Annotated in this window: 55 protein-coding genes (1 of these 55 running past the window's edge); 16 read left to right on the forward strand and 39 right to left on the reverse strand. The window is 32.7% G+C overall.

Features of this window, described 5'->3' with window-relative positions:
• The first annotated feature begins 215 nt into the window (after window positions 1-215).
• Together CLLI_RS09710 and CLLI_RS09715 are read left to right on the forward strand one after the other, a co-directional pair.
• On the forward strand, window positions 216-944 hold the full coding sequence (locus tag CLLI_RS09710) for a DUF2238 domain-containing protein (RefSeq protein ID WP_106064023.1): 729 nt from the start codon (window positions 216-218) through the stop codon (window positions 942-944).
• Between the two features lie 209 nt (window positions 945-1,153).
• Window positions 1,154-2,509 carry a B12-binding domain-containing radical SAM protein gene (locus CLLI_RS09715; RefSeq protein WP_146127088.1) on the forward strand — a complete coding sequence of 452 codons (1,356 nt, stop codon included), beginning with the start codon at window positions 1,154-1,156 and terminating at the stop codon, window positions 2,507-2,509.
• A 127-nt stretch (window positions 2,510-2,636) separates the two neighbouring features.
• Here CLLI_RS09715 and CLLI_RS09720 read toward each other — a convergent pair whose 3' ends face one another.
• From CLLI_RS09720 to CLLI_RS09730, 3 genes are read right to left on the reverse strand one after another with little or no spacing between them, the layout of a single operon-like run.
• The gene (locus tag CLLI_RS09720; RefSeq protein ID WP_146127089.1) at window positions 2,637-2,918 is read right to left on the reverse strand and encodes a hypothetical protein; all 282 of its coding nucleotides are present in this window, start codon (window positions 2,916-2,918) and stop codon (window positions 2,637-2,639) included.
• A 47-nt stretch (window positions 2,919-2,965) separates the two neighbouring features.
• A complete protein-coding gene (locus CLLI_RS09725; protein WP_106064025.1) occupies window positions 2,966-3,337 on the reverse strand; it encodes an SHOCT-like domain-containing protein in 372 nt (123 codons plus the stop codon).
• 21 nt (window positions 3,338-3,358) lie between these two features.
• Window positions 3,359-3,721, reverse strand: coding sequence for a DUF2089 domain-containing protein (locus tag CLLI_RS09730; RefSeq protein WP_106064026.1), 363 nt, complete (start codon window positions 3,719-3,721; stop codon window positions 3,359-3,361).
• 354 nt (window positions 3,722-4,075) lie between these two features.
• Here CLLI_RS09730 and CLLI_RS09735 point away from each other — a divergent pair, with 354 nt between their 5' ends.
• Both CLLI_RS09735 and CLLI_RS09740 read left to right on the forward strand, forming a co-directional pair.
• Window positions 4,076-5,425, forward strand: a complete 1,350-nt coding sequence (locus tag CLLI_RS09735; protein ID WP_106064027.1) for a glycosyltransferase family 2 protein — start codon at window positions 4,076-4,078, stop codon at window positions 5,423-5,425.
• A gap of 25 nt (window positions 5,426-5,450) precedes the next feature.
• Complete coding sequence (locus tag CLLI_RS09740; RefSeq protein WP_106064028.1) at window positions 5,451-7,970, forward strand: glycosyltransferase; 2,520 nt, start codon at window positions 5,451-5,453, stop codon at window positions 7,968-7,970.
• A gap of 113 nt (window positions 7,971-8,083) precedes the next feature.
• Here the strand turns inward: CLLI_RS09740 and CLLI_RS09745 are convergent, their stop codons facing one another.
• From CLLI_RS09745 to CLLI_RS09775, 7 genes are all read right to left on the reverse strand, one after another.
• Window positions 8,084-9,208, reverse strand: a complete 1,125-nt coding sequence (locus CLLI_RS09745) for a radical SAM protein (RefSeq protein WP_106064029.1) — start codon at window positions 9,206-9,208, stop codon at window positions 8,084-8,086.
• An 86-nt stretch (window positions 9,209-9,294) separates the two neighbouring features.
• Entirely contained in the window at window positions 9,295-10,371 is a 1,077-nt protein-coding gene (locus CLLI_RS09750) for a plasmid pRiA4b ORF-3 family protein (RefSeq protein WP_106064030.1), read from the reverse strand.
• Between the two features lie 207 nt (window positions 10,372-10,578).
• On the reverse strand, window positions 10,579-10,914 hold the full coding sequence (locus CLLI_RS09755; RefSeq protein WP_106064031.1) for a cupin domain-containing protein: 336 nt from the start codon (window positions 10,912-10,914) through the stop codon (window positions 10,579-10,581).
• A gap of 182 nt (window positions 10,915-11,096) precedes the next feature.
• Complete coding sequence (locus tag CLLI_RS09760) at window positions 11,097-11,594, reverse strand: methyltransferase family protein (protein WP_170063696.1); 498 nt, start codon at window positions 11,592-11,594, stop codon at window positions 11,097-11,099.
• 56 nt (window positions 11,595-11,650) lie between these two features.
• The gene (locus CLLI_RS09765; protein ID WP_106064033.1) at window positions 11,651-12,397 is read right to left on the reverse strand and encodes a Crp/Fnr family transcriptional regulator; all 747 of its coding nucleotides are present in this window, start codon (window positions 12,395-12,397) and stop codon (window positions 11,651-11,653) included.
• A 167-nt stretch (window positions 12,398-12,564) separates the two neighbouring features.
• Window positions 12,565-13,284 carry a permease gene (locus CLLI_RS09770; RefSeq protein ID WP_106064034.1) on the reverse strand — a complete coding sequence of 240 codons (720 nt, stop codon included), beginning with the start codon at window positions 13,282-13,284 and terminating at the stop codon, window positions 12,565-12,567.
• Entirely contained in the window at window positions 13,281-13,763 is a 483-nt protein-coding gene (locus CLLI_RS09775) for a permease (RefSeq protein ID WP_106064035.1), read from the reverse strand. The genes CLLI_RS09770 and CLLI_RS09775 overlap by 4 nt, the downstream gene beginning before the upstream one ends.
• 107 nt (window positions 13,764-13,870) lie before the next feature.
• On the opposite strand from CLLI_RS09775, the gene CLLI_RS09780 reads away from it, so the two are divergent.
• Window positions 13,871-14,515 carry a Crp/Fnr family transcriptional regulator gene (locus CLLI_RS09780; RefSeq protein ID WP_106064036.1) on the forward strand — a complete coding sequence of 215 codons (645 nt, stop codon included), beginning with the start codon at window positions 13,871-13,873 and terminating at the stop codon, window positions 14,513-14,515.
• 110 nt (window positions 14,516-14,625) lie between these two features.
• On the opposite strand, the gene CLLI_RS09785 is transcribed toward CLLI_RS09780, so the two are convergent.
• The 7 genes from CLLI_RS09785 to CLLI_RS14530 all read right to left on the reverse strand — a co-directional run bounded on the left by CLLI_RS09785 (window position 14,626) and on the right by CLLI_RS14530 (window position 19,812).
• Entirely contained in the window at window positions 14,626-14,976 is a 351-nt protein-coding gene (locus tag CLLI_RS09785; RefSeq protein WP_207655094.1) for a DsrE family protein, read from the reverse strand.
• Between the two features lie 195 nt (window positions 14,977-15,171).
• Window positions 15,172-16,554, reverse strand: coding sequence for a sensor histidine kinase (locus tag CLLI_RS09790; RefSeq protein WP_106064037.1), 1,383 nt, complete (start codon window positions 16,552-16,554; stop codon window positions 15,172-15,174).
• A complete protein-coding gene (locus CLLI_RS09795) occupies window positions 16,545-17,204 on the reverse strand; it encodes a response regulator transcription factor (protein ID WP_106064038.1) in 660 nt (219 codons plus the stop codon). The genes CLLI_RS09790 and CLLI_RS09795 overlap by 10 nt, the downstream gene beginning before the upstream one ends.
• 51 nt (window positions 17,205-17,255) lie before the next feature.
• Window positions 17,256-17,996 carry a lantibiotic immunity ABC transporter MutG family permease subunit gene (locus tag CLLI_RS09800; protein ID WP_106064039.1) on the reverse strand — a complete coding sequence of 247 codons (741 nt, stop codon included), beginning with the start codon at window positions 17,994-17,996 and terminating at the stop codon, window positions 17,256-17,258.
• 1 nt (window position 17,997) lies between these two features.
• Window positions 17,998-18,729, reverse strand: coding sequence for a lantibiotic immunity ABC transporter MutE/EpiE family permease subunit (locus CLLI_RS09805; RefSeq protein WP_106064040.1), 732 nt, complete (start codon window positions 18,727-18,729; stop codon window positions 17,998-18,000).
• A 1-nt stretch (window position 18,730) separates the two neighbouring features.
• Complete coding sequence (locus CLLI_RS09810; protein WP_106064041.1) at window positions 18,731-19,438, reverse strand: lantibiotic protection ABC transporter ATP-binding protein; 708 nt, start codon at window positions 19,436-19,438, stop codon at window positions 18,731-18,733.
• Between the two features lie 230 nt (window positions 19,439-19,668).
• Window positions 19,669-19,812 (reverse strand): hypothetical protein, encoded by a 144-nt coding sequence (locus tag CLLI_RS14530; RefSeq protein WP_170063697.1) that lies wholly within the window; start codon window positions 19,810-19,812, stop codon window positions 19,669-19,671.
• Window positions 19,813-20,379: 567 nt separating this feature from the next.
• Between CLLI_RS14530 and CLLI_RS09820 the strand changes: the two genes are divergently transcribed.
• Complete coding sequence (locus CLLI_RS09820) at window positions 20,380-24,615, forward strand: 2-hydroxyacyl-CoA dehydratase (RefSeq protein ID WP_106064042.1); 4,236 nt, start codon at window positions 20,380-20,382, stop codon at window positions 24,613-24,615.
• A gap of 148 nt (window positions 24,616-24,763) precedes the next feature.
• On the opposite strand, the gene CLLI_RS09825 is transcribed toward CLLI_RS09820, so the two are convergent.
• The 4 genes from CLLI_RS09825 to CLLI_RS09840 form a co-directional block, all read right to left on the reverse strand.
• Entirely contained in the window at window positions 24,764-25,132 is a 369-nt protein-coding gene (locus CLLI_RS09825; RefSeq protein WP_106064043.1) for a YkvA family protein, read from the reverse strand.
• 76 nt (window positions 25,133-25,208) lie between these two features.
• Window positions 25,209-26,426 carry a restriction endonuclease subunit S gene (locus CLLI_RS14715; RefSeq protein ID WP_207655095.1) on the reverse strand — a complete coding sequence of 406 codons (1,218 nt, stop codon included), beginning with the start codon at window positions 26,424-26,426 and terminating at the stop codon, window positions 25,209-25,211.
• Window positions 26,427-26,526: 100 nt separating this feature from the next.
• Window positions 26,527-27,555 carry a hypothetical protein gene (locus CLLI_RS14720; RefSeq protein ID WP_207655096.1) on the reverse strand — a complete coding sequence of 343 codons (1,029 nt, stop codon included), beginning with the start codon at window positions 27,553-27,555 and terminating at the stop codon, window positions 26,527-26,529.
• A 204-nt stretch (window positions 27,556-27,759) separates the two neighbouring features.
• The gene (locus tag CLLI_RS09840; protein ID WP_106064044.1) at window positions 27,760-28,470 is read right to left on the reverse strand and encodes a Crp/Fnr family transcriptional regulator; all 711 of its coding nucleotides are present in this window, start codon (window positions 28,468-28,470) and stop codon (window positions 27,760-27,762) included.
• A gap of 90 nt (window positions 28,471-28,560) precedes the next feature.
• On the opposite strand from CLLI_RS09840, the gene CLLI_RS09845 reads away from it, so the two are divergent.
• The 7 genes from CLLI_RS09845 (at window position 28,561) to CLLI_RS09875 (ending at window position 34,940) form a co-directional block, all read left to right on the forward strand.
• Window positions 28,561-29,718: a 2-hydroxyacyl-CoA dehydratase family protein gene (locus tag CLLI_RS09845; protein ID WP_106064045.1), complete on the forward strand. Its 1,158-nt coding sequence runs from the start codon at window positions 28,561-28,563 to the stop codon at window positions 29,716-29,718.
• A 24-nt stretch (window positions 29,719-29,742) separates the two neighbouring features.
• The gene (locus tag CLLI_RS09850) at window positions 29,743-30,066 is read left to right on the forward strand and encodes a hypothetical protein (RefSeq protein ID WP_106064046.1); all 324 of its coding nucleotides are present in this window, start codon (window positions 29,743-29,745) and stop codon (window positions 30,064-30,066) included.
• On the forward strand, window positions 30,056-30,760 hold the full coding sequence (locus CLLI_RS09855) for a 4Fe-4S binding protein (RefSeq protein WP_106064047.1): 705 nt from the start codon (window positions 30,056-30,058) through the stop codon (window positions 30,758-30,760). The genes CLLI_RS09850 and CLLI_RS09855 overlap by 11 nt, the downstream gene beginning before the upstream one ends.
• A gap of 12 nt (window positions 30,761-30,772) precedes the next feature.
• Window positions 30,773-32,002: a 2-hydroxyacyl-CoA dehydratase subunit D gene (locus CLLI_RS09860; RefSeq protein WP_106064048.1), complete on the forward strand. Its 1,230-nt coding sequence runs from the start codon at window positions 30,773-30,775 to the stop codon at window positions 32,000-32,002.
• A gap of 4 nt (window positions 32,003-32,006) precedes the next feature.
• Window positions 32,007-32,804 carry an acyl-CoA dehydratase activase gene (locus tag CLLI_RS09865; RefSeq protein WP_106064049.1) on the forward strand — a complete coding sequence of 266 codons (798 nt, stop codon included), beginning with the start codon at window positions 32,007-32,009 and terminating at the stop codon, window positions 32,802-32,804.
• Between the two features lie 136 nt (window positions 32,805-32,940).
• A complete protein-coding gene (locus tag CLLI_RS09870; protein WP_106064050.1) occupies window positions 32,941-33,708 on the forward strand; it encodes an SDR family NAD(P)-dependent oxidoreductase in 768 nt (255 codons plus the stop codon).
• Between the two features lie 800 nt (window positions 33,709-34,508).
• Window positions 34,509-34,940 (forward strand): helix-turn-helix domain-containing protein, encoded by a 432-nt coding sequence (locus CLLI_RS09875; RefSeq protein WP_106064051.1) that lies wholly within the window; start codon window positions 34,509-34,511, stop codon window positions 34,938-34,940.
• 28 nt (window positions 34,941-34,968) lie between these two features.
• Here the strand turns inward: CLLI_RS09875 and CLLI_RS09880 are convergent, their stop codons facing one another.
• From CLLI_RS09880 to CLLI_RS09905, 6 genes are all read right to left on the reverse strand, one after another.
• A complete protein-coding gene (locus tag CLLI_RS09880) occupies window positions 34,969-36,732 on the reverse strand; it encodes an ABC transporter ATP-binding protein (protein WP_106064052.1) in 1,764 nt (587 codons plus the stop codon).
• A gap of 2 nt (window positions 36,733-36,734) precedes the next feature.
• Window positions 36,735-38,468 (reverse strand): ABC transporter ATP-binding protein, encoded by a 1,734-nt coding sequence (locus CLLI_RS09885; protein WP_106064053.1) that lies wholly within the window; start codon window positions 38,466-38,468, stop codon window positions 36,735-36,737.
• 86 nt (window positions 38,469-38,554) lie between these two features.
• Window positions 38,555-38,722 (reverse strand): hypothetical protein, encoded by a 168-nt coding sequence (locus CLLI_RS14535; RefSeq protein WP_170063698.1) that lies wholly within the window; start codon window positions 38,720-38,722, stop codon window positions 38,555-38,557.
• A gap of 55 nt (window positions 38,723-38,777) precedes the next feature.
• A complete protein-coding gene (locus CLLI_RS09890) occupies window positions 38,778-40,022 on the reverse strand; it encodes a restriction endonuclease subunit S (RefSeq protein WP_106064054.1) in 1,245 nt (414 codons plus the stop codon).
• Window positions 40,023-40,074: 52 nt separating this feature from the next.
• Entirely contained in the window at window positions 40,075-40,233 is a 159-nt protein-coding gene (locus tag CLLI_RS09895) for a hypothetical protein (protein WP_341457007.1), read from the reverse strand.
• 308 nt (window positions 40,234-40,541) lie between these two features.
• Window positions 40,542-40,928 (reverse strand): RDD family protein, encoded by a 387-nt coding sequence (locus CLLI_RS09905; protein WP_170063699.1) that lies wholly within the window; start codon window positions 40,926-40,928, stop codon window positions 40,542-40,544.
• A 298-nt stretch (window positions 40,929-41,226) separates the two neighbouring features.
• Here CLLI_RS09905 and CLLI_RS09910 point away from each other — a divergent pair, with 298 nt between their 5' ends.
• The gene (locus tag CLLI_RS09910; RefSeq protein WP_106064056.1) at window positions 41,227-43,107 is read left to right on the forward strand and encodes an LTA synthase family protein; all 1,881 of its coding nucleotides are present in this window, start codon (window positions 41,227-41,229) and stop codon (window positions 43,105-43,107) included.
• A gap of 37 nt (window positions 43,108-43,144) precedes the next feature.
• On the opposite strand, the gene CLLI_RS09915 is transcribed toward CLLI_RS09910, so the two are convergent.
• From CLLI_RS09915 to pepV (CLLI_RS09940), 6 genes are all read right to left on the reverse strand, one after another.
• A complete protein-coding gene (locus tag CLLI_RS09915; protein WP_242975578.1) occupies window positions 43,145-43,921 on the reverse strand; it encodes a TSUP family transporter in 777 nt (258 codons plus the stop codon).
• A 177-nt stretch (window positions 43,922-44,098) separates the two neighbouring features.
• Window positions 44,099-45,490, reverse strand: coding sequence for a dipeptidase PepV (pepV, locus tag CLLI_RS09920; RefSeq protein WP_106064057.1), 1,392 nt, complete (start codon window positions 45,488-45,490; stop codon window positions 44,099-44,101).
• A 240-nt stretch (window positions 45,491-45,730) separates the two neighbouring features.
• Window positions 45,731-46,825, reverse strand: coding sequence for a dipeptide epimerase (locus tag CLLI_RS09925; protein ID WP_106064058.1), 1,095 nt, complete (start codon window positions 46,823-46,825; stop codon window positions 45,731-45,733).
• A gap of 139 nt (window positions 46,826-46,964) precedes the next feature.
• Complete coding sequence (locus CLLI_RS09930; RefSeq protein ID WP_106064059.1) at window positions 46,965-47,291, reverse strand: DUF3870 domain-containing protein; 327 nt, start codon at window positions 47,289-47,291, stop codon at window positions 46,965-46,967.
• 85 nt (window positions 47,292-47,376) lie between these two features.
• On the reverse strand, window positions 47,377-48,537 hold the full coding sequence (locus CLLI_RS09935; RefSeq protein WP_106064060.1) for a DUF819 family protein: 1,161 nt from the start codon (window positions 48,535-48,537) through the stop codon (window positions 47,377-47,379).
• Between the two features lie 82 nt (window positions 48,538-48,619).
• The gene (gene pepV / locus CLLI_RS09940; protein WP_106064061.1) at window positions 48,620-49,996 is read right to left on the reverse strand and encodes a dipeptidase PepV; all 1,377 of its coding nucleotides are present in this window, start codon (window positions 49,994-49,996) and stop codon (window positions 48,620-48,622) included.
• 343 nt (window positions 49,997-50,339) lie between these two features.
• Between pepV (CLLI_RS09940) and CLLI_RS09945 the strand changes: the two genes are divergently transcribed.
• Complete coding sequence (locus tag CLLI_RS09945) at window positions 50,340-51,233, forward strand: MBL fold metallo-hydrolase (RefSeq protein WP_106064062.1); 894 nt, start codon at window positions 50,340-50,342, stop codon at window positions 51,231-51,233.
• Window positions 51,234-51,331: 98 nt separating this feature from the next.
• Here the strand turns inward: CLLI_RS09945 and CLLI_RS09950 are convergent, their stop codons facing one another.
• The 6 genes from CLLI_RS09950 to CLLI_RS09975 all read right to left on the reverse strand — a co-directional run bounded on the left by CLLI_RS09950 (window position 51,332) and on the right by CLLI_RS09975 (window position 57,233).
• The gene (locus CLLI_RS09950) at window positions 51,332-52,378 is read right to left on the reverse strand and encodes a hypothetical protein (RefSeq protein WP_106064063.1); all 1,047 of its coding nucleotides are present in this window, start codon (window positions 52,376-52,378) and stop codon (window positions 51,332-51,334) included.
• A gap of 13 nt (window positions 52,379-52,391) precedes the next feature.
• Window positions 52,392-53,399, reverse strand: a complete 1,008-nt coding sequence (locus CLLI_RS09955; protein WP_170063701.1) for a phosphodiester glycosidase family protein — start codon at window positions 53,397-53,399, stop codon at window positions 52,392-52,394.
• A gap of 15 nt (window positions 53,400-53,414) precedes the next feature.
• Window positions 53,415-54,584 (reverse strand): hypothetical protein, encoded by a 1,170-nt coding sequence (locus tag CLLI_RS09960; RefSeq protein ID WP_106064065.1) that lies wholly within the window; start codon window positions 54,582-54,584, stop codon window positions 53,415-53,417.
• A gap of 83 nt (window positions 54,585-54,667) precedes the next feature.
• Entirely contained in the window at window positions 54,668-56,116 is a 1,449-nt protein-coding gene (locus CLLI_RS09965) for a HAMP domain-containing sensor histidine kinase (RefSeq protein WP_106064066.1), read from the reverse strand.
• A 43-nt stretch (window positions 56,117-56,159) separates the two neighbouring features.
• Window positions 56,160-56,858 (reverse strand): response regulator transcription factor, encoded by a 699-nt coding sequence (locus CLLI_RS09970; protein ID WP_106064067.1) that lies wholly within the window; start codon window positions 56,856-56,858, stop codon window positions 56,160-56,162.
• A gap of 132 nt (window positions 56,859-56,990) precedes the next feature.
• Window positions 56,991-57,233 carry a hypothetical protein gene (locus tag CLLI_RS09975; RefSeq protein WP_106064068.1) on the reverse strand — a complete coding sequence of 81 codons (243 nt, stop codon included), beginning with the start codon at window positions 57,231-57,233 and terminating at the stop codon, window positions 56,991-56,993.
• Window positions 57,234-57,398: 165 nt separating this feature from the next.
• On the opposite strand from CLLI_RS09975, the gene CLLI_RS09980 reads away from it, so the two are divergent.
• Window positions 57,399-57,671 carry the 5' end (the start) of a coenzyme F420-0:L-glutamate ligase gene (locus CLLI_RS09980; protein ID WP_106064069.1) on the forward strand. 915 nt of this gene lie beyond the right edge of the window, so the window shows 273 of its 1,188 coding nt (coding positions 1-273); the start codon lies at window positions 57,399-57,401; the stop codon falls past the right edge of the window.

Below are 57,671 nucleotides of genomic sequence, written 5' to 3' on the forward strand. Positions count from 1 at the left end.
AAAATTAAGGGGATAAGTACGCCCTTTCGGGCCGCGGGCGAAGCCCTATTGGATAAAATTTTCAACTGAATTTATAATGGGAAAAATTCAAAAAATAAATTGCCCACTTTAACTTGACACAAACAATGCCACAGTCTCATATGCATTGAATGTATAAAAGTGATATAATTTAAACTGTCGTGATACCGGCAGCGGTTAAAGAAGGAGGCTAAAGAATGAAAAAAATATTTAACAAACCAAATTTTATAAAATTTGTATTTATAACAATGATATTATCATCCGTTTTTGTAACAGTCAAAATGATTATGGCACCCACAGTTGCACCCCTTCATAATCCCGATATAAGGGTAAAGAGTGATTACTTTTTGATGCTTTTGCAGTGTATACTGGGCACATTTGCAATGCTGCTTCCGGGCTTTACAGAAAGACGTTTGAAAGTAAGCATACCAACAAATATGATATTTGTATATTCTGTATTTCTTTATTGCGCAATTTATTTGGGAGAAGTAAAGAACTTTTATTACAGAATTCCCAACTGGGATATGATTTTACACACCTTCAGTGGTGCTATGATGGGTGCATTAGGATTTACCGTAATAAGTTTCCTGAACAAAACAGAAAAAGTCCCGGTTTATCTTACACCTATATTTGTCGCATTTTTCTCCTTTTGCTTTGCTGTAACTGCTGGTGTCTTTTGGGAGTTTTATGAGTATGCCGCAGATGGAATATTAGGAACCAATATGCAAAAATTCGGAGCAGAGGACGGAACCTTGTTCGTAGGACACTATGCCCTAACAGATACAATGACCGATTTGTTGGTAGACTGTATTGGCGCCTTTGCCATGTCTGTAATAGGCTATATCTCTATTAAATACGGTAAAAACTGGCATGAAAGATTCATGTTCAAACGCAAGAATAATGAGAATAATAGGGACAGCCTATAGTTTGAGAATAATGTAACGAAAGGGATGCTCAATACAAGCTGAGCATCCTTTTCATTACGTGAATTTCCAGTTTTTGAAAGGGGTCAGGCACTTGGTATAAAGTTAATTAAAAGTTAACTGTTATGTCATACTATTGTATTTTAAAAGAATTATAATATACTAAATAGAATTTATTAATTTTTTACATAGCATAAGGTGGTGTTGTAACTATGAAAGTTATTTTTATAACTCCTGCGGCAGACATCAGGAGAAATTCATTTTATAGGTTTGGAGGAAACACTTACGGACACAAAAACAATATTACGGGTCCTTTAATACTAGGTCATATTTTGAAAAATTCAGGCTGTGATGTGGAATGTTATGAAGAATTATATACAGACCCTGATTACTCAAAAATGGACTATGCAGATGTTGTATGTATATATACCATGACTTGTAATTCAAAACGTGCTTATGATATAGGTGACTTTTTCAGGAATGAAATGAAAAAAAGAGTATTGATTGGCGGTATGCATGCATCTGCAATGCCAGAAGAGGCACTTCTTCATGCAGATCAGGTAATAGTTGGAGAAGGAGAAGGTGTAATTGAAGACGTTGTGTATGGCAAGATGAAAGATAAAATAGTCTATGGAACTCCCGTAGAAAATCTCGATGAAATACCTTTCCCTGATTATACACTATTAAAGACACCTGCAAAAGCAGCAAATGTTATGACTTCAAGAGGGTGTCCATTTTCATGTAATTTTTGTACAACTTCTAGAATGTTTTATCCATATAGAACCAGAACACCAGATAATGTAATTAAAGAATTGGAAATTTATAAAAAAGCAGGTTTTAAATATGTAAACTTTGAAGATGATAACTTCACTGCAGACAAAAAAAGAGCCAAAGAAATATTAAGAAAAATGATAGACAATGATCTTGTGTTCAAAGAAACTTTTTTCTTTGGAAGAACTGATATGGCAAATGATGAAGAACTCTTGGATCTTTTGAGCAGAGCTCATTTAAGAAGGACTCTTATAGGCATAGAATCCTTAAATCAAGAATCTTTGGATTATGTAAATAAAAGACAAAGTATTGAGGATATTAAAAGATGTGGTGAAAAATTGTCCAAGTATAAAATTAAGATTATAGCAAGCATAGTATTAGGTCTTGATTATGATAATATATCAGATATAGATAGATCTGTACAGTTTTGCAAAGACATAAATGCATATCAGCTTCAACCGGCTGTGCTTACACCATACCCTGGTACTCCTGTATTTGATCAGTTTGAAAAAGAAGGAAGAATTTTAACAAAAGAATGGGAATATTATGATATGACAAATGTTGTTTTTAAACCTTCAAAAATATCTCCTGCTGACTTACAAAGGGAATTTTTTAAAGCCGCTAAAAGTTTCTACTCCTTCAACGGTGCATTAAAAATACTTAAAACCTATGGATTTGATGCAGGGATACGAAGACTTGCATTTTGGTTTTTTACAAGGTTTGGAGTACCATATTTTAATCATTTATCGGAAAAAAGCAATGGAAATTTATTTTATAGATTGAACCATGGTTTTTAGTAATATCTGATATTCAACCTTTAATGATTTAGATACAGAAATTAAGGTAGGATCAGTTAATATATGTAGGTCAGGTGCCTGAACTTCCATTTTTTGAAAGGGGTCAGGCACCTGGTACTTGTTTCCATTACAGAATTATGGTTACTTCATCGCCTCCCTGTGATTTTACTTCCACCATTTTCAGCCCCTTGTAGTCTTTCAAATATTTCAAGCTCCTTGCAAGTTCGCGGAAATCTACACAATCCAATATTTCTTTTGTCTTAGCATCAAAATGCTTATCTACCCTCTTAAGTACAAAATCAGCTATTTTGCAAGCAACACCTGCAATACTTAAAGGTACAGGAATAAAAAAACTCTTACCATTTTTTTCTCTTATATAAATTCTCATTGCAACTATTCCCTTTCGCATCCCTTTTTCTGCACAGAAGAATTTTACTACCTGTGCATACAATGCTGTTATTCAACAACAATCTCAACGTTGTCACCCTTTTCACTTTTCACGTCTACTATCTTTCCATCTAATCCCTCGGCTACAGCTTGGAGAATAGCCTGAATGTCTATGTCCTCAATGCCTTCTACTCCTTCTACCTTAGGTATTCTCTTAATAGCACTCCCTAAAGTTTTTATAAACTTTACAGGTATATTTATATTTACGTCATCTCCAGTTGATGAATTAACCTTAATTTTAAGCATTTTATCTATATTGTTCTCAGCAGTTGGGACAATCTTTTTTGTTGCAGTTAAAGCTTCTATTAACTCCTGGGCTTTTTCAGCATCAATTTTCCCCTGCTCCAACATTTTTAATACTCTCATTACCTCTTCATTCATTTAATACAACTCCTTTAAATACTATTTTCTTAATAAATCTAATGCTTCCTCAGCTGTAATTTCTCCATTTTCAAGCTTATCAATCACATCAGCACTGTTATCCTCTTTTTCTTTGATTTGTGTATATCCAAAGGATGCAATTACATCCTCCAGCTTACCTCGAACTGTAGGATAAGATATCCCTAGTTCCTTTTCAACATCTTTAATATTACCACGGCATTTTATAAAGACCTCAATAAAATTTAGCTGCTCCATGGTTAAATAAGAGAACTTGGATAATTCAAAGTCATTTTCAATAACAGTGCCACACTTTTTGCATTTTAGTTTTGTAACAATAAGTTTTGAAGAACATACAGGGCACTTTGTTATTATTTTGTATGCCATACTAATCACTCTCCATGGTTTCATTATACTACCATTATTTAAAAAATCAATACTAATATTAATCTTATTAATATTTACTTGTTTAAACATTAAATATATTAATTTATTAATTAATTATTTGAATTAGATAACCTGATAAACAGAATTCTTAACAATCCTTAAATTTCATTAAACATTGTCAAGGCTATATTGACATTGAGAGTACGAGCAAATAGAACGTTTTATGATTTTGCCCATATATTAATTATGGGATGTTAATAAAACGCTTTTTTTGAACAGTTTCAATGAATTACTTGATATATCCTATGTAAACTGGATTTAAAAAATGATTTACTTCTGGAGGAGTGATATAAAATGACAATGTTATATGATCGTGCAGCAGGACTTGTAAGCGTAATTATCCCTGCCTATGATTATGATGGCTATATAATTGATACTCTTGAAAGTTTAAAAAGGCAAACCTATTCTGATATAGAGATTATTTTAATAGATGATTGTTCACAGGATAACACAAAAACTATTGTAAATGAATGGCATACTAAAAATTCAGATAGGTTTGCGGATTTTATATATATACGGCTGCCAAGAAATCTTGGTTTCGAGTGGGCTGTAAATATTGGCTTATGTCTATCCAAAGGAGAATATGTTGTATTTCACGACGCCGATGACATTAGCCATGAGGAAAAAATTGAAAAGCAGGTAAAATATCTTCAGGAACATCCTGATACTGCTGCATTAGGCACTGTATTTTCATCTTTTCGGCATGATATATCAAATATTATATCTACCAGCAACTGGATTAGTTTTGATACAAATGAAATTGAAAGAAACTATAAGGTTGATATTAGGCACTGTGTGTGCTATGGCACACTTATGATCCGTGCCTATATTATAGATGAAATCATTGGTTTCAATAAAGCAGTTCTATTTTCTAATGATTTCTTTTTTGTAAGTAATATTGTAAATCATGACTTTATCGTTGAGAACTTAAATGAAAACCTGTTTTTTTACAGAAACCATGATAAGCAATTTTCACGTAGTCTTTATGAGGACGATACCGTAACTAATAATTATAAAGAAAAAAGGAAAAAAAATGAGGGCCAAGCAAGTATTGTTGTACCAATAAAAGGTATATCGGATAAAGTCAAGGAAACCTTGGAGAGTATAGCCTCCCAAACTTACGATAATCTTGAATTAGTTATTATAGATGAGCAGCCTGATATTAATACAGAAGACTTTATTAGCAATTGGGCAGAACCATATAAAAATAATGGTAAATTTAAAGATTTAGTATATTTCCCCTTGCCAAGGGAAGTTGGATTTCCTTGGGTTTATAATATAGGGGCTTACCTTTCTAAAGGAGAATTTATAGCATTTCACAATGTTGGAGGTAAAAGCCATGCAAAAAGAATAGAAGAACAGATTGGGTTTTTAAGGAACAATTTCATGTATAGTGTTGTAGGTACAAATTATAATGACAGTGGAGATTATATAAAATTCAAGGATGATATTGAATATTCCTATACCGTTGATTTTATGCCTTGCATGAATTTTAATACGCTCCTTTTTCGCAGCGAAATTATAGATAAAACTGGAGGTATTAATAAACGTATTGATGGTGCAGAAGACTTTGAATTTATTTTTAATCTTTTACACCATGGCTACAGAGTAGAGAATCTATCTGACATTCTATACTATCAATAGATAAAAAAGTAGGTGAATAATGATTATGAAGCCAGAAATTAGTGTTATTATGCCAGTATACAATTGTAAGCAGTATATCTTTGAATCCATTAAAAGCATATGTAATCAAAGCTTTGAAAACTGGGAACTTATTATTATTAATGACAATTCTATAGAAAATATTGAAGAAGAAATACAAAAAATACAGGATGACAGAATTCATTATCATGCCTTTGTAGAACATGAAGGCTTATTTAATACATTAAAATATGGTTTACAGCAAGCACAGGGAGATTTTATCACATTTCATGATCCAGATGATATTAGTTCTCCTACCAGATTTTATGAACAACTCAATTACCTTAAATCCAATGATGATTTAGGCATGGTTTCATGCCTTATCAGATGTTTTACTAATGATACTAGTTATCGTAATGCCTGTACTTTTATAGAGAAAATTCAAAATGCTTATATATCCAAAGAACAAATTGAAAATGCAATTATCAATGGATTTTCTCCAGTTATATTTCCTACAATAATGATGCGCAGAAGTCTATTAAGTGGAATTGAGTTCCATAAAGAAGAAAACCAGCTAGAAGACTACTTTCAGATATTTTTGCATTTGCTTAAACAAGGCAGATTGGAAAAGCTGAACAGCATTCTTTATTATTATAGAAGGCATAAAAATTCCTATCATATTCAAAATGAAAAAAGTTATTCTGAAACAGTAGAAGCCCAGCTAAGCAAAAGCGGAGTACAAAATTTTATAAAATATAGGGAGCTCTACAAAGACTTAGAAAAGGAACAGTATGTAGTCAGTAAATCCAAGGAAGATAGCCCCTTAAGAATATTGATGCTTATAGATGCCCTAAATATTGGTGGAACAGAGATGTATGTATTGGAGCTTGCAAAATCCTTGGAAAAGTTAGGAGCACATGTAATTATCGGAACCTCTGGGGGCCCACTAGTAGAAGTATTCAAACATTATGGATTAAAAGTTGTAAAAATTCCTTTTACCAGCGACTATATTTCCAATAAAAACATTATGAAGCTAATTAAATTAACAAAGAAAATAATAGATGAAGAAAAAATCAATTTGCTTCACTGTCACCTTTTTGCAAGTATGCGCTTAGGAAATGATATTTATAGAAGCTACAAGATTCCATATATAGTCACGCTGCATGGCCTATTTTATCCTAATGATATACTATTTCTTTCCTGCATCAATGCAGCTAAAATTATTGCAGTAAGCGAACCAATTAAAAAGCAAATTCAATCAAAATTAGGCTCAAGAATAAGAGGAGAAATTGTGGTGATTCCAAATGGAATTGATATGGAAAATTTTCACCCTCAGCATACAATAAAGAATTTAACAAGTCAGCTTGGTATACCTGAAAACTCTCAGGTTATAACTTACTGCAGTCGTCTGGATTGGGGGAAAACCTTAGCTGCAGAAGCTTTTATTTTTGCATGTTATATTTTAATGAATAAAAATAAACATCTACATGCTTTTGTTATTGGAGATGGAGCTGATAAAAATTTAATCACACATGAAGTAAACATTCTAAATAAAATGTTACAAAGAAATGCAATTCATGTAGTAGGTGCAAAATTTAACGTACTGCCTTATTATCAAAATGCAAATATTGTAGTTGGTACTGCAAGAGTGGCACTTGAGGCCATGAGTTGTGGCAAGCCAGTTATTGCAGTGGGGAATCATGGATATACCGGAATCATTAATCCTAAATCTATGAATGAGCAATGGAATATGTATTTTGGCGATCATGATTCAATAAAAAAAGCAGATCCCTTAACACTTGCAAAAGATTTAAATGAATTACTGCAAAATACCAAAGCATGTAAATCCTTAGAAAAATGGGGCAGAAGCTGGTGTGAAAAAAAATTTCATAGTGGACTTGTAGCAAAAGATATTTTTAATTTATACCAAGAAGTTTTATCTGAAAAAGAAGTAGAAAATACACATAAAGAAAATATGTATAATAATATAGAAATAGATATACAGACAAAAGAAAGTCCTCTTTTAGAAAAAACTTTTTCCGTAATCAGTACAATTCCTGATGACATTGAATTTACTCCAGAAATAAATGAAATAGCATTTGGTTCCAATAATGCAGTTGTACGATACTGCAACAATTGTATCAATGGTAAATTTGATATTACCATACCTTTTACTATAATATTGAAAGATAAAAAAGATTCTAGTAAAACACTAACTGTACCTGATTTGCTCCATCTTGAATTAAATGGCTATAACTGTAATAATTGCATCCACAAACAAGATTGTGAATGTGAAGAAATGGTAAATATTAAAGATAAATGCGGAATGAAAATAGAAACTGAAATAAATAATAATCCTATTATTGATCAGTATAACCAGAATATTAAATTTCAGGTCATTACCAGGATATACGTTAACCTATGCGATTCAGATATATTTGACTTGGGAACTGAAATCTATAGATCAAGTTCTATTATTGGTGGAGATGATAATTCCGATTATGATGACAACTCACTTATGGGAGGATATCCTCATAACAGACCTTAATAAAAAATAAGTAAACTATATGAGAAAGTTGGCAATGAACAGTTATTGTACATTGTCAACTTTTAGTATATCAACCCAAGCAGCAGCGCAGCATTTATAATTCCCAACACTCTCTAATAAATCAACTCTCCTGCTTTATAGCCATTAGGCAATTCCTCCTCGCTTAAAAATTTGAAATTGTCATCACGCAGTATTGGTAAAAATGCTTGGTATGGAATCTTGGAAAACTCACAGGCATAATTACTGGCTCCGAACCATTTACCCTCTTTGCTGCTCAAATTCAAATCTCTGACAAACTTCGTATAGTTTGAGCAGTCATGAACTGCTAAATCCCATTTTTCTTCATCGGCTATTTTCATGAATTTTAGGGTTAATTTCCTGCTCCAAATTGGGGATATATAGCCGAGCCTTGCAATATACATGTTTTCCCCATAATAGTTGTCTATGTTGTTCTCATTTAAATGCAATTCTGCACAATTTATAAAGTCAAGTTTTGTATCTAAGATTGCTTGCTTTTTCTTAAAAAATCCTTGGAAAAACTCAGGGGTCATTGGAGTTTCAATACCTACATTTTTAATATATTCTTTCGCTATTCCAATATTTTCAATAACCTTATCTGAACAATTAGAAGCACCTAGATTAAAACGTATCTCATCAAGACCTGCTTCCCCTAATGCTTTCAATGTCTCTTCCGTGGCTAAAGTACCATTTGTATATAGATGTTGATGAATCTTAGCATCACTAAATTTCTTTATAACTGAATAGTATTTTTCAATTTCCATAAATGGCTCTAAATAAACATATGCAACGCCAGTAGGTTTCTGGTGGATGGAAAGAAGTAAATCAATATCCTTCTCATAAAATTTTGTATCCCCAATTTCCCACATACCTTCGCCAATTGGGGGAATATCCTCTAGTTCCCCATAATTATAACAGAACTTACACTGTACATTACACTTGTTGGTTTTCCTAATTGCACCCAAACCAGTGCCCATCAGACAAGAAACACATCCCTTTGGAAATTTACTTTCATTTCCTACAAAAAAAGTTCTATTCTTCAAGGTTTTTAAGCCCCTAATTTCCGACATTAACTTATTATTTCTATCATCTATTGCTGCTTCAATTTGTGCAAAGGTAGCATAAATGATTTCTTGTTGTTTTGTCATAACTTCCTGGTCCTCTGGCAACATAGAAAAAAACTCAAACCATATCAATGCATCTTTTTTTGAAATTTTCATAATGTATCCTCCCCTAACTATTTGATAATACATGATTTCAACCATTGTTTCAAGTTTTTTTCATAGGCATCCCTGTGGTAGAATATCTAGATATTCTGCAGCTCCACATTCACCATTTCAATATCAAAACCCTTATACCACTGGCTATCTGCCCATTGTTTCATATGTTGGTATTCTTTATTCTCTGGATTACTGATAATTTTTATAAATTCCTGGAATCCACCCTCACCGCCTACATCTTCCGGTGGTGCATCGCCATGTCCATCTATACAATAGGCATAATTTTTATCATAATCAAAAATCATATCTTCTATTTGAATAATGTGTTCCCAGTTATCTCCATAGTCGTACCTATAATTTATTCTTTTATATTTGGGCAGATACTCTGATATTTTCACTCCATTTTCCAAAACCATAGGGATGTCAGTTTGATATTCAAAATTTTTCTCACTTCCTACAATATTAATAATTGGTTTAGTTTCATGGAAAATCATAAAATCATGTAGGTGGTAATCTTTCCAACCAAAGAGTTTTTGCATTACTTTGTGCAATTCTTCAAAAGTAAACTTCAGAGGAACGATAACGTTACGCCATATATCAAATTTTTCAAGTTTCATCTTTACTGACAATTTCAAAGCTTTGCACTTTATAATGGGAAGCTTGAATGTTTCATGCAATTGTTTATAGAACATTTCATCCGGATGCATGTAGCTATCTGAATAATCAATAAAAATAAATTTATTTGCATTTTGAGATACTAAGGGCTGTGCAATACCATCTTCAGAATAGCAATCATAAAAGATACCTGCTGCCTCACAACCTTTATTTAATCTTGCTACCAAAGTCCTATTTTGTGTTTTTGAGAAAACAATTTGCCCTGCTTCTTCCATGTATTTATCTATAACTTCATCATTAACTCCATCTGATAAAAAAGTTTCATGAATTCCTAAAAGGATAGTGCTTTCAATATTCCTGAAATCCTTTGCTTTTAACCCATAAAGAATTATATTATATCGGCTTGCATCATTTACAAGTACAACTGTTTTCCTTCTATTTACCATAATTACGTTAGCATGCCAAGAATATATAGGATTCTCTGTCACCAAAAGAGATGGTTTAATACCAAGTTCATCCTGCAATTTTTTTGTACAACTTATAATCAAAACATATCACCTCATTTCCCTCCAAGCAAAAAACAAGCCATTATCTGCACTAGCTTGTTTATATTTAATATGTTATATATGCTGGAACCTCTATTTTAAGCAAATTATATCATATGCAAATAACTTAAACAATGCATTATATAAAAAAGGCTGCAAAATGTTAAAAGCATTTGCAACCTTTTTATGTAAAGCATTATAAACTTTTATCTATTTCACAGCACTTTTTTGAGGGTTAGGTGTTTTTATCACATAAACAGAAAATACACAATCCTGGTTGGCTTCCAAAGCATGTGGAACTTGGAGCGGACTAACCACAATGTTCCCTGCCTCAACTATTTGTGTCTCTTCTCCAATTGTAATGCTTCCACTTCCTTCTATTACCTGAAAAAGAACATTTACCGGGGTCTTATGGGAAGGAACCTTTTCCCCTGGCTCCATAACCAAATTAACAATACCTATTTCCGGCATGTCTATAATAGGCTTGCCTTTTACACCCCAACCAGTCTTCTTGAATGGCAGCTCATTTACTTTAATCACTTTCATTACATATTCCTCCTATATATTTAATAATATTTATCCGATAACAACTAACCTAATATGCAGAAAATGCATATTGCTATATGATTGATAGCTTTATTATGGCATTAATATTATATGATTTCCTTGACGCAAATCAATTTTTCAGAAGTTCTGTGAATTTTGTGCATTGCCGAAAAAGTTTTTAGTTATTTATGTTTCGGGAACCAAGGAATACATCTGTTTACTCTAGACTTATATTCTCCATATTCCTCTCCGAATATTTTCTCCATGGGTTTTTCTTCTTTTTTCACCAGCAATGTCATAACTCCCCAATAAATAATAATTAGCGGAAGAAGAAACAGGTTATTTTTCCAAAAGATAAATCCCATAACAATAAAAGTGATTCCTGTATATAAAGGATTCCTCACCAATGCAAAAACACCTTTTGTAATTAGCTTATTGTTCCTTATATTTTTAAATAATTTGCCACTTTTCATAGTCTCTATGCATAAAAAAGCACCTAAAACAAGCATGATGCTACCAATAACCCACATTGTCATCCTTAGAGATTCAAAATAACCTCCCGATAAATATCCCGCCTTTGAAATATGAATGCCAACAGCTGCTAATAAAATAATGATTGTAACATAGCAGGGTCCAACGCCAAGGTATGACATCCTATTTCTATTTTGAATCTTATACATATCATCAATACCTTCCATCCTTTTGAAATAAATATTTTTTGAGAATCACTGGCTAGTTAAATCGATTGTAGCCCCTCTAAATCCAGAATTTTAATTTTTTTGTTTGAAATCTGTTTGATGTATCCCGTCTCTTCCAAATCAGCCAATTTTCTGCTGATTGTTTCCGGTGTTGTTCCCAAATATGAAGCCATATCTTTCTTGTTCATTGGTAATACAACCTCCATGGATTGTTTCTCATCATCCAAACACTCAACCAAAAACAGCGCTATCCTTGTTTCAACCTTCTCAGTGGCAAATCCTGTAGCCTGTTTTTCTGACTGCTCAAGTCTACTTGAAAACTCAGCCAATATCTTTATTGAAATAGAAGGATATTTCAATAAAAGTTGTTGCAACTTGGAACGCCTAATTGTGCAGACACTGGTTTCTTCTATTGCCTCTGCATATTCTTCATGCACAGTTTCGCTGAACAAAGCCAGTTCACCTGTAAAATCCCCAGGATGCAGAATCCTCAGCAGCTGTTCTTTTCCAGATTCAGAGAGCCTGTATATTTTAATTTTTCCCTTACTTACGATATAAAGTGAGTCTGATTTATCTCCTGCAGAATAAATATTTTCTCCTTTTTTGTAGGAAACCGGATATGTCACAGCCATAATTTCATCCATTTGTTCTTTTTCTAAGTGATTGAAAATCGGCACTAGAGATATACATGTTTCATGCCTTTCACCATGCTGGTGATAATGGATATGATCATAAGGCCCCTGTTTATAATCTTGCCTTTGAATTTTTCCTTTGTTTTTACTCATATAAAATCTCCTATTCCAAGCATACTTCTCCATGGAATTATTTTGCATTCACCTCACCATATTAATATCTATTATATCCATTTACAAATATTACTCAAGCACCTATATTCCCTAAAACGGAATATCGTAAATTTAGCTTGCCATAACCGTAGTAAATGAGCAAAATCTTACTCCTCAATATACTCAATTGCATTAACAGGACAAGCTTTGATCATATTCTGGAGTTTTTCCTTGTCAATTGTAGTTTTGTCATATGTTTTAATCATTGCCTTTCTCCCTTGTATTTCAAAAATCTCTGAATAATTTTTAGCGCATAAAGTGCATCCCATGCAAGCATCACGGTTTAAACTAAGCCCTGTCTTTGTTACTGTTTCACCCGGCAAATCCTCGTCTTTAAGCACTTTAGAAGCAATCCAAGAAAAAATAATTATTGCAATAACAGTTAGAATCCAACGAATAGCCATAAATTTAGGTCCCAAGAATTTAGTTTCATTTAAAAGCATTGGAACTTTAATTACTGCCCATGAACTTAAAATAATAATGATATTTCTAATAGATGCCCCTTTTTTATGCAGCATAACACACATTGGGAATGCGGCATAAATAGGACCTGCTGAAATACTGCCAACTACAAAAGCAAGGAACACTCCTTTAGCTTTTGCGTCTTTCCCTAAAAATTTCATAATCTTTTCTTTTGGCACCCACATATCTAAAAGTGCTGTAAGTACAAATATAACCGGCATAATCATTAACATTTCTTTTATATAATAGCCACTATTTTTAATTGATTCTATGCCCATAGGTGGTTTTATTATAAACATTATTATATATGCCAAAACAACTAAAAATAAGAATAAGTTCTCTTTTATTTTATTTATAACCGTCATATAATCACCCCCATCACCAGTGCGATAATTATTGCAGACAAAAAGCTAAACCCGTTACGGATAGCGGTAAACTTTGCCCCAAACTCTTTTTTCTCAAGTGGAAATGTCACCACACCAACCATTGTAAGAGTAGTCAAAAAAGCTACTGATGGCACTATGCCAACCCCTGCATTTACTAATGTTCCTACTAATGGAAAGGCAATAAATGCAGGAACTAATGTAATGGTTCCAAGTATGGCCGCTGAAACCGTTGCTAGTAAAACAGATTGCTTGCCAACAAAATTCGCAATTTCTGTGGGTGGTAGTAATGTTAAAATTAGTCCTATGGCAAAAATAATAGAAAATATGCTTGTTGCCATTCCTTTCCCCATACCAAAAGCCATTTTAAGTGCTTGCTTTGTTTTGGTTTTATCTTTTACCAATGAAACCCCAAGAAAAATCAAAGTACCAACCCAAATGGCCATCGTGAAAATATCCATGTATAAATCCTCCTATATATTCATTGAAATTATTTTAACACCATGTTTTGCAAACAAATAGACACATAAGTTTCTTTTTGTTATAATTAAAATAAAAAGGTGAATTTATGATTGAACATTTAAAAAATCTACCTCACCTTCAAGGTGTAGATTCAAAAATAATAGAAAATTTAGTTATGGACAAGCAAATTCTTCAGCGTTCATATAATAAAGGAATGACAGTACACGAACAATATACTGAATGTTATGGCATGGACATTGTTCTCTCGGGGAAATTAATAGCCTATTCCCTAGCATCAAATGGTTCTGAAACAATTGTATTTGAATTTAGTAAGCATAGTATTATTGGTGCAAATCTCTTATTTGGAGAGCAAAATAAATATCCCATGAATATTTATAGCATTACTGATTGTAGCATTTTCCACATTTCAAAAGCAGCAGTTAACGAACTACTGAAAGAATATAGTTTTGTTATGCAATTTGTGAGATCACTATCTTTAAACTCCCAGGGAATGAATAAAAAGATTGCTATGTATACTCAGAAATCTTTAAGAGAAAATTTAATAGATTATTTTGCTGCACTTTCTGTAGTCCAAAAATCTAAGACTATCATTTTACCTATTTCAAAAAAACAACTTGCTGACCATTTTGGCGTTCAAAGACCATCACTTTTCCGTGAATTAAAGCGAATGAAAGATGATGGATTAATAGAAGTTGATAATAGGAAAATTGCGCTTAATTTCCTTGATTAACAAAAAACACCCTATCAGGCTTGTTGAATTGAAAAGAATATCAGTTTGTGTCAAGTTCTAGTAGAATAATATTTACATTTCCTTACAAGTGCCTGACCCCCCATGTTTCTTTAAGGTTTTATATAAGCGTATCCTTCTGCTTGTTTATTTATAAGTTCTAAAACTCCAACAGGGACTATATCTACGCACTCCATTAAATCTTCTTTTTTTATACCATATGAGTTTAATGCATTATTACAAGCAACAAATTTAACTCCTTTACTATTCAGTTTTTTCATAACTGAAATCTCAGAATTTAAATCTACATTTATAGTATAAAGCTTAACTGCTTCTGAGTTAGCCATAACTTCAATATTACACTTTTCAACATCTACAGCATGTAATAAATTACTTACATTCTTTAATAATAGCTTCCATTTATTCAATTCATCTATATGGAATATAACTTTAATTTCTCCCATATCAATCACCTCTTTTCTATTTACTATTCTAGTATTCAACTTATACAATATTTTTATCACAACTGTTCATTTCTCTAAATCTAAAATACCTTTTAACTACATTATATCATTTTTATGACATAATTCTTATTTTTTTAAAAGATCCTTTGCGTTATAAGATTAAGTATGTATGACGGAGATAAAGGTACGTTTTCCTTAAAATTCAATGGTTACCATTCCACCGCCTTTAGCATGAAAATTCGCTATATCAATGGAACCACCATGCTGCCTTACAATGGAATCGGCAATAAATAAGCCCATGCCATAATGTGATTTCGAGCTGCGGCTGGAATCGCCCTGATAAAACTGCATTGCCGCTTTTTTCAAGTCTTCCGCAGAGAATCCCTTTCCGCTGTCCACAACGGTAAATCGAAATTTATGCTTTTCTGCCGATACAGAAAACTGAATCAATCCACCATCCGGGGAATAATCCACCGCATTGGATACAATATTCATAATTGCCCTTTGCATCAAGGAACTGTCCACATTGATAATCTCCGGCAAATCCTTTTCTTCAAACTCAGTTTTTAAGTGCTTTATTGAAACAAGCGCATGGATTTGACTATATAGTTCATCTAAAAAAGTTTTAGTATTGACCTTTTCCCGTTGAAGTAAATAGCCCACTTCCGCTTTGGATAGTTCAATCAACATCTGAACATACTGTTCCATTCCATCGGTGTTTTTCAAAATATAATGGGTAAACTCCCTCTGTTCTCCCGTTTGATCCGTATCATTTAACATTTCTGCGTTGCCTCGGACAACAGTAAGTGGTGTTTTTATATCATGGACCAAGGCTGAAATCTGCATTTTCCGCCTTTGCTCAATCTCCCATTGTGTTTCTAGTGAGAACTTTAACTCGGTTTTCATACTTTCTAAAGACCGCAGGGCTGCGTCTATTTCTTGTATGCCGCTATACTGAACTTCAAATTCAAGATCTTTATTCTGAATTTTCTCCGTAGCATTTTGCAGTGGGATCAGTTTACGACTGATCTTTCTGCCATAAAACCGGGAAAGCAAGATAATTTCAGCAAGGATAGCGGCAAGAATTGTCCAGAAAAGAACGATTTCCGGTGCGGGCAGATGTTCACGCAAGAATTCGGCAGAAAACTGGGACAAGGCTGAGTATTCAACAATACAGATCTCATTTTGTCGTTCAACAGGGAAATAGCATTGAGCATTTAAGCCTGTCATAAGCGATATACCTGAGGTTCTTCTTCCGCTTTGAATTACCTTCCATGCAGCATCAGCTTCGGATTTGGTCATGCTCCCTGACAAAAACTCTCCATTTTTGCTTACGACGGCATATTCGCAGGTTTCAGGAATCAAATCCGCACTTACGGTTTTTGCAGACACAATCTCAGTTTTTTTACTTTCAATATTATCTTCCACATCTCCCACAGAAATAAGAAAGCCTGTTTTCCATGAAGTAAAAAACAATCCTACGCCAATCAATACAATTAACAGGAAGCCCACAAAAAGAGCCAGTAAATACTGAACAAAAAATGTTCTAAGTTTGATATTTTTATTTCTCAGTCCCATTTGTATCCAATCCCCCATACAGTTGAAATGGTCGCCAGCTTATATAGGGCCAGCTTTGCCCGGATATTCTTTATATGAACAGCAATTGTAAAGCTGTCGCCTTCAGCATCGTAACCGCATACGGCATCGTAAATTTGTTCTTTAGTAAAAACCTGGCCACGATTTTTCACGAGGAATTCACAGATGCCATACTCAATTTTTGTAAAAGATAATCTCTGTTCATTTACCGATACTTCTTTTGCCGCAAGATTAAATTCCAAGCCTGATACAGCTAATATATTCCGCTTCTCACGAGTTTCCCTGCGCAGATGTGCATTTACTCTCGCACGTAATTCTCCGATGCCAAATGGCTTTTTTATATAATCATCGGCACCTAAACCTAGGCCGTACATCACATCAGCTTCCAGAGTTTTAGCAGTTATAAACAGAATCGGACAATCTACCAGGTTTCGCACCTTTTGGCAATAGGCAAAACCATCAATATCCGGCATCATAACATCCAGCAATAGTAGGTTAAACCGATTCAAGCTGCTTAGCTCCACCCTTTTAGGTGATTCAGCAATGGTTACAAGATGGCCGTCTTTTTGTAATGCATTTTTTACGAGAGCCAAAATATCCAGCTCATCATCAATGACAAGTATTTTAGACATAAGCGTTTACTCCCTTCTAATTTCACATTCCAAATAAATGCATCAATTTAATTATTCATAAGATTTTCTGCCTTCCCAGCTTTTGAACCAGAAAAGGCTTAGGATAAACGCAGCTACCGTTGCTAAAGTTGCCACGATTAAACATTTGTGTATTTCTTCATATCCAAATGTCGTTGATGGGTTGAGCCATGTGAAAACAAGATTGTCACAGAGACGTGCACTCCAGGCACAGGGAATGTAGTACCATTTTCCGTCTCCAAGTCCCGTCAAGGCCAAAGCGGAAATCAGGCTTTCCACCATTCCGATACCTATAGAAGTCCCCCTGCCATATCTGAGGCTGACAAACAGATGCAGAATATAGAGAAAAATGTTTCCAGCTATGAGCAGACCCCCTGCCTTGACATACATCATGGCTGGTATTGTCTGAAAGCCAACCGCAAACACCCCTATGGCAATTATAATTGATAAAATCCCAAGCAGAAGCAGGACTACCAGCTTGCTTGCGTATGCTGCCTCGCGTGATTTTACACCGCACAGCATTGTCTGAAAACTTCCGGCCTGTCCTTCCTGCTCCGCCGCTTTGCCTGTGATCAGGCCAAGCATTAACGGAAATGCAACACCCATCACCTCAAGATACCCGCTGATTTTTGCCTCTGCCTTCCAAGAGGACATTGAATAATAGGCGATAAACAGGATGGCTGCGGTCAAAGGAATCAATGCGTGTATCCACAGCATGGATGTATGCCTGAATTTATAAAAATCGGAACGAATACAACGTATGAAAGTAAGCATATTACTTTGCCTCCTGTCTCTGAAACCAGTTGGCAGTCACAGCCAGCAGTAGAACAAATAGAGTAATGGACAAAACAATACCCACTGGAAGAACACTAGGGTTCAGTAGAGCATTCCACTGTGAAGCCATGGTACCGTTTGGCAGGATACCGAGTACCGGACACATCAGCCGCGTGGCCCAGCTATATGGGCAAGCCCACCAGAAGTCTTTTGTTGCTGCGAAAATACCCAGCACAATCCCCATACCTAGGTTTATAATCACCGCCGCCATGAGACCGAATTTCTTTGAAAGAAACAGACAAAATGGAATCTGCCAGAGCGAGACAACAATTAGAATCAGTGTTGCTACTGCCATCTGTGTGATGGAGATGGTGGCTGCAGGGTTAATCAAAAACTTTCCTAAAATCATCCCTACAAGGTGCAGCATACAGGCAACCAAAACATACACAGCAAGCAGAAAAACTTTGGAAATCCAGATTTTTTGAAGCGGAACCGGAAGTGCAAAAACTGTCCGGTAATGCAGCTTTCTTTCTTCTATCTGGTTAACCAGCGCTGTGGCAAGGGTAATAAAACCTGGCAGGATGATGGCATACCACCAATTATAGCCATTTTGTACAAGGTACATGCCGGAAATACTTGCAAGTAGCACCATGAGCAGCGGTGCAATTAAAACCAGCTTCTTTGCAAAGGTTCTTCGGCATTTTAGATTTTCTGCTTTAATATAATCCATCATGTTAATCACCTGCCTTTTTGCTGTTTGCAACTACCTGCATAAACAGCGATTCCAAATCTTCTCCGGGGTTTATTTTAGCTTCGTAACCTAATATCCCATTGCTGATAATGCCGATATGATCAGCAATCAGTTCCACTTCAGAAAGAATGTGGCTTGACAGGATCACCGTGATTCCTTGTTCGGGAAAAGACCTGATGAGCCCTCTTAGATCCTGAATGCCGATTGGGTCTAGACCGTTGGTGGGTTCATCCAGGATAAGCAACTTCGGATGATTCAGTAATGCCATTGCAATGCCAAGACGCTGCTTCATTCCCATAGAAAACTGTCCAGCACATTTTTTCCCGGTATTGGTCAAATCAACAATTTTCAGGACCTGGTCCATTCGGCCATCTGGTAACCCCAAAAGAAGCGTGCGTACCTTCAGATTTTCCATTGCGGTGAGATTCTCATAAAGCGGGGGAGCTTCAATCAGAGCACCTATATCTGTAAGGTCCTTCCGGCTCCATGGGTGCCCTTCAAATATTATTTTCCCCGAAGTGGGATGGAGCATCCCAGTAATCATCTTTAAGGTGGTGGATTTTCCTGCTCCGTTGGGCCCCAGTAAACCATAAATGGAATTTTCCATTATAGACAGTGATATGTTGTTGACTGCAGGTTGTTTTTTAAAGTCTTTGCATAAGTCTTTTGTTTGTAAAATATACGAATTCATAAACATCTTCCTTCCTTTTGTTTAATACTTACTATAAGGAAGAAATTTAAAGAATCTTTAAAGAAATCCAAATTATTTTTCGCCTGGAAAAATGGGACAACCTACACCCATGCGATCTCAACAGGCTAAAACCCATAACAAAAATCTGTCGCACTAATTTTAGTGCGACAGCTCCTCGTTTAATATATTGATATAGATCCAATTTAGGGTATCCACTTTCGTTTAGACTTTTAGTCCGTATCTCTAAACAAATATTTTTCAAGAGTTTTTACTGATATTTTTCCGTCTTGAACATCCTGAAGAGTTTCATTTGCTGCTTCTTCACCAAATTCATCATAAATGCTGGAATAATCCTCCGCTCTTTTTGTTGTCATTATTGTTGCTTTTTGAGTTTAATCGTTGTAGTCGTACCCATAGCAGAAGCCCCGTAGCTTAATACGCCGTTTTGGTATGTCATAGTTTTAGTATCATCACTCGAAGCGAGCAAAGCACCTTCAGTTTTACTATGGTCATTTTTCAAGGTCCATGAATAAGGTTCATCAGCAGCTGTTGGGGCGACAAAAGAACCCGCCCAATAAAGTGATTTTGTGTTGCCGTTATCACTTACCCAGTAGATTGTAATCGTGTCACCACTTATTGTTGCAACTTGATAAGAAAAAGTGCAAGCTAAATTGTATCGTTTTCGTAGTGATTATATCATATACTCGGCAATTTGAATACGGCTTAAGGATAGAAATTTGTGTCAAGTTAAAGTGGACAATTTATTTTTTAAATTTTTCAAAATATGATTCGCTAAAACTTGACTTCTTATTTTATTTGGACTATCATAACTTATTATCAATTTGGTGCTATATGCTATTTTGTGTTAGAATATAGCATAATATAATAATAATTAAGTTTGATATAGATAAGGGGGAAAATGGCTTTATAAGCTGTGTTATATGAAACAAATTTTGCATTTAGGTTTGGATGTAGGGTCAACAACTGTTAAATTTGTGGTTTTAGACAATAATGCTGAAATACTTTACAGCAAATATCAGAGACATTTCTCAGATATAAAAAATACTATTTTTAAACTTATCTGTGAAGGATATAATAAGTTTAAAGATAGCAAAGTTACAGTAATGGTAACAGGCTCCGGAGGGCTTTCTGTAAATAAATGGTTACATATACCATTTATACAGGAAGTTACTGCTTGTGTTAGTTCCATTGAAAAATTTATACCTAATACAGATGTTGCAATTGAACTCGGAGGAGAAGATGCTAAGATAACTTATTTAAGCGGAACCATGGAGCAGAGGATGAATGGTTCATGTGCAGGGGGAACGGGATCTTTCATAGATCAAATGGCATCCCTTCTTCAGACTGATGCTTCAGGATTAAATGAACTTTCAAAAGGACATGAGGTTATATATCCTATTGCCTCACGCTGCGGTGTTTTTGCAAAAACAGATATTCAGGCATTATTAAACCAAGGAGCTGACAAACATGATATTGCAGCTTCAGTATTTCAATCAGTTGTAAATCAAACAATAAGTGGACTTGCCTGTGGAAGACCAATAAAAGGAGAAGTTGCATTTTTAGGAGGTCCATTAAGTTTTTTATCTGAACTCAGAAAAAGGTTTATAAAAACACTAAAATTAAGAGATAATGATGTAATATTCCCTAAGAATTCCGAATTATTTGTTGCTATAGGGGCTGCAATTGCTTCAAAAGATACAGATGTCATCTCATTTGAGGACTTGAAGCAAAGAATTACAGGCTTAAATTCTTTACCAGATTGTGAAGTAGAAAAGCTAAGGCCTTTATTTTTAAACCAAGAAGAGCTAAATGAATTCAGAAAAAGGCATGAAAGCCATAAAGTAAAAAGAGGAGAGATATCAACTTATCATGGAAAATGCTTTTTAGGCATTGATGCAGGCTCCACAACTACAAAAGCAGTTTTAATTGACCAAAAAGGTACAATGCTTTACTCATATTATGGAAGCAACAAAGGTAACCCATTGGCACTTACTGTTGAAATACTAAAGGAAGTATATGCTGTTTTGCCAAAAGATACAAAAATAGTTAATTCTGCTGTTACAGGTTATGGAGAGGAACTCATTAAAGCAGCACTTCATATAGACATAGGAGAGGTTGAAACTATAGCTCACTATAGAGCTGCAGAGTTTTTTCTTCCTGGTGTAAATTTTATACTTGACATTGGTGGTCAAGATATGAAATGCATGAGAGTAAAAGATGGCGTTATAAATAGTATACTTTTGAATGAAGCATGCTCATCAGGTTGTGGTTCGTTTTTGGAAACATTTGCACATTCATTAAATATGGAAGTAGAAGATTTTCTTAATGCAGGACTCACAGCGGACAACCCTGTTGACCTTGGCTCAAGATGCACTGTTTTTATGAATTCAAAAGTTAAACAGTCTCAAAAAGAAGGGGCAACAATTGGTGATATATCTGCAGGGCTTTCATATTCTGTTATAAAAAATGCACTGCTTAAAGTTATAAAGCTACGAAATCCCGATGAAATTGGAGATAATGTAATTGTACAAGGAGGAACTTTCTACAGTGATTCAGTGCTTAGGAGTTTTGAACTTATATCTGGCAAGGAAGCAGTAAGGCCAGATATTGCAGGGCTCATGGGTGCATTAGGTGCTGCACTGATTGCTAAGGAAAATTATAGCGAAGGGTATGAAACAACCCTTATTGATACGAATGGATTAGATTCCTTTACATGTAAAACATCAATGAGAAGATGCGGAGGATGCACAAATAACTGTCTGCTTACAATAAGCAACTTCCCTAATGGAGAAAAATATACTACCGGAAACAGATGCGAAAAAGGCATAGGTCTTAATGAAAAGAAAGAAAATATACCTAACCTTTATGATTACAAATATAAAAGAATTTTTGGGTATAAGCCTTTGAGTATTAAAGAGTCTGAAAGAGGGACAGTAGGAATACCAAGAGCGCTGAATATGTACGAAAATTATCCATTCTGGTTTACATTTTTTACTAAGCTTAAGTTCAGAGTGGAATTATCGGCACCATCATCAAGGGCTTTGTATGAAAGTGGAATAGGAACTATTCCCTCAGAATCAGTATGTTATCCTGGCAAGATGGTGCATGGGCATATAATGGATCTTATAGGCAAAGGAATAAAATTTATATTTTATCCCTGCATATTTTATGAAAAGAAAGAACAGCAGGATGCCAATAATCATTTAAATTGTCCTGTTGTCATATCATATGCTGAAGTTATAAAAAACAATATGGGTGAACTTAATGAAAATGGAGTTAACTTTGTGAATCCTTTTCTTTCTTTCGATGATAAGGAAAACCTGGAAAAAAGGCTCTATGATATACTAAAAAAAGATTTTCATGTCTCAAGAAATGAGATAAACGAGGCTACTAATTGTGCATGGCAAGAAAAGGAAAACGCAAAGCAGGATATAAGAGACAAGGGAGAGGAAGTTTTAAAATATTTAAAGGAAACTGGGAAAAAAGGCATAGTACTTGCAGGTCATCCATATCATATTGATCCTGAAATAAATCACGGAATTCCTAACTTAATTACTTCACTGGGTATGGCGGTTTTAACAGAGGATTCTGTAGCTCATTTAGGAAAGGTTGAAAGACCTTTAAGAGTGCTTGATCAATGGACATACCATGCAAGACTGTATGCTGCTGCCAGCTTTGTAGCAGAACAAAAGAATATTGAGCTTGTTCAATTAGATTCATTTGGATGTGGATTGGATGCTGTAACTACAGATCAAGTACAGGAGATACTTGAGAACTATGGTAAAATTTATACCTCACTTAAAATTGATGAAGTTAGTAATTTAGGAGCTGTAAAAATTAGATTGCGTTCTTTAAAAGCTGCTATGGAAGAAAGAGATAAAGACAACTTTAAGCCTAAGAAGAAGGGTTCAATGGCAAAAAAGGTTGTTTTTACTAAGGAAATGAGAGAAAAACATACTATCCTTGCTCCTCAAATGGCTCCTATACACTTTCAGTTTATACAAGAAGCTATGAACTCATGCGGCTACAACTTTGAAATACTCCCATCTGTTGACAGAAAAGCAATAGATGAAGGACTTAAATATGTAAATAATGATGCCTGCTATCCGTCAATAATTGTTGTTGGTCAGATTATTTCTGCACTAAAATCAGGTAAGTACGATTTAAATAATACCTCAGTAATTATGACGCAGACAGGAGGAGTTTGCAGGGCTTCAAATTATATAGGTTTCTTGAGAAAGGCTTTAAAAGATGCAGGCTTTGGAAATGTGCCTGTAATATCTGTAAATCCTGCAGGATTAGAGAGTAATCCAGGTTTTACATATTCAATGGATATGGTCAAAAAATGTATGATTGCACTTTTATACGGTGAACTCCTTATGCAGGTAGTATACCATGTAAGACCTTATGAGAAGATAAAGGGTTCTACAAATAAATTATATGAAAAATGGGTAGAAAAATGCAAGGAATCCGTAAGAAGTGGTGATAAGGGCTTATTTAAGAAAAATATAAAAGAAATAATATACGATTTTGATAACCTTGAAATTAATGATATTAAAAAGCCTAAAGTAGGACTTGTAGGAGAGATTCTTGTAAAGTTCCATCCAATTGCAAATAACAATATCGTTGATTTACTTGAAAAAGAAGGTGCTGAAGTTGTTGTACCTGATTTAACAGGTTTTCTTGAATACTGCGCATATAATGAAAAATTTAAGCACAAATATCTTTCAGTGAAAAGGCTGAATAAAACAATAGGTGATCTTGCAATACTTTATATAGAATTTTTTAGAAGAAATCTAAAAAGTTTACTTAAAAAGAGTAAAAAATTTGAGCCTCCAACAACAATAATGCATCTTGCTAAAATTTCTTCTCCCGTTTTGTCACTGGGAAACCAAGCTGGTGAAGGATGGCTTCTTACAGCTGAAATGATAGAGCTTATGGAAAGCGGCGTTAATAATATTATATGTATGCAGCCATTTGCATGCCTGCCTAATCACATAACAGGCAAGGGCATGTTAAAGACACTTAAAGCTAGGTATCCGCAATCAAACATTACTGCTATAGATTATGACCCGGGTTCCAGCGAGGTAAACCAGCTGAATAGAATAAAGCTTATGCTTTCAACAGCATTTAAAAATTTGTATAAAGAAGAATAGGACGAGAAAAACTTTTCTGCTGATAATTAAAACAGCATTGTTCCACATATAAACCATTCACATCTATGGTTACGGTAGATGTGAATGAATAAAACTGAAAACAAACAAGGCACTCTACAAAATATAGATTTAGAGTGCCTAACCCCTTTCAATGTATAAATTTTGATACAATCCATCCTATAACCAACAACCATAAGACTACAATTGGTATTGCATAGTACCACTTTTTAGGCTTTCCATCTTTCCACATATTTTCTGCTTCTATTTTACATTCCTTCATTATTTCATCTGGAATAAATTTTATAGCTAAAGCTGCCAACAAGGGAAGAATGATAAGATCATCTAGATATCCTAACACAGGTATAAAATCTGGAACCACATCAATGGGTGATAACGCATATCCTACAGTTATCACCGCAAAAATTTTAGCAATTATCGGTGTGTCTTTTCTCTTTATTGCGATGAAAAGGGCTGGAATGTATATTTTTATTTCATTTGCTTTCTCCTTAAGATTCATCCTATCGTACCCCTTAATTAATTTTTTATCTCTGGGGTTACTCTATCTTACATTTCTTTACAAGTGCCTGACCCCTTCATACAAACATCTGTTGTAGTAATGATTTCTTTTGTTCTTTCAAGTGATTTAACTTACGTTGATTAAGGATGATAAGGTTGTCGAGTTGTTGAAAAAACTCTCCGATCTGAATTTGCTCTTCTTCTTTCGGCAACGATATTTCTAAATTTCCAATTTGCTCTAAAGATAAATTTGGTTGTGCACCTATCGTAGGATTTTTCTTAATATAAACACTTACTGCTTTACCCTTAAGGTATGTCGTAATGTAATTCAGGCAACCATTTTTAAGTCTAATAATTGCTAATGCTTGATTAGTATTAGCAGGCAAAACATCTTTATTTACAATGGCTACACGACCTAAAGTACCAGCTATAGAAAAAAGAATATCATTTTCTTGTAGCTGTGAACGCTTCAAATATCCCTCGTGTTCTTCCTTTGTTATTTTTGCTGTTGATATTATTTCTCCGGAGGATGGATCAACATTCTCGATTTTAATAAAGTTAATGTTTCCATTGCCTGATTTATCTAACGGAGTTGTACCTTTTGTTATTAATGACGAGAGTTCTCTCAATTTACGCTGTTCCCAAGGGTCAGTAAATCCTGGGAAACGAAGTTCTGGAAAATCTTCTCCATTTTTCGGGAACATTTTTTGTAACAAACTTTTCTTCCTATCTTGCAAATGATTTAACTTACGCTGATGAAGGGTGATAAGGTTACCGAACTTAATAAAATAGTCTCCAATTTTTTTCTGCTCTTCATATTTAGGAAATTTAAATGGCAATGTTGCAAAATCGCTATAGCTAATACTTCTTCCATCTCTAATTCCATATGTAATTAATTCCAATCTTTTTATAAAAGATTCTGAACTAAAAATGTATTTCCAGAAGTTATCATAATGATTGCTTTTATCAACAAAATCTATTACGGTATAAGCTGGAGATGTGATTCCTTCTATATTTGAATGAGCAAAACCTCCTTGAAAAGAACGTAAATGAATTACAAATTGTCCAGGCATTACCCTTTTATATCCAACTTCATTTTCTTTATTATGAGAAATATTAATTCCTGAGTCATCCCTTTTTATCATTCCCAATTCTTGGCTTGCAGAAAGTACAGGAAGTTCCGGATGATTTTTATCAGCTACAGTAAAAAAAATATCACCAGCCTTACGCCGTTCCCAAGGGTCAGTAAATCCTGGAAACCTTATTTTAGGTACATTCGCTTTGTTTTTATCCATTTTATCTCCTATCTTAACTGTCAATTCATAGTCAACAATTTAATAATTAATTTTAAAGTATCATTAGATATAATTTAGATTTCAGCGGTTTTCCATAGCATCACCTTGAATTATTCATTTCTTCTATAGATTTATGAATCTCCTCTATTATATAATTTTCTAAAGAACCTATTATTTCAATTGATGTAAATACTATTCTGTTTTTATACCTTCCACTTTCAGCTTTGGATGGTTGTTCTAATATAAATTCATTTCCCTCTAATTCTTGGTTTTCAATATTACTTAGTATATATCTTTTTTTACCATTAAGCTTTAATCTAAATAAAATGTTAAAATAGCATATGTCTGTATAAACTCCAGTATGTCTCATTTTTAGGGGTTCTATATCTACATTATTACTTTCTAAAATATTCTTTATTTTATTATAAACTTCTGATTCTATATCACTTTCAATATTAATATTATTTGTTTTATTTAAACAGTTAGAAACTGTCACTTTCTCAAAATCCTCTGTTTCTGCCCTAATAGAATCATCCTTTAATAAATTTAACATTATTTTGTATGGTTCTTTTTCCTTTTCTTCTGGAGATAATTTATTTAGGTATGTTTCACATTTTAAATAATCATTTTTAACATACATAAGCATAGCCCTATTCCATCTATAAGCATTCCAGTAACTTTTTTTACTCATTAATATCATACCTATAATATCTAATACAATTCCAAATATAAGTAATGCTGATATAGATGTTCCTAAAATTATTAAAAACAATCCTAAATAAACACAATAAGCAGGTTTATTTTTAGCACTTGTATCTACACCTAATGTATTTTCTAATTCTAATATTTTATTTCCTGACCGAGCAACACTATTACTATTATTACTTCTTTTATAATTTTGTTTTTTAGTTGATTTATTACTGCTAGCGACTCTTACTATATCATTAACTCCAAATGTTGTTTTATTGTATACTTTATTATACGCAGCCTTCTTAGGATCCTTTACCCAACCCATACCCTTTTTACCATACCCCGGTATAACAGCTTTTTTAACTGATCTCTTCGCTTTTCCAATTGTCCTGGCTTTAACTGATTTTTTTAGGCTTGGTTTTCTCATACCAACTTTCATACAATCACCTCATATTAATAGTATAATACTTTTGGAAAATCCTTTGAGCTTTAAGCCGTAAGGGTTTTCTTTTCCCCTTTAAATTGGTTTCACCTCAAAATTTTATATTGCACGAAAATACACGAAAATATATAAAATATATAAAATATGTTATTACCCCCGGGGTAAGCTTCCGCTACCACTTGCTAATTTCTACAAAGTATTTTACATTTCCTTACAAGTGCCTGACCCCTTATATATGCGTTTTAATTCCTTAACATCTTTTATTGTAATACTTTTTGCGTTATATTCAATCAACCCTTTTGACCGCATTTTATTTAGCTCACGTGATAGCGATGGACGCTGGATTCCAAATTTTTCAGCCAATTCTTTTTTGGATAGCCTCAAAAAAATAGTTGTGTTTTTTTGGATGCTATACTCACATAGCAAAAATTCAATAATGCATTTTCTAATGGTCTTAGTTGATAGTGCCTTAATCTTACCACTAAGAATTAGTGTTTTATCGGAAAGAGATTCAAGAAAATTTTGCAAAAAACCATCATTAATCCGGCATAAGTATAGAATCGGTTGCTTACTTAAATATAAAATTTCAGTATGACATTTAGTAACAATTGTAAATGGATAAGCATTGTTTCGTGAAAACAATAAATTTTCTCCTATAGAATTCCCAGCAGTAAAATCACATATAACAGACATATCACCGTTTGCATCAATTTTTTGAATTTGAATATGTCCGTTTAAGACAATGTCAAGACCTGTACAACATTCCCCTTGAAAGTGAACAATGGCATTAGAAGAATATGCAGTTATATTGGCAGGATATTTTTTAAATATTTCATGGAGTTCTTCATAAGTTAAGCCATTAAAAAGTTTTGTGGTAACCAATAATTTTATGATATGATCAAGTTTTGACATTTTTCCCTCCAGATAGTAACCATGGTTACTTTTTTTTTATAAATTTTATTGTAGTATATAAATTAAAATAAAGCAAGGAGGATCATTAAAATGAACGACATGCAACATAAGCAAATTGAATCAGTGAATTCTATATTAAACAAAGAATTTCCTCATATGCCTATGTCTTATTTTTTGACTGTATGGCAAGAGTATTGGAATAAAAAAACTAATCCAGATATTCCAAATATTGTTGTTATGGATATGGGTATACCAGATATTTATATACGTGCCTTGGAATTAAACACGCATTATATTTTTGGGGGATCATATCAAGAAAATTCTGTTACACAGGAAATATTCCCTCAAATTTCTGATCCTATCGTTAAGTCAGCATTTAGTTTATTGGTTTCTGAATATAATCCTCAACAAAAACAGTTAACAGTGGTTATGCCTGTACACAATATCACTGCACGCAAAGCCTTATCTTTTTTGTCAGAAGCTGGATTTAACGTTCTTTCTGCAGAGCAAAACATATTTCTTTCAAAAGAAATTTCTGATGAATTTATTGATGAACAAAATGAAATATGGTACACACTGCAACAGACTGTTCAAAAAGCAGTTGCTCCGAAAAAGTTGTTACAATATGCTGAGGCAATAAATGGCGCATATCATGCATTAGTAAAACTAGAAGAATCAAACTGTCCTACATTTCTTACTAGTTTCATTCGCCAGACTTATTATATGGTGTCTGATCTTGAAAAATGGAGTATGGAGGTTAGGCATATAGCAGAAAAATCATCACCCAAAACTGAAAACCAATCGCTGCTTCTTACCGGATCGCCAATTTTGTTTCCAAACACAAAACTGCTTTCCATCCTTCAAAGTTTGGGTCTTGAAAAATATCAAAACCATTGTGCTGTTCCAAGACCATGTATTTATGATGATTTATTAAATTCAAAAGATATGCATATAAACTCATTATATAGCAAATTACATGAAATTCATTATTGGGCAGTTAATCAAGATATAAGTCATAGCTTTATTGTTAATGCAGATGAAATAAAACACAGCAGTGGAGTTATTTATCATTTATTAAAAGGGCAGTTATCCTATGCTTATGAGGCAGAGCAAATAGAAAAAATATGTATTGATAATGGCATTCCCTTTGTTTTAATAGAAACTGATTATACGGACGCTGATACTGAACAAATAAGAATAAGACTTGAGGCTTTTACGGAACTTATTATGCAGTCATCCGCAAGTTAACACAAGATAGAAAGGAGTATTTATATGTATCATCAGTTAAAACAAGTAAATTTACGCTTAAATATTTACGTAAGGAAGCATTTATCACCCAAGGCAATAAGGCACTTGAAGACTGCTGCTTTGGTAATTGTTCTATTGACTTTGATTGCTTTTATATCAAGTCATGGAGTTGGAAGCAAAAATGCCATGTCCCCACATGCAAAGGCAGGGCATTCAATTTTCTCAATATTAAGCGTTACAGCAATTGCAGCATTAACTGCTTTTACTATGTACCTTTTATATCGAAGAAAAATAAAAGCAATTCAAGAGTTGCCTATATTAAGACAGGAGGAAAAAGATGAAAAATAACAAAATCACATTATTTCGCATACTGTGCTTACTGGTTGCTACTCTTTTTTTCATGTTTTTGATTAAGGGATTCAGCATAGTTCTTCTCTTAGTAAGCCTTACTTTAGCCTTGCTGTTTGGGCGTTTATGGTGCGGTTATATCTGTCCATTAGGTTTTTATCAGGAACTTTTATCTCGTTTCAGAAAGAGATTCCGCCTACCATCTATGCACCTTTCACAAAAGGCAAAATGTGCTTTAAAGCCAGTAAAATATATAGTATTAGTGGGATTTATCCTAAGTGTAGTGGTATGGGGAGTAAGACCCATTATTTATCTTCGTCCTGATCTTGCCATAGCTAGCCCCAATCTTAAAATATGGACTACTGTTGTTATAGGAATTATCACGGGAATTTGCTTTTTTAATGAACGCTTTTTTTGCAAAATTTGCCCCCTTGGTACTTTAAGAGGATTTGCAAATAAAATCAGCATTGGAAAAATCAAAAAGAAAGGAGCAGCATGTACCTATTGCCGCGCTTGCTACGAGAATTGTCCTATGGATATTAAAGAAATCTTTGATGACAGAAGCAAAACGGATTTTGTTCATGCCGATTGTATATACTGTATGAAATGTATTGAAGCCTGTCCCGAACCAGATGTGCTTTCCTATACAGTAGTGGGCAAAAAAATTTTATCATCAAAAAGAGAGATTAAATAAGGAGGTGCTGATATGAATGAAAAAGCAATAGAAAGATTTAAGCGAAACGTAGTGCGTATTTCCAATGGTACATTAAATCAGCTAAATGATTCAAAACCCTTGCAGGAGATGGCTTACTTTACAAATATACTAAAAAATGCTTTTACAAACTTCTCTGAAAATCCAAACACCTATATAGGAAGTTACTGCGTTATGGTACCGAATGAGCTGATATATGCCTTTGGCTATACCCCCATGCGGTTATGCTCTGGACATAATATAGCAGCATTGTTTGGAGATGAATTGGTGCCAAGAGATGCATGTCCACTTATAAAAGCATCAGTTGGATTTCAATTTATGAACATTTTACCTATTTATAAGCAATGTAAAGCTGTAATTTTGCCACTTACATGTGATGGAAAAAAGAAGAGTGCTGCTATTTTGGCAAAAAAGTTGCCAGTCATTCCTCTGCCAATTTCTACAGATAAATCTGAGAAAGGATTTAAGGATGATTATAAAAACCTGATTGCCCTCACCAAATCATTATCCAGCTTTACAGGCAGAAAACTGGATAATCAAAAACTAGTGAAAGCTTGCAAAATGGTCCGAGATGCGCAAGATGAAGTTTATCTGCTGGCTAAATTGCTTGCTTCTGATAATCCACCATTAAAGGGCACTGAATTTTTGGCAATTGTCAATAGCTACAATTATGCCAATGTTGAAGAATGGACAGGGCAGCTAAAAAAACTAAATCAAGCATTGATTCGTAAAAAAGAATCTATGCCTATGGCAAAACGTAAAAAGATAAAAGTTTTTTTAGCCGGATCACCCATTACTTTCCCTAACTTTAAAATACCCTTTCTTCTTGAAGAACTTGGGGCGCATATTGTAGGTGATGAAACTTGTATGTCAGGAAGAATGCTTTATGATCCTGTTGTGCCAGACAATTACAGCACAGACGGTATTTTAAGAGCATTAGTGTCAAGATACATTTCAGCATGTACTTGTCCTGTCTTTGAGCAAATGGACGATGCCATGTTAAAATTAGAAGAAAGGTTGAAACAAACTAAAGCAGAAGGAATTGTCTACCATGTCCTTCGTGGATGTACTCCCTATGATTTTGAATTGTCAAAGGTAGAAGAATTAGGACAAAAGTATAATATCCCAGTTTTAAGGATAGAAACAGACTTTTCTTTGGAGGATTTAGAGCAGATCAAAATTAGATTGGAAGCATTTATAGAGATGCTTGAACAAAGGAGATAATAAAATGGATAATTATTTTTTGGGAATGGATGCAGGATCAACTTACTTAAAGGCGGCACTGATAAAGGATGAAAAAATCATCTCCACAGCCGTGCTGCCAACTGGAATAGACTGTGAAAAAACTGCGGAAACACTTATGAATCATATCTGCACGGAAGCAAATATCAATGAAAATCAAATTAAAACAATTACTGCTACTGGCTACAGCCGACGAAACATTGAAGTTGCTGATAGTACAATTTCTGAAATAACCGCCCATGCTAAAGGAGTAAAACTAACAGCCCCTTCTGGAATATGTCCTCGTCTTTTAATTGATATTGGAGGGCAGGATAGCAAAATCATAAGCCTCGATGCTCATGGACAAATTCTCAATTTTACAATGAATGATAAATGCGCCGCTGGCACCGGTAAATTTTTAGAAGTGGCTGCTGATCTATTGGAAACTTCAATTGATCAAATTGCTTCTCTTGCGGAGAAAAGTGAAAATCCATGTCAAATCAATAGCACTTGCGCAGTTTTTGCACAAACAGAAATAATTTCTCTTTTAGCGCAGAAAAAAAGTCGTAATGATATTTTGGCAGGAATGCATCGCTCCATGGCAAACCGTATAGCTAAACTTGCCAGAAAATACAAAACCAATGGAGATATTTTAATGACAGGCGGCGGTGCTAAAAATGAAGCCCTACGTTTAGCTCTGGAAGATGAGCTACTTTGTGATATCCATGAAGCAAATTATCCTCAATTTAATGGAGCTATCGGTGCTGCTTTAATTGGAAAGAAAAGATACGAAAAAAATAAATAAATATGTATGCTTATGCAGTAGCAGACGATCTGCCCACCATTGACCTTATATTTAAAGTGAATTATAATTATTTAATAAAATTAAATTTTGCACAACCAGAGCTGAATCAGCTTAGGATTAGAAAGGATGAAATAGATTGAAAATAGCAATTGTCACTGGTGCTTCTTCAGGAATAGGACGGGAATTCGTGCGCCAGATCGCCAGAAAAGAACATCTGGATGAAATATGGGTCATGGCCAGGAGGGAAAACAGGCTGAATGAACTGAAAAATGAAATAACCGAGACCATAATAAGACCGATTCCGCTGGATCTGATAAAAGAGGAAAGCATAAAATCTATTGCTGCTCTTCTAAAGGAAGAAAAACCGGATGTGCGCATCCTTGTCAACGCTTCCGGCTTTGGAAAATTTGGTACCTATAAAGACCTTTCTCTTCAGGAAATCAACAATATGATCGACCTGAACTGCAAGGCGGCCGTCAATCTTACAATGATTACCCTACCCCATATGAATAAGAACGCACGAATCATTGAAATCTGTTCGGCTTCAGCGTTTCAACCTTTGCCTGGGCTTAATATTTATGCCGCAACAAAGGCTTTTCTTTATCACTACTCACGAGCCCTCAGATGGGAACTCTTCCCACGCCGGATCAAGGTTACGGCCGTATGCCCCGATTGGGTGAAAACTGAGTTCTGTAAAGTGGCGGCAGATACGAAAAACGGGCATACCGTCAAGCATTTTCCCTTTGCAGTGGAACCCAAAAATGTTGTCGCCTGCGCACTGTTTGACAGCCACCTGGGATTGCCAGTGTCCACTTACTCTGTGGCTTTCATTCACCGGATTTGTGCAAAGTTCATTCCCCATGAAATCATTATCGCTATTTGGGAAGCCCTTCGCAGGATATAATGTATGACGGGGGACGATTCATAACATCTCCCTGGTACATTAGCACTTTCTTTGATTTTCTTTGTGAGGTCTTTAAGAGCAAAACTAAAAAAAGTCAACCTCATTCATAATCAAGACACTGCGCTCAGCACATTGCATAAATCTATATTATCAAATATAGAAAAGTTAAGAAAACATTGGTTCCAACATATCTAATTGAATTGTTAAAATATTTACATAACGCTTCAAAGTCACCTTTATAATTAGCACAAAATATTGCAAACTTATGTTCCTCTATTTAATAGATTTCTGTTTCAAGTCCAATATACTCAATTCATAAATTCAAATCATTCCGTTTCACCATACCTTCTTGTCTTATCATATCCGACTTTCACGTCACAGGCATACTTTAAAGGAAAACTTCACCTTCATTCAGATTTTCAGTTTCTCTGATAGATACTTCTAATAGCTCGTTAACATCATTCATGCTGTCCTCTCCTTATCAAATAACAATATCAACAACATTGTTAATAAGATTATATATACATTACCAACTTTAGTCAATTTACAAAAGAAAAACTGCCAACTAAAAGAATCTATCTCTCGATTGGCGGTCGGTCATCAATATTATCTCCTTCTGCAATTGATATTAATAAGATAATAAAGTATACTATAAATAATTTTGATAAATAAAAAACAAAGTAATATAAAATGAAAGGAGGACGTAGTAGACAATATTTTGTGTATAAGTAGTAATAAATATTGTATTTATGTCATTTATATATTTGCTAAACAGTCTACTACTAAAAATAAATCATATCATGGATGATATATTAAATCTTCAACAGGCTTGCAGTTTTTTAGGTGTAAGCGAAAGAACAATAATAAAACTTTTAAAGGAAGAACATATACCTGCAAGAAAGATTGGGAGAGAATGGCGCTTTAGTAAAAATGCACTTATTGAATGGATATCATCAGGGGATTCCTATACATACAATAACCGTGAGGATCCATATGCCATATACGAAGATAGTACTGGAAACTTAAAGGAATTAATGAATACTATATCAACAAAACTTGCTAAATTAAATGAAACTAATGATATAAGGACAATAGTAGATGGCATTAATGATAGCATAACCATACCAGATAATCTGAGATTGTCTGTTAGCTATAAACAAAAGGGAGATTTAGAGAGGCTATCCTTTAAGCTTTGCTGGCCTCTAAGAGATGATTTTAAAATAAACCCATAGATAGCAAAAAACTAAAATGGGGTTAATATTAACCCCAAGTCAATTTCTCAAGCTCAATATGGCTCTTGTACCAATCATCCATCTCTAGCAATTCCTCTGGTGAGCCTACATTTTTAATGCTGCCATTTTCTAAAATAACTACTCTATCACTTACAACCATAGAGGATAAACGATGGGAAATGGACAATATAGTATGAGAGTAACTTGCTTTTTTAAGTACAGATACAATCCTCTCTTCTGTAATAGAGTCAAGATTTGATGTAATCTCATCTAAAAGTAGTATAGGAGGATTTAATACAATTGCCCTTGCTATTGCTAAAAGCTGCTTTTGGCCCTGAGAAAAAAGTGAATCATGCACAACAATAGTATCTAAACCATTCTCTAAAGACTCCACATACTCTTTAAGGCCTACAAAGTCTACTGCATTTTCTATATCCTCCCTTTTAATACTATTATCCTTAAGGCTTATTTGCTCTGCTACAGTTCCATTTATAATAGAAATACCTTGATCTACATACCCAAATATTTTACGTTTTTTTGAATTTGGTACATCATAAACATCAACACCATTTATGGTTATACTTCCCGAAGACGGCTTAATGAGTCCCATAACAAGCTTAAATAATGTGGTTTTGCCAACGCCAGTCCTTCCGATAAAGGCAACCTTTTCATTCTTCTTTATATCAAGATTTATATTTTTAAGTACATAGTCATCTTCCTCATACTTGAAGAAAACATTATTAAAAGCTAGCATAACATCTTTATCTGATTTCATTATATCTCCTACAATCAGGCTATTATCCTTTATGCCATCTTCTGGTTCATTATAAAAATCGTTTACCCTATATATACCAGATATTGCCCGCTGTATGTTTTGAAGCTCCATACCTAAGTTGTCAATTGGTGAGAATAGGTTGGATATTAATTCAATTGATGCTGCAACCATACCAGGGGATATACCCAAATAGTTTAATTCTTTAGATGATAATACCACAATGAATCCAATAATTATTGCCTTAGTTATCTGTACTATTGGAGAATATATAGAATCATAAAAATTAACCTTCTCTATGGTTTTATAGTTATCTAGCAAGTAATTAGTATAGTTTTTTTCCATATATTCTTCCTTGCTATAGGATTTAATCATCTGTATATTTTTTAAGCTTTCAGAAATGTGGTTATTTACCCTGCCTACTAATACCCTATTTTGGATTTGGGCCTTAAGCATCCTCCCTTGGAAAAACCTCGTGATGCCATATATAATTGGAAGCAATAGCAATGTTATAATACCTAGGCTACTGCTAAACATCCAAATTGAGATGACTATTCCAATAATCTTAAAGCAATCAACCATCATTCCAATAATACCATCTGTAAATAAAGAATTAATAGCGTCCACATCATTGGTAAACCTTGATACAATTGCACCTGAGCCATTCGATGAGAAAAATAGTGTATTTATATTCTCAAGCTTTCCCATCATGTCATATCGTATTTCCTTTGTAATCTTTTGACCTAAAATCGTAAGTATTACCTCTTTTAAAAACTCAAATACGCCTATGAACAAAAGTGCTCCCATATAAGCAAAAGCTAATGCAAGCAGCTTGTTATTATTGCTGCTATGGCTATTTTGTGCAAGCATATTGTCTATTATATATCTTAAAATATGAGGAGGAATTAAACTTGTAATAACAGCACCTAAAACAGCAAAGGCTAGTAATATAACCATCCCTATATTTTTCTTAAAGACCTTAATCATTGACTTTTTAACTAGATTATTATCTTTGTCCATTACTATTCCTCCTCTCCCATATGCTGTAGGTTAAATATTGTAGCATAAATATCAGAGTTTTTTAGAAGCTCCTTATGTGTGCCATACTCTGCTGTTTTATCTTCTTTAAGGAGTATAACTTTATCAATCTTTTCAAAAATAGCTAAACGATGAGATATTATAATTATTAGACTTCTTTTATAATTGTTTCTTAGATTCTCTATTATTTTCTCCTCTGTTTTCATATCAACTGCTGAAAATGGATCGTCTAATATTATTATCTTATTTTTATTAATAAGCGCCCTTGCAAGGGCTATTCTTGACTGCTGACCACCGCTTAACTTTACTCCGTTATTTCCAACTAGAGTATTTTCTCCGTGGCTCATTTTATCTAAATCAGTGTCAAAGCAAACATCCTTTATAACATCACTAATATCTTGTCCACAGCCAAGGGTTATATTGTTATAGATAGTATCTGAAAGCAGCTGGGGATTATGACCTAAATATGAAATCATCTGACTCCTTTCATATTCTGTGTAATCCATCAATTCCTTGCCATCTATCTTAATACTTCCTAAATAAGGGTAAATGCCAAGCAAAGATAGGCCAAGAGTTGATTTACCAGATGCAATAGGACCAGTAATTCCTACTATCTCTCCACTATTAGCTTCAAAACTTACATTTTCAATTATACTATCCTTATTTTCGCCATAGGAGAAGGATAGATTCCTTACTAAAAGATTTGTATCTTTTAAGTTTATATTAGTGTCAGTGTCTTTAGATTTATATTCCAAAAGATAAGGTTCTATTCTCTTAAAGGAAACCTGGGACTTTTGAACAGAATTAAACAACTTAGCTACCTTACTAGCCTTATAGGCCATGGCAGTAAACATAGTTATGTAAGTTGAAAAAATTCCTACCGTCCATACTCCTTTGTTTACATTTTGCCCTCCAAGATAAATAACTATAATAACTCCTAGCATTGCTATAACATTATATATAGGCTGCATGGAATTTTCCAAAATATTCGCTTTAATAGCCTTGTTCTGCAAACCCTCCAAATCCTCTTTGTATTTCTCCCTATTTTGAGACTCCACTCCATTTACACGATAAAGCATAGAATTTTCAACTATGTCATAGGTAACACCTGCAACCTCACTGCTCTTTTTGCGGAAAGCAGTAGAATACCTATATATACGCCCTTTCAATTTCTCTGCAATTATCATTGCCACAGGAATGAAAATTATAGATAGGGCAGTTATCTTAGCGTCATAGACAAATAAAGATATTATATATGAGATCATAAGTACGCCAGTATCAAAAATTTCTGTAGTAAACTTTCTCATACCCTCAACGCATAAATCTACATCAGATACCATCCTGGTCATTAGATTGCCTACATCTTCCTTGTCAAGTTCTGCCGCATCTTTATGCATTATGCTATTATAAATCATAAAACGCATTGTAGCACTTGTACTATTTGCAAAACGCCTTATATAAAAACGCTTGAAGTATCTCAGAATCTGAATAGATGCAATAACTAAAACATATATGACTGCAAGTTTTAATGTAGAATATAGACTGTACCCATATGCAATAGAGTCAATTAACTTTCCTTGGTAAATAGGTCCTAGCACTGTTCCGCCATTACAAGATATCCCAAAGATTATAATCAGCACTACAGTAAGCTTTTCCTTCTTCCAATAATTAATAATCTTATTTGGATGCTCCATAGGCTCAATCTTAAACTTTACCACAATATTCCCCCCATTCAAAATCTTAAAATTCTCTAACAAATATAGCTAAGTTTACTACCTCTGCTATTACACTATAAATAATACAACTATTTGCACTTATAGTCAATCATATCAATACTATCTTCATTTAAATTAGTACCATATTCTTTTAGTTGATTAAAAATTGAGCAGTTACTCAATACTACATTAAAGTAAAGCTCCCAGCCCAGGAATGGCATAAATCTTTGATGATACCAAATTAAGTCAATCAACAAAGTGAAAAACACCAGCAAAGAATATTTTACATTTCCTTACAAGTGCCTGACCCCCTTATGCAAACATCTGTTGTAGTAATGATTTCTTTTGTTCTTTTAAGTGATTTAACTTACGTTGATTAAGGGTGATAAGATTATCGAGTTGTTCAAAAAACTGTCCAATTTTCAATTGTTCACCTATACTAGGAACATCTATAATGGTTTCTCTGATTGTCTTTAATCCTAGATTCTTAATTGTGGTACCAGTTAAATTATTAAAAAAATACTCGTGTATAGCAGACGTTTGTAAGTAATAATAAATATATTTTTTATTAAAATCTCTTATTTTTATAAACGCGGTACTCTTTCCCAACATGATTTTTTCGCCTGAATACCAAGCTAAATTACCAATTGTCCCATTTATAGACATTAATATGGTATTACAATCTAATGTTTTATCATCATCAGATTGTTCTATATAAGATACCCGTTTTGTCTCCTCAGTAATTTCAATGTTTCCATTTACTAAATTGTTTCCATTTATAAAATAAACATCGCCAGTATCTTTAAATTCTGGTGTTCCATGCAATCCATCACCTATTTTTGATGTACCATCTGATAACTTACGCTGTTCCCAAGGATCAGTAAATCCTGGGAAACGAAGTTCTGGAAAATCTTCACTATTTTTCGGAAACATTTTTTGTAACAAACTTTTCTTCCTATCTTGCAAACGATTTAACTTACACTGATGAAGGGTGATAAGGTTATCTAACTGTGCAAAAAATTCACCAATTTTAGTTTGCTCCTCAAAACTTGGTAGTTTCAAAATAAACTTTCTTACATTCTCCATACTTAATGCTGGTTGAGATGACGTAGCTATTAGTGGGAATATAACTTCATCATAATATGTTTTATTCCCCATCATTTGAATGATGAACTGTGGGTCGATTTCTTTTCTTAGTCTGATTCTTGCAACATTAGGAGCTAAATAGTATTTATTATCTTCAGGTATTATAGCTAATTCGCCAACAGTTCCAACATAAGTAAATAGAATATCATTCTTAAACAACTTACTTCGATTTAGTTTAGAAAAATCGCTTTGATCAATATATTTCACATCATCTAGTATTATTTTCCCACCTTTTACATTCAATCCTCGCAATGCAATTATCGTTCCTTCGTCAGAATAAGTCACATATTCAGTAAACTCAAAACCTGCAAGTTTAGTTACATCTGAAATATCCCCCAACTTATGCTGTTTCCAAGGGTCAGTGAATCCTGGAAACCTTATTTTAGGTACATTTGCTTTGCTTTTATCCATTTTATCTCCTATCTTAACCGTCAATTCATAGTCAACAGTTCAATAATTAATTTTAAAGTGTCATTAATATCATACCTATAATATCTAATATAATTCCAAATGTTGTTTTATTATATACTTTATTATACGCAGCCTTCTTAGGATCCTTTACCCAACCCATACCCTTTTTACCATGCCCTAGCTTTTTTAACTCATCTCTTCGCTTTCCCAATTGCCCTAATTGCCCTGGCTTTAACTGATTTTTTTAGACTTGGTTTTCTCATACCAATTTTCATACAATCACCTCATTCATAATAATTTTGGGTATAAAAAGAGCTGAGGTTTTCCTCTCAGCTCTGATTTTTTGTTTAATTTTTGTTATATCTATAATTCCGCCACCCCACGGGGATTGCAGGATACATATATAATGTTCTGGTGCGTTGAATTTTATAACATAATCTAGAGCCGCTAGGTGCACTCCTGATCTTGGAGGACCTAGTATTATTAGATCTGGCTTTTTATCAATGGTTCCTATTTATATTATTTTTCTATTTTTTCAACTCTTAAATCACGATATTTCTTTCCGATAGTATTTCCGTTTTTACTTTCCATAATAGATGTATACAACATAGAAACAATAATAAATATAATAAGTAATACTGATCCTTTATATTCGCTCACAATTTTAAGCCCTAAAAGCTTTAATATTACTCTATTAAAAATTAAAAGTCCTACTAATGAAATACCTGTTACAACAATAGTATCAATTAAAATAGCCATAAAGCTATTTTTAAATGAAACCCCTTTAGTTTCTTTCTTATGTGCTTCTTCTATACTATCTGAATTTTCTCCTGCAGCCTTTAAATTTTCCTTTGCTATATTATTTTCAACTTCTTCGTTCTTTATTTCATGATTTTCTTCTGACATGTAAAATTCCTCCATTCTTTTATAATGCATAATCCATATAAATATTATTATGCAATAGTATTTAGATAATGTAAATACATTGACTAATATAAATTTAAGTATTAGAATATAAACCGTGCAAAAAATCCTTCAATTATATATAGGAATTAGATATATATATTTTTATTGTTTGTTTCCAGTTTATTCACATATTGTTATAATGAAATACATAACTTTATCATATACTTTTTAATGTTAGGTTAAGGTTAGTTTAATTTTTTACATAGAATGAGAGTATTTTTTGGGGGGCAATTATCAAATGAGTAAAATTTCAAGTAAAATATTGAATTATTTAGATATTATATTTTTTATAGTGTTTATCAGCATAAAGCTTTTGTGTTTTGGAGGACAAATTGAAACAGGATATTTTTCATATAAAAATCTTTTTTCTCCTGTATTTGCTTCAGTTATAATTTTAGCCTCTTTGGCTTTTTTATTTAATACAAAGGGTAGAAGAAAGTTTCTTTTTATATGCAATTTAATTATAAGTTTGTTTATTATTATTGATTTAAATTATTTTAGGTATTTTAAAGATGTTATTTCCATACCTGCAATTATTAACGGTCTTCTATTAGGGCCTGTGAAATCTAGTATTGAAAACTTATTCAAAGCAACTGATTTGCTTTATGTTTTAGACTTGGTTGTATTCTCTATACTACGCAAACATTCTAAATATGGTAAAAGGTATAGTAAAAAATATAGCAAAAAGGTTAATTTACCTTTTTCACAAAGATTAGTTCCTTTTTTATGCTTATTTATTTTAGGAGCATCAATGAATACTGTTAGTTTTATTAAGCTTTCAAAAGAACAGCCTAGATTGATTAGTACTATGTATAATAAAGTATATATAGCCAAAAACTTAGGGGATTTAAATTATCACTATCTGGATATTTTTAATTTCTTGAGTAATTCCATAAGTAAAAAAGCCCCTGTATCAGCACAGGCTCAAGAGGAAGTAAAGGGCTTTCTGCAAACTAATTCAGAAAAGCCTACAGAAAACTTAAAAGGTGCAGGAGTGGGAAAAAATTTAATAGTAATTCAGGTGGAAGCCCTTCAAGCTTTTCCAATAAATCGGAAGGTTAATGGAGTGGAAATCACACCAAATTTAAATAAATGGATTAAAAAAAGTGCGTATTTTAATAATTATTTTTATCAAACTGCTGCTGGCGGAACCTCTGATGCTGAGTTTTTATCAAATAACTCTCTTTATCCAACAGATTCAGGTTCAGTAACCTATATGTATACAGGAAATGAATTTAATGCATTGCCAAAAGCTATGGTAAATGAAGGCTATACCACTGCTGCTTTTCATGGCTACAGAGAAAGCTTTTGGAATAGAAATATAATGTATCCTAAATATGGCTTCCAAAATTTCTATGGCGAAAAAAGCTATAATATTGACGAAAAAATTGGGCTAGGTTTAAGTGATAAATCCTTTTTTAATCAAGCTTTTGAAAAAATAAAGGCATTGCCACAGCCATATTATTCCTTTATGGTTACCTTGTCCAGTCATTTCCCTTATGATGATGTTACAAAATATGGGGATTTTAATGTAGAAGATTTAGATGGCACACTAGTTGGAAATTATTTAAAAGCTATACATTATACAGATGAACAGTTGGGTATGTTTTTGGATAAATTGGATAAGGAAGGAATAACCAAGAATTCCATAATTGTTGTATATGGTGATCATTATGCCATCCCAAAGAAAAATGATAAAGAATTAGCAAAATTTTTAGGCACCAATGGTTTTACAGACCTTCAGTGGATGGAATTACAAAAGGTTCCTATGTTAATCCATTTTCCTAATGATAAGCATAGTGGAACTTACCCAATATATGGCGGTCAAATAGACCTTTACCCTACTTTAGCTAATATGTTTAATCTTCCATCTTCAAATATGATGGGAAAGGATTTATTTAATTCAAAACAAGGAAAAGTAATATTTAGAAATGGTTCCTTTAGTGATGGAAATATGTTTTATCTTTCCCCTCAGAATACCTATTATGATATAAAGACAGGACAGGCGATACAGGAAAATGACAATTTAAAAAATGCAAAAGAAGCCACTATAAATCAGCTAGAATACTCGGATTTAATTCTTAAGCATAATTTAATAAAGAAATTCAATGAAAACTAAAAAATAGTCGGTGGACTGCAGTCTACCGACTATTTTTTTATAGCATAATCAATTCATATAACATTTTTACAGCAACTAAAAGAGACATGGTAACAAATATTGGTTTTATGAACTTGGCCCCTTCTTTTAGTGCAAGTTTTGTTCCAACAATAGCTCCAAATACCATGAATATGGACATTGGAATACCCATTAGGTAATATATCTTACCTTTTATTGCAAAAAGAATTAAGGAAGTAAAATTACTGGTAAGGTTCATTGCTTTTGCATTTCCACTGGCTCTTACAAAATCAAATCCATATATTTTGATAAGGCCAAAGATTAAAAATGAACCAACTCCTGGTCCAAAGAAGCCATCATAAAATCCCATTGCAAAAGCAAATATGCCACCTAATATCAATGTCTTTTTAGTAGTGCCTTCAAAATTATCCTCCAGCCCTATAGTCTTTGAGAAAAGGCTATAAATTCCAACTCCTAATAATAACACCAAAACTATTGGCTTTAATACATTGGAATCAATAAGTAATACCGTTGTAACCCCAGTACATGCTCCTAAGAAAGTAAAAGGTAATAATACTTTTAAAATATCCTTGTCTACTTTTCCAGATTGAGCAAATTTAGCAGTACTTACAATAGAACCACATGTAGCTGAAAACTTATTTGTACCTAATGTAAAATGAGGTGGAAATCCTACAAGAAAATATGCAGGTAAACTTATCAACCCACCTCCGCCGGCAATAGAATCTACAAATGATGCTAAAAATCCTGCTGCACATAGAAAGAGAATCTTGTACACAATTGGGATGTTAGCTAACACGAAAAGCCCTCCTTAAATAGCATTTTTAATTAAAATAATTTTTAGTATATTATATTTTCTAATAATTCTATTATAGCATGAGGCTCCTGCTTTTCATATAGAAAAGGCGAAAATATGGATATTTAATGCAAAAAAAGAAGTATTCCTCATTAAGAAAGAATACTTCACTTATATAAATTATTTTGCTAATTCATATATTGCGTGAGCATATATTTTTGCATTCATTATCAAATCTTCAATTTCTATATATTCATTTACCTGATGGTCTAAATCAGGCTTTCCTGGGAAAATTGGTCCATAGGCCACTATATTAGGCATTTCCTTGGCATAAGTTCCTCCTCCAATAGCAAGTGGTTCCTTTTTCTCACCTGTCTGTTCTGTATATACTTTTAATAAAGTTTTAATTAATTCATGATCCTTTGGAAAATACAAAGGTGCCATGTGGTCCATATCTTCTATTCTCATACCTGTACCTTCTAAAGTTTTTTCAAAAGGTTTTATCATGTCTTCAAAGGTGTAGGTTACAGGATATCTTAAATTTAATCCCAAGGAAACTTTATCTTCTGTCATATCAATGGTACCCACATTAAAAGATAGCTTTCCTGATTCTTCATCTTCTAGAGCTACTCCAAAGGATTCTCCATGACATTCAAAACCAACATGTTTATTGAAGAAATCTAGAAATTCATGTATATCCGTGCCTTCCATTGGTAAAGATGCCAAGAATAAAAACATTTGCATTATAGCATTTATTCCAAGTTCCGGTAAACTTCCATGGGTAGAAACTCCTATAGACTTTATCACTACCATATCGCTTTTTATGTGAGCTGTTAAATTAAAATCATTATGCAACTTAAATTTTTCTAAAGCCTTTATTATGCAGTCCTTTTCTTTAGCCCATATTCCTGCTTCACAATAATCAGGAACCATATTAACTCTTTGTCCACCCTTTATATACTTTATACATATATCTTCTGTGGATATATTCTTTAAGTCCTTTACTACATTAAAAGAAGTTATCCCTTTTTCTGCATATATAAGCGGGTATTCTGCATCTGGAGTAAATCCTGCTATTGGTGGTTTTTCTCTTTCTAAATAATATTCCATTTCCTTAGAACCAGTTTCTTCATTGGTTCCAAATATTATTCTTACTTTCTTAGATAAAGGTAAATTTAAATCTTTTATAGCTTTTAGTCCATATAATGCTGCCATTATAGGTCCTTTATCATCTAGAGCACCTCTGCCATATATCTTGCCCTCATGTATTTCCGCTGCATAAGGCGGATATTTCCAGCCATCGCCCTCTGGTACAATATCTAAATGTCCCAATATACCTATATAGTCTTCCCCTTCCCCATATTCTGCGTATCCTACATATCCATCTAAATTCTTAGTGTTAAACCCTAATCTTCTAGAAATTTTTAGTGCACATTCTAAAGCTTTAGATACGCCCTCTCCAAAAGGCATATCTTCTTTTTCTTCTTCCCCAACACTTTTTATTCTCATAATTTCCTGAGTTGATTCTATTATCTCCTCTTTTAATTCGTTAATTTTCCTATTTAATTTCATTTCTCTACCTCCAGTGAAAGTATTTAAGCCCTGCTCCAGATGTCTTATACGATAATATTATTAATTATATTATACATTGATTATGTCATAGTGTCAGCATCATTTATAAAATTTGTTTTAATTTACTGTAATATTATTCCAAGCCATTATAAAAATATACATAAAAAAGGAGCAGATAAGTTCAATGGATTCTTTCTAACCTGCTCCTTTTATATATTTATTCTATAACTGAGTCCATGCCTAATAATTTAGATATTTAGTGCCATTAATTTTTCTAATTCCAAGCCCCGGTTCATCATTTAGTGTGATTTTATATTCATTGAAAATTGCTCCCCCCTCTACAGGGTCTTCACTGCATAAAACCGGACCATCTAAATCTATCTTTGTAATAATGCTCTTAGCCGCTGCCAAATGCACTGCTGCATTTACACTTACCTTAGCTTCCAGCATACACCCTATCATACATTCCACACCATATATTTCCGCCAAGGAACATATTTTAAGTGCATTGTGCAAGCCTCCTGTTTTCATAAGCTTTATATTTATAAGATCTGCTGCCCTTCTTTGAAGTATAGTTAAAGCATCCTCTGGTGAAAATACACTTTCATCTGCTAACACTGGTATGGAAACATTATCTGTTACAAATTTTAATCCTTCTATATCATGGGCTGCTACAGGTTGCTCAACAAATTCAATCTGCAAACCCTCATCTTCCATCTTTCTTAAAGTTTGAACAGCTTCTTTAGGTTTCCAGCCTTGATTGGCATCTATTCTAAGTTTTACATCATATCCTACTGCCTTTCTTATAGCTTTCATTCTTTCTATATCCAATAAAGCATTCTTTCCAACTTTTATTTTTAAGGTTGTATATCCTCTTTTAATAGCATCTAAACTGTCCTTTGCCATTTCTTCAGGATCATTTACGCTTATAGTTATATCTGTGGTTATTTCTTTCCTATAACCCCCTAATAATTTGTATAGAGGGGCATTATATAGTTGTCCATAAAGATCATGTAAAGCAATATCTATGGCGGCCTTAGCACTAGTATTTTTTATTAATGATTTATCTAGTTTTATCATTATTTCTTCAAAATTTTCTATATCCATACCAATTATATTTTTCTTTATATGTTCTTCTATGGCCCCTATTATAGCTCCCTTGGTATCCCCAGTAATAACTCCAGTAGGTGGAGCTTCCCCAAAGCCTATATTTCCTGTGTCTGTATGCACTTCCACAATTATATCTTCCACACTATTTACTGTCCTTAAGGCAGTTTTAAAAGGTGTTTTTAATGGAACAGAAATTTGTCCTATTTTAATATCTGTAATTTTCATATATATTACCTCCTGTTTAATTAAATTTCTAAATTAAAATAAAAAACCAGCAAAAGCATACTATTTCCTGCTTTTACTGGCTTTTACTTACTCCGATATAAACAAGCATTTTTATATCTTATTAAATAAAACAGTAATTCTAAAAATATCTTTCTTTTATTTCATTATATTTTTTAACTGCGTCCTTATAGGCTACTATTATTGCCCTTTGAGAGGAACCATGATATCTTCTTTTAATTTCTTCTTCGAGTTTCAAATCAAACTCTATGAGGCTTCTCCCAATAAATAGACTCTTAATAAATTCATCAGTAGTTCTTATAGTGGCAGAGCAGCTTAAATCTACTATGGTATCATTCTTCATTTCCACCACAAATCCTATGAAAAATGAATTAAATCTATTGGTAATTGCATTGTCTGTATTGGTTTTTGAATTACCCACTACATATACTGTATCATCATTGTACATAAGTACCACCCCTGTAGTTATTATATAATGATGCAGCTTATTTGTCTATTCTGAACTCCTTGGCTATTACTTTAGATATATAAAATTATAATATGGATAATATTTTTCCTACTAGGAGTCCTCCCCCCGAACCAACTATATATCCCATAAGAGCCATTAAGACTCCTATTGGCACCAATGCTTCACTATAAGATGCAGCAAGAATAGGTGCTGAAGCTACTCCTCCTATGTTTGCTAAACTTGCAACTCCACAAGTAAATAAATCCAGCTTAAATACTTTAGCAGCTAAAGTTAATAATAAAGCATGTATTCCAAGAATTACGAAACCTGCAGCAATATATAATGGCGCCTTTGTAAGCTCTGAAAAGTTAGCTCTTGATGCAATAAGGGCAACTATTGTGTATAGCATTATATTGGAAAGCGGGGATGATCCAGGAATCTTTGCCACTGGTGTCATTGCAAATAATATTCCTAATAAAGTGGCTATAAGTACTGTCCAAGTGCTTCCTTGGAAAAATTGAGATTTTGGCATTAATCCTCCAAGGTAAATAGAAATTGCTGCTACAAATAAACTCAATCCTAATAATACTATTAAGTCTGCAAACTCTATTTCTTTCCTCATGGATTCATTGTCTTGATTCAACTTTTCTCCTATTTCATCTATTAATTTTGTATCAGATTTTGTCCATTTATTAAACTTTGGCGCAAAGGATACCAGCCATAGTAAAAACATTACCCAAATGGAATAGTTTATAGAATCCATAAGAAGTGTATAACCAAGCTTTGAATCTGGAAGATTTAAGGCACTCTGCACAGCTACCATATTAGCAGTACCACCTATCCAGCTTCCGCAAAGTGCCGCAAATGCTTTCCATGTATCTGCTTCAAAAAAGCCTTTAAATAATGCATATGTAACTATAAAACCTATCATAATACTTATGGTAGCTGAGAAAAAACCTATGAGCATCTTAGGACCTAATTTTAAGATTTTCCTCATATCACATCTTAAAAGCATTAGAAATATCATAGCAGGTAATAAATTATCCTTTAATCCTTTATAAACAGCTGTTATTTCTTCATTGTTCTGCCAAACTCCAAAGGTAGAAAGTAACATTGCACCAAAATAAAGAAGAACAATTGCTGGAACATAATTAAAAAATTTTGACTTAGATTTTTTCTCTGCTAATACTAACATACTAGCAAAGAAGATAAGAAACGCCACGTAAGTAAAGCCTCTTGTAATCATATAGTTTCCCCCTTTTTTATATTATACGGCCCTTTCTTATTAATAATTATAAGGAAGAGCTTTTATATGCTAGTAATAAAAATTATTTAGCCAATTCATAAATAGCCGCTGCCATGATTTGAACATTTTTTATTAATGAATCTATTTCTATATATTCATCTGGTTTATGTTCTACCATAGGCTCACCTTTGAATATTGGTCCAAAGGCAACTATATTCTTCATAGCTTTGGCATAGGTTCCACCACCTATGGATATAAGCTCAGCCTTTTCTCCCATCTTTTCCTCATATACCTTCTGCAATTTTTTTATAAATTCTGTGTCTGGAGATACATAAAGACTCTTTTTATGTCTTAAATAAATCTCCTCCATTTTCCCTAAATCCATTTTTTCCTTAAATATATCTTTAAAATCTTCATAACCTTTAGTAACAGGATATCTCATATTTATTTCTATATTTATTTCATGATTATTGCCCAAAATAGTTCCTAGATTAAAAATAAATTCCCCTGATATTTCATCTTCTAAATAGATGCCTAAATTTTTGCCATGCAAATCTAATCCTATATATTTATTCATAAAGTCTATAAATTCTTTAGTATCTCCTTTAAAATCCAACTTGCCTAAGAATAATAAAAGATGAGAAATAGAATTTTTACCCTTATCTGGAGTACTGCCATGAGCTGAAATTCCATAGGATTTTATTATTAAAGAATCTTCTTTTTCTTCTACTTTTATTTCTTCTACTTTATCTGCTAACTTCTTTATTATGTCAAATTTATCTTTTGGTAAGGAAATTACAGCTTCTGCATAATCTGGCACCACATTTGGAGCAATTCCCCCTCTTATGGATTCTAGTATTATATCCCCTTGCGGTGCTAATTTCCTTTTATATTTACAGGTTACAATTCCCTTTTCTCCATTTATTATTGGATATTCAGCGTCAGGAGTGAATCCTCCCACTGGAATTTCTTCACCCTTCTCTACATAATGCTTTACACATTTGCTTCCTGTTTCCTCATTTAATCCAAATATTATTCTAACCCTTCTTTTTAAAGGCATATTTAAATCCTTTACAGCTTTCAATGCATATAATGCCCCTATAGTTGGTCCCTTATCATCAGTGGTCCCCCTTCCATATATCTTTCCATTATGAATTTCAGCAGCATAGGGAGAGTATTTCCATCCATCACCTTCTGGCACTACGTCTAAGTGTCCTAGTACCGCTATCATTTCATCTCCCTCACCATATTCTGCATAACCTATCATATTATCCACATTAACTGTTTTAAAACCTAAGGATTTTGAAAGCTCTAAACAATTTTCTAAAGCTCTATGTACTCCCTCTCCAAATGGCATTCCATCTTTTGCCTTATCTTCTACGCTTTTTATCCTTACGACTTCCTGCACACTTTTTATAATTTCTTCTTTCATACTAAGTATTTTTTCATCTAGCATAATATCACCCCTATTAATTAGTATTTACAACAATCCAATACTACCATATTTTAATTAACTAAATAAAAAAAGCCCAATAAATGAATGTTATCATCTACTGGGCTTTGTTTACGTTACAATGCTTTAGGCACCTAAATAAACAGAGTAGTAAAATTAAGAACCCTTATATAACTTTTATAGTTATTATTATATTATATAATTCAGGAAAACTCAATATATATTTTTAATCTTCTGAAAACATTTCCTGTAATTTGTATTTCACAATGTTCATTGATATTAATTCTCTTAAATGTTATATTGATTTAGTAAACAATTAATAGTTAGTTGATTTAAAGGATGTGGTATTTTGGAACTTACAAAGATAAAAGGAAACACTTATTATATAAATGCCCCTACTAATATAGGAGTATATGTGTTTAAAAATAAAAATTGTATTTTAATAGATACAGGTATAAATAATTCTGCAGCAAAAAAAATAGATGAGGTTTTAATTGAAAATGGGCTTCATCCAAAATATATTGTAAACACCCACAGTCATTTAGACCACTGTGGCGGAAATATATATTTTCAAAATAATTATCCTGGATGTTTAATCTATACTTCCTACATGGAAAAGTTATTCATGGAAAATGTGGAACTATACCCTTCCATGCTCTGCGGTTCAATACCTTTAAAGGGTTTAGATAGAATAAATAAGCCCTTCAATGTAGATTTTATTTTAGAATATGGTATAAATAAAATAAATGATGAAAAGTTTCATGTTATTTCATTGAAAGGTCATACTGGAGAACAGATTGGTTTTATCACTCAGGAAAAGGTTTGTTTTTTAGGAGATTCCATATTTAGCAGTGAAATAATAGATAAATATTCTCTTCCATACTTATACAATATAGAAGACAGTATAGAAACTTTAAAAAGTATAAAAAATATAGATGCTGACTTCTTTGTACTAGGTCACAGTGATAATATAATTACAAAAGATGAAATAAACTCCTTAGTAGATAAGAACTTAAATAATATAGAAAATTACATAAACCAAATACTAGAACTGTTAGATCAGCCTTTAACCAAGGAAGATGTACTTCAAAATCTTGTTATATTAAATGATTTATCCATGAACTTTACTGAATATCATATAAATCTTTCAGCTGTATCTGCATTCATAAGCTATGTTTATAATAAAAATCTTATTAATTCCTCTATTGAAGACGGCAAACTATACTTCTTTAAAAAACAGTAAAAGAGGTAAGAGCTGAGAGGTAATAGTTTCGGTGAAAATTTAGCCTTGCTGAATTTTTTTCATAACTCTTAACTATTCATTCTTAACTCTTCACTAATTTAAAGCTCTACCTTAACAAATTTCCCATTATATAAAGCTCCTGCCCCCTTATTATAATATTGTATAACTCTTCCATTATACTTCTTTTCACTTCCAGAAAAAATATCTTTTATAACTCCTGTCTCTTTATTCTCTATATATACTTTTCCATTTTTGCATACATGAATATCCTGTTTTTTAGCAGGGTTGGTTATATTTACACTGTTCCAAAGCTTTTCATTTTTCTCTATATTCCCATAATATATTTTATCAATTTTATCCCCTTTCACATTTCCTAGATAGATATTGTCCTCCCCATCTACTCCTAGTAAACATAGGTTTTCTGCATCAGGAATTCTTAGTGAGTTTTCCCTATCAGTAATCCTAACTTTATCATATTTTAAATCTTCATAAATCATTCTATCATCTCTATTTAATATTTCCATATTGCCAATTTTTAAATAGCCTTTAAACTTTTCCATTTGGGACATGGTATTTAGTCTATATATGTTATATCTATTGTCATTTGTTTCAACTTTTATATAGGCAACCCCTGTTAAAGTTGAGTTTACTATATCTGTAATATTGTATTTATAGTTTGCTAAAGGTATTTTTATTTTATTATAGTGATTATCTAAAATCTGATTTTTTTCATTTTTGTCCCTATCATAGTAATATAATTTAATATAGCTTTCCCCATTTTCATTTTTTATTTTCTCACCTATGTACATTCTGTGTCTATCTGGTAACCAATTATAGTAATTTAATTCTCCTTCTGAGGAGGCGTCCACCTGCATCTTTTCTCCATTTAAAGTATTTATAGTTACTATATTGTTATCCTCTATATAAGAAAGGTATTTGCCATCATAGGACAGTTTTATATCCTTTGCATTTCCATCTACGGGTATTTCTAGATTTTTAATACTTTTTTCTTCATTTTCTTCAACCTTTTCTATTGTATAATCACTGTTTGGTTTTAAATAAACTTTATCCACATACAAAAGTCCCATTAATTCTATAGATAATGGTAATATACTCCATACTATAATTCTTTTTATAATTTTCACGGTAACACTCTCCTTAAGGTTCTACGTAGAAGGCTGTAGCCACTGTTCTTTCTCCATCTCTATTGCATGGATTATTGATTACATTTCCCTTATAATACATGGTAGAAGAAGAACCTCCATCTAAACTTCCAGCATTCCAAACTCCCTGTTTAAGTAAAATGTCCTGTACGTCTTTTAAATCTGCTCCCTCTTTAAATAACTTTCTTCCATCTATTACAAGAAAAACTACTGTGCCATCTTTTTTTTGACCTATAGCTGTTCTGGGCTGCAGTCCTTGTTCTCCGTAATCCTCTACAAGAGGTTGTCCATTCATTATTAAAGTTTTATTAAAAGATAGCGCCTCTTTTACATTAAGTTCTTTGAGCTGTTTTAAACTCTTTTTCCCTACGATTAACTCTCCTTTTTCATTAAAGGCCATCACATCTACTTTTTCATCTTCTTTAACATTTTTCCATACTACTTCACCTTTAGATATTACTATGCCCTCTGGATAGGCACCTGTACCTACCCATTCCTTTCCACTGGTATTTTGGTCATAAAAGCCTCCACCATTAATTGCCGCTGCTGCTTTATTTCCCTCAGCCATTTCACTAACTCTTTGCCCTTGTATGCCTATATTTTTTGTACATGCTACCTTAACCTTCTTAGGATTTTTTATTTCCAGCAGATATCCATCAAATCTATTCTTATGTATGTTATATCTTACAATACTGTTGTCTCTCATATTTCCAATTTTTATATCTTGAAAATTCTGCTCAATATTTTTTACCATTGAACCGCTATTATCTTTATTTAACACCTTATTTATATCCTTCTCATTTAAAAACAAAGTAGCTATATATTGATGTTTAAAGGTATACATAGCAGTTCCTACTAAGGTCTTTTTCACATTTTTAAATGGGCCGTAAAATACCAATAAGGGTGCTGTAATTCCTATAAATATTATTTGGTATAGTATAAAAACGCAAAATAGTTTTGGAGAAAACTTTTTCTTTTTCCTTCTTTCTGTCCTTCTTCCCATAGGGTAACACATCCTTTATCTAAAGTGAAAAATATAAATTTTATTATCTTTTTCTTCTTTTTCTTCATAAAAAGCTGCAATAAGCCTTTTATTATCCTCGCTCCAATTTAGTGTATAATATTTTATAAATAAATTCTTATATAGCATTACACTTTCACTTATACTATTTTTATATAGCTTAGCTGCATAAAGAATGTTGTTTCCATCCTTATCCTTTACCACATAGGCTATGCTTTTTTTATCATTAGAAAGCTTAAACAATACTATATCTCCATCTAAAAGTTTTTTTATCTCTTTAGTTTCTAGATTGTAATTATATAAGCCTTTTTCCCCCCAATATTTCCCGGAAAATATTAAATTATTATTATCTATGGCTTCTATTCTTTTTATATTTCCTTTTAAAACTAAATTAGCTTCATAAGGTTTGTCTAAATTTACATTATAAATATAACTGCTAAAATCCTCATCTGATTTAAAGCCTTGAATAAATATATTCTGGCAATCCTTAGCTATGGATATCTCCTGTATATTTTCTATTTTTTTTAATTGTTTGTAATCTAGTATTTCTTTACTTATGCCCTTATTAAAATCTTGTAGAAAAAGAGAATCTTTTATTCCAATATATCCACTACTGTCTGGCATCCACTTTATAAAAGTTTTATAGGGGATGTTTATTTTTTCCTTGCTTTTAACATTGTATATATAGCTTTTATTTTCTTCTTCCTTATATTTAGCATCCTTTTCTAATATTTCTTCCCCTTCACTATAGAAAATTCTTTTTTTATCTGGAGAAGGAATTATAAAACGTTGACTTTTATTTTCTACAGGAATCAGTTTTTCTTCCCTATTTGTTTTTAAGTTTAATATGTTTATTCCATAGTAATTCAGTCTTTCATTATTTACATCTAAAAAACTTCCTTGACCATTTCTCTTAGAATAAATAATATTATCCTTATCAAAAAAGTCACAGGAATCGCAATTCCCATTGAAAGGAACCTTTTGTACATTTTCTAAAGTCATCTTTTTCTCTTCCTCATTGCTTAATATATCATCATTAAAATTTGAATTATCTAGCACAAATACTTTATCATATCCTCCTCTGCTTTCATGACTAAAAATAAATATGAAAAAGATTACTACAATGAGGAGTGAAGTAATGATTGTATTCTTTGTTGGCATTTTCACTAAAATTCACCTCAAGTGCTTTACTTTAATTTTAAACTATGGTTGTTTCTAAAATTACAATAGTTGTATCTAAATTGTAAAAACTAAATACATGGAATTTCTATAGTGACAATAGTTCCCTGTTTTAATTCACTTTCTATACATATATTTCCTCCATGTTTTTCAACTATAGCTTTGACTATGGGAAGACCTAATCCATTTCCCCCTTTTTTTCTAGATAACTTTTTATTTATCCTATAAAAAGGTTGGAAAATATTCTCTAGTTCCTCCTTTGGTATGCCTTCTCCTCTATCTTCCATACTTATAAAAGCTTTATTATCATTTTTGAAAACTTTCACCTGTATTATGGAATTTACATAGCCATACTTTATGCTATTATCTAATAAATTAACAAATATCTCCTTTAACTTATCTTCATCACCCTTTACAAATAACCCGTCTTCTATAATATCATCTATCTGTATATTGTACCTTTTGGCCCTAATAGCCATTTCTTCACATGTAACCTTTAGTAAATTTGATAGGTTTACTTTAGAAAAGCTATAATTAAAATCTCCAGTGGTATTTTTTGAAAGCTCCAATAGCTCAATAACCATTCTATTTAACCTTTTGCTTTCTCCAATTATATGCCCCATTCCCTTTTTGAAAAATTCTTCATCTGTAAAGCCATTTCTCTCTATTATTTCTGCATAGCCAAGTATTGTGGTTATAGGAGTTTTCAGTTCATGGGTAACATTATCAAAAAACAATTTTCTACTCATTTCTAAATTCTTTAATGTATCCCTATCCTTTTCTATGGTTAATATTTGATTTTTAATCCTCTCTACCATGTTTTTAAAACTTAATGCTAATTCACCTGTTTCATCTGAAGAATCATGTTTAAATTCTACATCAAAATTTCCCTTGGTAATTTCTTTGGAAGCTTCTGTCAACTTAATTATTGGTTTTGTTATGCGTTTTGATATTATAAAAGATATTATAAGTATTAATAAAAATAAGGCTAATCCTATAATTTTAATTATGTTGATTATGTGATTACTTTTCTTATAAAGCTCCGTATATTCTTTGCTATAGCTGATAATTCCTAAAGCATCATTTTTAAAATATACAGGATAGGAAAGGTTTACAATAACTTTATCCTTCACTTTACTAATTGTATAAGCAGTCTTACCTTGCATGGCTAATTGCAAATCCTTTTTCTCCTTATTTATTTCATTATTAGAAGTTGTCCACAAAAGCTCTCCCTTGTTGGAATAAAGTGTAACATCCTGTCCTACTCTAAAACTCAATTCTTCTATAATATTCTTGCCATCTATCTTGAATATTGACTTGCTGGGCTCCACATTATTCAAAACAAAATACTGTTTTAAATATATATCTATATCTTTTCTTCCCTGAATCATTTCATTTTTTATAATAAATTCGTTATTATTATTTATTATCCTTTCCGTTGCATAAATAAGTACAGAAATACCTATTAAAAACACAAAAGAAAAACTTATAAGTATTTTATATCTTATGGATAACTTCAACTGCTAACCCCCTTAAAAAAATTACAAAGTAATTTTTTATATGTCAACTAAAGTTTAATTTGTATCCTACACCAAAAACCGTTTCTATAATTGAATAATTCTTCATTTTATCTAATTTTTTTCTTATTCTTTGTACATGTATGTCCACAGTCCTAGTATCACCAATATATTCAAAGCCCCACACCTTGTCTAATAACTGAGCCCTTGAAAAAACCTTACCTGCATTTTCAGCTAAAAATAAAAGCAGATCAAATTCTTTTGGAGTTAATTCTACTGGCTGTCCATCTTTTAAAACCTTTCTTTCATCCTTATATATTTCTATATATTTTTGAATAATTAACTCATTTTCTTCATTATTAACTATTTCTTTAGTAAGCTCAATTCTTCTAAAAATAGTTTTTATCCTTACCAGCACTTCTCTCATATCAAAGGGTTTAGTTATATAATCATCTGCCCCCAACTCCATTCCCAATAATTTATCTGTTATATCACATTTTGCAGTGATTATAATTATAGGTATATTAAAGGTATTGGTTACCTTTTTGCATATATCAAACCCACTTACATCTGGAAGCATTAAATCTAAAATAATAAGATTAGGTTTAAAACTTTCCAATGCCTTAATTCCATCTTCACCATTTTCAAAAGCCTTAACTATATATCCTTCCTTATTCAAAGAATAACACATAAAATCTGATATAGCAGTTTCGTCTTCTATTATAAGAATCTTTTTATTTGCCATTGCTTTTCCCCCTTAATAAAAACTGTCCTCAACTCTCAATTCTCAACTAACTCCAAGTGTTATACGTAAAAAAGAGACCCTAGTTCAACCGATCTCCCTTTTAAATTACCTTAATCTATAATCTTTTTGAAACTATTTCCTTTTGTTTGATTTTTTGCTTTTAGTATTTGGCTTTACATTATTTGTTTGGTTATTATTCTTTTTATACTTCTTTTTAGATCTATAAATAGAATATTGCATTGCAAAAATAAAAGTTGATACAAAGAATATTTTTGATATAAATCCAGCTACATTTCCCTTACTTAAGTCAGCAAAATATCCCCATATGGCTGCTATTCCCATGCCTGCTAATGTATATAATATAATATTTTTCATAAGTATTCCTCCAAAATTTCTCAACTTATTTTTCGTTAATAATATTATTATTATATATTATACACTATAATAAAACATAAAGTTTTGCAACAGTAATGAATTTTTCCCTCAATTGTAGTAAAATAGTAAGGTGATTAAATTTACTTTAAATCGGGGGTAATAAAAATGGCTAGAACTATTGGAACACAGGTTAGAGGCGTAAGAGCACCCATAGTAAAAGAAGGTGACAATATAGTAGATGTGGTAGTTAATTCTATAATGAATTCTACAAAAGAAGAAGGTTATTCACTAAAAGATATGGATGTTATTGGAGTCACTGAATCCTTAGTAGCAAGAGCACAGGGAAACTATGTAACAGTGGATCAAATTGCTTTTGATATAAGCAATAAATTTAAAGGGGATATTGGATTAGTATTCCCTATATTAAGTAGAAATAGG

This window comes from Clostridium liquoris (assembly GCF_002995785.1).
Classification (GTDB): Bacteria; Bacillota; Clostridia; order Clostridiales; family Clostridiaceae; genus Clostridium_AO; species Clostridium_AO liquoris.

What these genes read in the sequence shown, in the direction of transcription:
- CLLI_RS09825 (WP_106064043.1), bottom strand. Translation starts at nt 25,132, where the DNA reads ATGAATCTTAAGGAGAAAGCAAATGAAATAAAAATATACATTCCAGCC.
- CLLI_RS09850 (WP_106064046.1), top strand. Translation starts at nt 29,743, where the DNA reads ATGTATCATCAGTTAAAACAAGTAAATTTACGCTTAAATATTTACGTA.
- CLLI_RS14715 (WP_207655095.1), bottom strand. Translation starts at nt 26,426, where the DNA reads ATGGATAAAAACAAAGCGAATGTACCTAAAATAAGGTTTCCAGGATTT.
- CLLI_RS09875 (WP_106064051.1), top strand. Translation starts at nt 34,509, where the DNA reads ATGGATGATATATTAAATCTTCAACAGGCTTGCAGTTTTTTAGGTGTA.
- CLLI_RS09910 (WP_106064056.1), top strand. Translation starts at nt 41,227, where the DNA reads ATGAGTAAAATTTCAAGTAAAATATTGAATTATTTAGATATTATATTT.
- CLLI_RS14720 (WP_207655096.1), bottom strand. Translation starts at nt 27,555, where the DNA reads ATGAAAGTTGGTATGAGAAAACCAAGCCTAAAAAAATCAGTTAAAGCC.
- CLLI_RS09930 (WP_106064059.1), bottom strand. Translation starts at nt 47,291, where the DNA reads ATGTACAATGATGATACAGTATATGTAGTGGGTAATTCAAAAACCAAT.
- CLLI_RS14530 (WP_170063697.1), bottom strand. Translation starts at nt 19,812, where the DNA reads ATGACAACAAAAAGAGCGGAGGATTATTCCAGCATTTATGATGAATTT.
- CLLI_RS09805 (WP_106064040.1), bottom strand. Translation starts at nt 18,729, where the DNA reads ATGATGGATTATATTAAAGCAGAAAATCTAAAATGCCGAAGAACCTTT.
- CLLI_RS09780 (WP_106064036.1), top strand. Translation starts at nt 13,871, where the DNA reads ATGATTGAACATTTAAAAAATCTACCTCACCTTCAAGGTGTAGATTCA.
- CLLI_RS09810 (WP_106064041.1), bottom strand. Translation starts at nt 19,438, where the DNA reads ATGAATTCGTATATTTTACAAACAAAAGACTTATGCAAAGACTTTAAA.
- CLLI_RS09720 (WP_146127089.1), bottom strand. Translation starts at nt 2,918, where the DNA reads ATGCGAAAGGGAATAGTTGCAATGAGAATTTATATAAGAGAAAAAAAT.
- pepV (WP_106064057.1), bottom strand. Translation starts at nt 45,490, where the DNA reads ATGAAATTAAATAGGAAAATTAACGAATTAAAAGAGGAGATAATAGAA.
- CLLI_RS09840 (WP_106064044.1), bottom strand. Translation starts at nt 28,470, where the DNA reads ATGTCAAAACTTGATCATATCATAAAATTATTGGTTACCACAAAACTT.
- CLLI_RS09800 (WP_106064039.1), bottom strand. Translation starts at nt 17,996, where the DNA reads ATGCTTACTTTCATACGTTGTATTCGTTCCGATTTTTATAAATTCAGG.
- CLLI_RS09710 (WP_106064023.1), top strand. Translation starts at nt 216, where the DNA reads ATGAAAAAAATATTTAACAAACCAAATTTTATAAAATTTGTATTTATA.
- CLLI_RS09975 (WP_106064068.1), bottom strand. Translation starts at nt 57,233, where the DNA reads ATGAAAAATATTATATTATATACATTAGCAGGCATGGGAATAGCAGCC.
- CLLI_RS09755 (WP_106064031.1), bottom strand. Translation starts at nt 10,914, where the DNA reads ATGAAAGTGATTAAAGTAAATGAGCTGCCATTCAAGAAGACTGGTTGG.
- CLLI_RS09775 (WP_106064035.1), bottom strand. Translation starts at nt 13,763, where the DNA reads ATGGATATTTTCACGATGGCCATTTGGGTTGGTACTTTGATTTTTCTT.
- CLLI_RS09795 (WP_106064038.1), bottom strand. Translation starts at nt 17,204, where the DNA reads ATGTCTAAAATACTTGTCATTGATGATGAGCTGGATATTTTGGCTCTC.
- CLLI_RS09790 (WP_106064037.1), bottom strand. Translation starts at nt 16,554, where the DNA reads ATGGGACTGAGAAATAAAAATATCAAACTTAGAACATTTTTTGTTCAG.
- CLLI_RS09855 (WP_106064047.1), top strand. Translation starts at nt 30,056, where the DNA reads ATGAAAAATAACAAAATCACATTATTTCGCATACTGTGCTTACTGGTT.
- CLLI_RS09765 (WP_106064033.1), bottom strand. Translation starts at nt 12,397, where the DNA reads ATGAGTAAAAACAAAGGAAAAATTCAAAGGCAAGATTATAAACAGGGG.
- CLLI_RS09955 (WP_170063701.1), bottom strand. Translation starts at nt 53,399, where the DNA reads ATGGGAAGAAGGACAGAAAGAAGGAAAAAGAAAAAGTTTTCTCCAAAA.
- CLLI_RS09745 (WP_106064029.1), bottom strand. Translation starts at nt 9,208, where the DNA reads ATGAAAATTTCAAAAAAAGATGCATTGATATGGTTTGAGTTTTTTTCT.
- CLLI_RS09730 (WP_106064026.1), bottom strand. Translation starts at nt 3,721, where the DNA reads ATGGCATACAAAATAATAACAAAGTGCCCTGTATGTTCTTCAAAACTT.
- CLLI_RS09735 (WP_106064027.1), top strand. Translation starts at nt 4,076, where the DNA reads ATGACAATGTTATATGATCGTGCAGCAGGACTTGTAAGCGTAATTATC.
- CLLI_RS09820 (WP_106064042.1), top strand. Translation starts at nt 20,380, where the DNA reads ATGAAACAAATTTTGCATTTAGGTTTGGATGTAGGGTCAACAACTGTT.
- CLLI_RS09725 (WP_106064025.1), bottom strand. Translation starts at nt 3,337, where the DNA reads ATGAATGAAGAGGTAATGAGAGTATTAAAAATGTTGGAGCAGGGGAAA.
- CLLI_RS09770 (WP_106064034.1), bottom strand. Translation starts at nt 13,284, where the DNA reads ATGACGGTTATAAATAAAATAAAAGAGAACTTATTCTTATTTTTAGTT.
- CLLI_RS09760 (WP_170063696.1), bottom strand. Translation starts at nt 11,594, where the DNA reads ATGTATAAGATTCAAAATAGAAATAGGATGTCATACCTTGGCGTTGGA.
- CLLI_RS09845 (WP_106064045.1), top strand. Translation starts at nt 28,561, where the DNA reads ATGAACGACATGCAACATAAGCAAATTGAATCAGTGAATTCTATATTA.
- CLLI_RS09880 (WP_106064052.1), bottom strand. Translation starts at nt 36,732, where the DNA reads ATGGACAAAGATAATAATCTAGTTAAAAAGTCAATGATTAAGGTCTTT.
- CLLI_RS09970 (WP_106064067.1), bottom strand. Translation starts at nt 56,858, where the DNA reads ATGGCAAATAAAAAGATTCTTATAATAGAAGACGAAACTGCTATATCA.
- CLLI_RS09785 (WP_207655094.1), bottom strand. Translation starts at nt 14,976, where the DNA reads ATGGGAGAAATTAAAGTTATATTCCATATAGATGAATTGAATAAATGG.
- CLLI_RS09925 (WP_106064058.1), bottom strand. Translation starts at nt 46,825, where the DNA reads ATGAAAATTACAGATATTAAAATAGGACAAATTTCTGTTCCATTAAAA.
- CLLI_RS09905 (WP_170063699.1), bottom strand. Translation starts at nt 40,928, where the DNA reads ATGTCAGAAGAAAATCATGAAATAAAGAACGAAGAAGTTGAAAATAAT.
- CLLI_RS09890 (WP_106064054.1), bottom strand. Translation starts at nt 40,022, where the DNA reads ATGGATAAAAGCAAAGCAAATGTACCTAAAATAAGGTTTCCAGGATTC.
- CLLI_RS09740 (WP_106064028.1), top strand. Translation starts at nt 5,451, where the DNA reads ATGAAGCCAGAAATTAGTGTTATTATGCCAGTATACAATTGTAAGCAG.
- CLLI_RS09715 (WP_146127088.1), top strand. Translation starts at nt 1,154, where the DNA reads ATGAAAGTTATTTTTATAACTCCTGCGGCAGACATCAGGAGAAATTCA.
- CLLI_RS09935 (WP_106064060.1), bottom strand. Translation starts at nt 48,537, where the DNA reads ATGATTACAAGAGGCTTTACTTACGTGGCGTTTCTTATCTTCTTTGCT.
- CLLI_RS09865 (WP_106064049.1), top strand. Translation starts at nt 32,007, where the DNA reads ATGGATAATTATTTTTTGGGAATGGATGCAGGATCAACTTACTTAAAG.
- CLLI_RS09860 (WP_106064048.1), top strand. Translation starts at nt 30,773, where the DNA reads ATGAATGAAAAAGCAATAGAAAGATTTAAGCGAAACGTAGTGCGTATT.